Annotated in this window: 43 protein-coding genes and 1 tRNA gene; 25 read left to right on the top strand and 19 right to left on the bottom strand. The window is 32.8% G+C overall.

The window, feature by feature from the left end; translation table 11 throughout:
• The 4 genes from BP92_RS0111030 to BP92_RS0111015 all read left to right on the top strand — a co-directional run.
• A partial coding sequence (locus BP92_RS0111030; protein ID WP_026726124.1) for a gliding motility-associated C-terminal domain-containing protein occupies positions 1-1374 on the top strand: 1374 nt, incomplete at its 5' end.
• 28 nt (positions 1375-1402) lie between these two features.
• Positions 1403-2308, top strand: a complete 906-nt coding sequence (locus tag BP92_RS0111025) for a PorP/SprF family type IX secretion system membrane protein (RefSeq protein WP_026726123.1) — start codon at positions 1403-1405, stop codon at positions 2306-2308.
• 11 nt (positions 2309-2319) lie between these two features.
• The gene (locus tag BP92_RS0111020; RefSeq protein ID WP_026726122.1) at positions 2320-4227 is read left to right on the top strand and encodes an OmpA family protein; all 1908 of its coding nucleotides are present in this window, start codon (positions 2320-2322) and stop codon (positions 4225-4227) included.
• A gap of 117 nt (positions 4228-4344) precedes the next feature.
• Positions 4345-4935: a hypothetical protein gene (locus BP92_RS0111015; protein ID WP_150111923.1), complete on the top strand. Its 591-nt coding sequence runs from the start codon at positions 4345-4347 to the stop codon at positions 4933-4935.
• A gap of 229 nt (positions 4936-5164) precedes the next feature.
• Here the strand turns inward: BP92_RS0111015 and BP92_RS0111010 are convergent, their stop codons facing one another.
• Together BP92_RS0111010 and pdxH are read right to left on the bottom strand one after the other, a co-directional pair.
• A complete protein-coding gene (locus BP92_RS0111010) occupies positions 5165-5668 on the bottom strand; it encodes a CAP domain-containing protein (RefSeq protein ID WP_026726120.1) in 504 nt (167 codons plus the stop codon).
• A gap of 246 nt (positions 5669-5914) precedes the next feature.
• Complete coding sequence (gene pdxH / locus BP92_RS0111005) at positions 5915-6559, bottom strand: pyridoxamine 5'-phosphate oxidase (RefSeq protein WP_026726119.1); 645 nt, start codon at positions 6557-6559, stop codon at positions 5915-5917.
• Positions 6560-6674: 115 nt separating this feature from the next.
• Here pdxH and BP92_RS0111000 point away from each other — a divergent pair, with 115 nt between their 5' ends.
• Genes BP92_RS0111000 through BP92_RS0110990 form a run of 3 tightly spaced genes read left to right on the top strand, consistent with a single transcriptional unit; the run spans position 6675 to position 8130 of the window.
• Positions 6675-7217, top strand: coding sequence for an RNA polymerase sigma factor (locus BP92_RS0111000; RefSeq protein ID WP_026726118.1), 543 nt, complete (start codon positions 6675-6677; stop codon positions 7215-7217).
• Between the two features lie 30 nt (positions 7218-7247).
• A complete protein-coding gene (locus tag BP92_RS0110995; protein ID WP_026726117.1) occupies positions 7248-7670 on the top strand; it encodes a hypothetical protein in 423 nt (140 codons plus the stop codon).
• Between the two features lie 10 nt (positions 7671-7680).
• Entirely contained in the window at positions 7681-8130 is a 450-nt protein-coding gene (locus BP92_RS0110990) for a hypothetical protein (protein ID WP_026726116.1), read from the top strand.
• A gap of 41 nt (positions 8131-8171) precedes the next feature.
• Here the strand turns inward: BP92_RS0110990 and BP92_RS0110985 are convergent, their stop codons facing one another.
• On the bottom strand, positions 8172-9194 hold the full coding sequence (locus BP92_RS0110985) for a WD40/YVTN/BNR-like repeat-containing protein (protein ID WP_026726115.1): 1023 nt from the start codon (positions 9192-9194) through the stop codon (positions 8172-8174).
• Positions 9195-9350: 156 nt separating this feature from the next.
• Between BP92_RS0110985 and BP92_RS0110980 the strand changes: the two genes are divergently transcribed.
• From BP92_RS0110980 to BP92_RS0110970, 3 genes are all read left to right on the top strand, one after another.
• A complete protein-coding gene (locus BP92_RS0110980; protein WP_026726114.1) occupies positions 9351-10514 on the top strand; it encodes a hypothetical protein in 1164 nt (387 codons plus the stop codon).
• Between the two features lie 73 nt (positions 10515-10587).
• Positions 10588-11805 carry an RsmB/NOP family class I SAM-dependent RNA methyltransferase gene (locus BP92_RS0110975; RefSeq protein WP_026726113.1) on the top strand — a complete coding sequence of 406 codons (1218 nt, stop codon included), beginning with the start codon at positions 10588-10590 and terminating at the stop codon, positions 11803-11805.
• A gap of 2 nt (positions 11806-11807) precedes the next feature.
• Complete coding sequence (locus tag BP92_RS0110970) at positions 11808-12902, top strand: endonuclease (protein WP_026726112.1); 1095 nt, start codon at positions 11808-11810, stop codon at positions 12900-12902.
• A 119-nt stretch (positions 12903-13021) separates the two neighbouring features.
• On the opposite strand, the gene BP92_RS0110965 is transcribed toward BP92_RS0110970, so the two are convergent.
• The 8 genes from BP92_RS0110965 to BP92_RS0110930 all read right to left on the bottom strand — a co-directional run bounded on the left by BP92_RS0110965 (position 13022) and on the right by BP92_RS0110930 (position 21886).
• Positions 13022-13723, bottom strand: coding sequence for a sulfite exporter TauE/SafE family protein (locus BP92_RS0110965; RefSeq protein ID WP_026726111.1), 702 nt, complete (start codon positions 13721-13723; stop codon positions 13022-13024).
• Positions 13724-13785: 62 nt separating this feature from the next.
• Positions 13786-14235, bottom strand: a complete 450-nt coding sequence (locus BP92_RS0110960; RefSeq protein WP_026726110.1) for a FixH family protein — start codon at positions 14233-14235, stop codon at positions 13786-13788.
• A 103-nt stretch (positions 14236-14338) separates the two neighbouring features.
• Positions 14339-15757, bottom strand: coding sequence for a cytochrome c oxidase accessory protein CcoG (gene ccoG / locus BP92_RS0110955; RefSeq protein ID WP_026726109.1), 1419 nt, complete (start codon positions 15755-15757; stop codon positions 14339-14341).
• A gap of 62 nt (positions 15758-15819) precedes the next feature.
• Positions 15820-16764 carry a cbb3-type cytochrome c oxidase N-terminal domain-containing protein gene (locus BP92_RS16165; protein WP_035693334.1) on the bottom strand — a complete coding sequence of 315 codons (945 nt, stop codon included), beginning with the start codon at positions 16762-16764 and terminating at the stop codon, positions 15820-15822.
• Between the two features lie 100 nt (positions 16765-16864).
• Positions 16865-17035, bottom strand: coding sequence for a cytochrome c oxidase subunit IV (locus BP92_RS0110945; protein ID WP_026726108.1), 171 nt, complete (start codon positions 17033-17035; stop codon positions 16865-16867).
• Positions 17036-17040: 5 nt separating this feature from the next.
• Positions 17041-19218, bottom strand: coding sequence for a cytochrome-c oxidase, cbb3-type subunit I (gene ccoN / locus BP92_RS0110940; RefSeq protein WP_026726107.1), 2178 nt, complete (start codon positions 19216-19218; stop codon positions 17041-17043).
• 4 nt (positions 19219-19222) lie between these two features.
• Positions 19223-19420, bottom strand: a complete 198-nt coding sequence (gene ccoS, locus BP92_RS0110935; protein ID WP_026726106.1) for a cbb3-type cytochrome oxidase assembly protein CcoS — start codon at positions 19418-19420, stop codon at positions 19223-19225.
• Positions 19421-19510: 90 nt separating this feature from the next.
• A complete protein-coding gene (locus BP92_RS0110930; RefSeq protein WP_026726105.1) occupies positions 19511-21886 on the bottom strand; it encodes a heavy metal translocating P-type ATPase in 2376 nt (791 codons plus the stop codon).
• 110 nt (positions 21887-21996) lie between these two features.
• Between BP92_RS0110930 and BP92_RS0110925 the strand changes: the two genes are divergently transcribed.
• Together BP92_RS0110925 and BP92_RS0110920 are read left to right on the top strand one after the other, a co-directional pair.
• Positions 21997-22674 (top strand): Crp/Fnr family transcriptional regulator, encoded by a 678-nt coding sequence (locus BP92_RS0110925; protein ID WP_026726104.1) that lies wholly within the window; start codon positions 21997-21999, stop codon positions 22672-22674.
• A 217-nt stretch (positions 22675-22891) separates the two neighbouring features.
• A complete protein-coding gene (locus BP92_RS0110920) occupies positions 22892-23386 on the top strand; it encodes a hypothetical protein (RefSeq protein ID WP_026726103.1) in 495 nt (164 codons plus the stop codon).
• A gap of 63 nt (positions 23387-23449) precedes the next feature.
• Here BP92_RS0110920 and BP92_RS0110915 read toward each other — a convergent pair whose 3' ends face one another.
• A complete protein-coding gene (locus BP92_RS0110915) occupies positions 23450-23758 on the bottom strand; it encodes a rhodanese-like domain-containing protein (protein WP_026726102.1) in 309 nt (102 codons plus the stop codon).
• 128 nt (positions 23759-23886) lie between these two features.
• Here BP92_RS0110915 and BP92_RS0110910 point away from each other — a divergent pair, with 128 nt between their 5' ends.
• From BP92_RS0110910 to BP92_RS0110900, 3 genes are read left to right on the top strand one after another with little or no spacing between them, the layout of a single operon-like run.
• Positions 23887-24339, top strand: coding sequence for a MarR family winged helix-turn-helix transcriptional regulator (locus BP92_RS0110910; protein WP_026726101.1), 453 nt, complete (start codon positions 23887-23889; stop codon positions 24337-24339).
• A gap of 15 nt (positions 24340-24354) precedes the next feature.
• Positions 24355-24987 (top strand): NAD(P)H-dependent oxidoreductase, encoded by a 633-nt coding sequence (locus tag BP92_RS0110905; protein ID WP_026726100.1) that lies wholly within the window; start codon positions 24355-24357, stop codon positions 24985-24987.
• 33 nt (positions 24988-25020) lie between these two features.
• Complete coding sequence (locus BP92_RS0110900) at positions 25021-25587, top strand: YceI family protein (RefSeq protein ID WP_026726099.1); 567 nt, start codon at positions 25021-25023, stop codon at positions 25585-25587.
• Positions 25588-25678: 91 nt separating this feature from the next.
• Here BP92_RS0110900 and BP92_RS0110895 read toward each other — a convergent pair whose 3' ends face one another.
• The 3 genes from BP92_RS0110895 to BP92_RS0110885 all read right to left on the bottom strand — a co-directional run bounded on the left by BP92_RS0110895 (position 25679) and on the right by BP92_RS0110885 (position 28002).
• Entirely contained in the window at positions 25679-26482 is an 804-nt protein-coding gene (locus BP92_RS0110895; RefSeq protein WP_026726098.1) for a hypothetical protein, read from the bottom strand.
• Positions 26483-26558: 76 nt separating this feature from the next.
• Positions 26559-27137, bottom strand: a complete 579-nt coding sequence (locus BP92_RS0110890) for a hypothetical protein (RefSeq protein WP_150111922.1) — start codon at positions 27135-27137, stop codon at positions 26559-26561.
• Entirely contained in the window at positions 27103-28002 is a 900-nt protein-coding gene (locus BP92_RS0110885) for a hypothetical protein (protein WP_026726096.1), read from the bottom strand. Before BP92_RS0110885 ends, BP92_RS0110890 begins: the two co-directional genes overlap by 35 nt.
• Before the next feature lie 160 nt (positions 28003-28162).
• On the opposite strand from BP92_RS0110885, the gene BP92_RS0110880 reads away from it, so the two are divergent.
• Positions 28163-29089: an SIMPL domain-containing protein gene (locus BP92_RS0110880; protein WP_026726095.1), complete on the top strand. Its 927-nt coding sequence runs from the start codon at positions 28163-28165 to the stop codon at positions 29087-29089.
• 56 nt (positions 29090-29145) lie between these two features.
• On the opposite strand, the gene BP92_RS0110870 is transcribed toward BP92_RS0110880, so the two are convergent.
• From BP92_RS0110870 to BP92_RS0110855, 4 genes are all read right to left on the bottom strand, one after another.
• Positions 29146-29221 (bottom strand) — tRNA-His (locus tag BP92_RS0110870).
• Between the two features lie 74 nt (positions 29222-29295).
• Positions 29296-30012 carry a bacillithiol biosynthesis deacetylase BshB1 gene (gene bshB1 / locus BP92_RS0110865; RefSeq protein ID WP_026726094.1) on the bottom strand — a complete coding sequence of 239 codons (717 nt, stop codon included), beginning with the start codon at positions 30010-30012 and terminating at the stop codon, positions 29296-29298.
• A gap of 30 nt (positions 30013-30042) precedes the next feature.
• Positions 30043-31077, bottom strand: a complete 1035-nt coding sequence (locus tag BP92_RS0110860) for an isochorismate synthase (protein WP_026726093.1) — start codon at positions 31075-31077, stop codon at positions 30043-30045.
• The gene (locus tag BP92_RS0110855) at positions 31077-31502 is read right to left on the bottom strand and encodes a hotdog fold thioesterase (RefSeq protein WP_026726092.1); all 426 of its coding nucleotides are present in this window, start codon (positions 31500-31502) and stop codon (positions 31077-31079) included. Before BP92_RS0110855 ends, BP92_RS0110860 begins: the two co-directional genes overlap by 1 nt.
• Before the next feature lie 226 nt (positions 31503-31728).
• Here BP92_RS0110855 and BP92_RS0110850 point away from each other — a divergent pair, with 226 nt between their 5' ends.
• The 9 genes from BP92_RS0110850 to BP92_RS16160 form a co-directional block, all read left to right on the top strand.
• Positions 31729-33264, top strand: a complete 1536-nt coding sequence (locus BP92_RS0110850) for a hypothetical protein (protein ID WP_026726091.1) — start codon at positions 31729-31731, stop codon at positions 33262-33264.
• A gap of 84 nt (positions 33265-33348) precedes the next feature.
• On the top strand, positions 33349-37116 hold the full coding sequence (gene purL / locus BP92_RS0110845; RefSeq protein WP_026726090.1) for a phosphoribosylformylglycinamidine synthase: 3768 nt from the start codon (positions 33349-33351) through the stop codon (positions 37114-37116).
• A 76-nt stretch (positions 37117-37192) separates the two neighbouring features.
• A complete protein-coding gene (locus BP92_RS0110840; RefSeq protein WP_026726089.1) occupies positions 37193-38047 on the top strand; it encodes a DMT family transporter in 855 nt (284 codons plus the stop codon).
• 123 nt (positions 38048-38170) lie between these two features.
• Positions 38171-39943, top strand: coding sequence for an AMP-dependent synthetase/ligase (locus BP92_RS0110835; RefSeq protein ID WP_026726088.1), 1773 nt, complete (start codon positions 38171-38173; stop codon positions 39941-39943).
• 128 nt (positions 39944-40071) lie between these two features.
• Positions 40072-40512 carry a MarR family winged helix-turn-helix transcriptional regulator gene (locus BP92_RS0110830; RefSeq protein ID WP_026726087.1) on the top strand — a complete coding sequence of 147 codons (441 nt, stop codon included), beginning with the start codon at positions 40072-40074 and terminating at the stop codon, positions 40510-40512.
• A gap of 18 nt (positions 40513-40530) precedes the next feature.
• A complete protein-coding gene (locus BP92_RS0110825; protein WP_026726086.1) occupies positions 40531-42921 on the top strand; it encodes a 3-hydroxyacyl-CoA dehydrogenase/enoyl-CoA hydratase family protein in 2391 nt (796 codons plus the stop codon).
• A gap of 3 nt (positions 42922-42924) precedes the next feature.
• Entirely contained in the window at positions 42925-44109 is a 1185-nt protein-coding gene (locus BP92_RS0110820) for an acetyl-CoA C-acyltransferase (RefSeq protein WP_026726085.1), read from the top strand.
• A gap of 21 nt (positions 44110-44130) precedes the next feature.
• On the top strand, positions 44131-45921 hold the full coding sequence (locus BP92_RS0110815) for an acyl-CoA dehydrogenase family protein (RefSeq protein ID WP_026726084.1): 1791 nt from the start codon (positions 44131-44133) through the stop codon (positions 45919-45921).
• 119 nt (positions 45922-46040) lie between these two features.
• Positions 46041-46317: helix-turn-helix domain-containing protein (locus BP92_RS16160; protein ID WP_026725112.1), on the top strand; the 277-nt coding region annotated here is incomplete at its 3' end.

The raw sequence follows: 46317 nt of genomic DNA, 5'->3' as shown, positions 1-46317 counted from the left end.
TATACTTTTACAGATTGTGAAGGAAACACGCACAATTGGATTCATACTTTCACTATTGATGATACAAGTCCTCCAACAGGAATTGCACCATCTGATATTTTAGATTTACAATGTACATCAGAAATACCTGTTGCTGATATTAACTTAGTAACCGATGTTGCTGATAATTGCAATGGAACAGTTACAGTAACCGTTTCAGAAACAAATAATGAAGGAAGCGGTTGTAATGGTAATCCTTTAATTATTACAAGAACTTACACATTAACAGATTGCAGTGGTTTAACAACAAATTTAATTCAAACAATTAGAGTTGAAGACAATACAGCTCCTATCTTTACAAGTGAATTACCTCAAGATATTAGTGTTTCTTGTGACGCAATTCCAAATCCTGCAGAAATGACAGGTTCTGATAATTGTGGTGATGTAACTATAACAGTTTTAGATACTATCGACAGAGAAGAATCACAATGTGCAGGAGAATACATCATCAGCAGAACTTGGACCATAACTGATAGCTGCAATAATAGTTCAAGTTATACCCAAACTATAACTGTTTTTGACAATACTCCTCCTATTTTAAGTACACCTTTAGATACAGAAATTAGCGTTTCATGTTCTGAAATTCCAGCTGTACCTGAACTAGAATTTAGTGATAATTGTTCAGGAATTCAAGATGTAGTTTACAACGAAACTTCTACAATCATTTCAATTTACGCTTATGTAATTGTACGTGAATGGGTTGTTTCAGATAATTGTGGAAATGAAGCTAGCTTTACTCAAACAATTAACGTAAGTGTTGAAGAACCATTCGACGCAATTCCTTTCGCAATTTGTATTGAAGACGATCCAATAGATTTATTTACTATATTAGACGATTCAATTCCTACAACTGGAGAATGGCATGAAGTTACTAGTTCTGGTGGATTAACAGGAAGTATTTTTGATCCAACTAATGTAACTTTAGGATTCTACACTTTGCAGTATGTTGTTGAATTAGGAGACAATACTTGTCCGATGATTTATGAAGTATATTTAAATGTAAATGATGATTGTGTGGTGTTAGCCGCTTGTGATATTACAGTTTACAATGCAGTTTCACCAAATGATGATGGCTCGAATGATTTCTTTTTCATCGACGGACTTGAATGTTATCCAGATAATACAGTAGAAATTTATAACAGATGGGGAATTTTAGTTTATGACGAAAGAGGGTATGATAATAATCTTAAATCGTTCAAAGGAATATCTGAAGGCAGAAGTACCGTTAATAAAAATGAACTTCTACCAGACGGAACTTACTTTTACATTCTGAAATATACAGATGAAGAAAATAAGAAACATGATCGATCAGGATATTTATATCTAAACCGTTAATTACTAAAGTAACTTAAATACAAACAAGATGAAAACGATTTTAACTATAATTTGTGCATTTATTTTACAAAGCATGTATTCTCAACAGGATTCTCAATATACTCAATATATGTACAACACACCTCTAGTTAACCCTGCTTATGCGGGTTCTAGGGAAACTATAACGGCTTTTTTACTTCACAGAAATCAGTGGGTAGGATTAGACGGTGCACCAGTAACTAACAATTTTTCCATAAATATGCCAGTTGGAGATTCCAACTTTGGTATAGGATTAAATTTTGTTAACGATAAAATTGGTCCAGTATCCGAAAATGAAATTTCAGCCGATTTAGCTTACTTTATTCAAGTATCTGAAAACTTCAAGCTATCATTAGGTTTAAAAGGAACTGCAAATTTATTTCAATTAGACGTCAATAAATTAAGAATTTATGATCCAGCCGACCCTCAATTTCAAAATGTAGACACCGAATTTTCACCAAATGTTGGTGCTGGATTATACCTATTTTCAGATAAAACCTATTTTGGATTATCAGTACCTAATTTTTTCGAATCGTATCGATACAATGATAACAATATTGAAATTACAAAAGAAAAAATGCACTTTTATTTTATTGCAGGTCATGTTTTTACACTTAGTCCAAACATCGATTTTAAACCTGCTGTTTTAAGTAAAATTGTTGAAGGAGCTCCTTTGCAAGCTGATGTTACTGCTAACTTTTTGTTCTTTGATAAACTAACATTGGGAGCTGCATACAGATGGGATGCTTCCGTGAGTGCTTTAGCAGGATTTCAAATTTCCGATTCTTGGTTCATTGGATATGGTTATGATTTAGAAACCACTAAACTTGCTAATTACAATTCAGGTTCTCACGAGATATTTCTACGCTATGAGTTTTTCAACAGAAGTAGAGTTTCAGCACCTAGATTCTTTTAAATTTTCCGATTATGAAAACATTATACACACTAGTATTCGTCTTAAGCATCACAATTGGTGCTTTTGCACAAGGGTCTAAGCTAAACAAAGCAGACAAAAAATACGATAAATACTCTTATATAGATGCAATCGAAATTTATGAGAAAGTGGCCGAAAAAGGATACAAATCTGCTGAATTATTCGAAAAATTGGGGAATGCTTACTATTTCAATGGTGAATTAGATAAAGCTTCTAAATGGTATGGTGAACTTTTTGCCCTAAATCAAGAAGTAGACTCGGAGTATTATTTTAGATATGCTCAAACTTTAAAAGCGGAAGGTAATTACGAAAAATCAAATCAGTACATGGAATTATTTGCTCAAAAAACAAACGATACTAGAGCCAAATTATTTCAAGAGAATAAAGATTATTTAACTGATATTGATGCCGTTTCTGGAAAATATACCATGGATAAAACCGATGTAAATTCAGAGTTTTATGATTATGGTCCAACATTTTTCGGAAAACAAATTGTATTTACTTCTTCTCGAAGCGAAGGCAATCAGTACTCCAAAATTCACGATTGGACTAAACAAAATTTCACTGATTTATTTGTTGCTTCAATTGATAATGATGGAAAATTAGGAAGCGTAGAAAATTTCTCTAAAACTGTAAATACTAAATATAATGAGTCCTCACCTGTCTTCACAAAAGATGGAAAAACTATGTATTTTACCCGAAACAATTACAACGACGGTAAAAAACGTAAAAGTGATGACAAAGTTATCATGGAAAAAATTTACAAAGCTGAATTAATCAATGGTGAATGGACGAATGTAAAAGAATTGCCTTTTTCTAACGATAATTACAAAACTGCACATCCTGCGTTGAGTCCAGATGAGAAAACCATGTATTTTGCTTCAGATATGCCGGGAAGTTTTGGAAATTCTGACTTATACAAAGTGTCAATCGATTCTAATGGTAATTTTGGTTCACCAGAAAATTTAGGGCCAACTATAAATACAGAAGGAAGAGAAACCTTCCCTTTTGTTGATGCTGATAACAATTTGTTTTTTGCATCCGATGGTCATCCAGGACTTGGAGGCTTGGATATTTTTGAAGCAAAATCAGCTAATAATTCATTTGAAAAACCTGTCAATGTAGGAAAACCATTAAACAGTCCAATGGACGATTTTGGTTACGTTACTAACAAAGATGGTTTAGGATTTTTCTCATCTAACAGAGATGGCGGAAGCGGTTATGATGATATCTATACATTTACTGTTTGTACTCATACTCTATCTGGTTTAATTACCGATGTTGATACAAAAGAAATTTTACCAAATGCAAAAGTGATTCTGTTTGATGATAAAATGAATAAAATTAGTGAAACTACTTCTTCAGATAAAGGAGCTTATTCATTTAAAATTGAGTGTAATAAAAAATACTACGTAAGAGCGGCAAAAGAAGAATATGAAACTACTGAAAAATCCTTTGGTCCAGTAACCAAAACAGGTGAATCTAAGTTAGATATCGAATTAAAACGAAATATCTTCCCAGTTGAAGTAGGAACAGATTTAGCAAAAATACTAGATGTTAGTATCATTTATTTCGATTTAGACAAATGGAATATTCGCCCGGATGCTGCAGAAGATTTAGAAAAAATCATAGCTGTTATGAACCAATATCCAAACATGACAATAGATATTCGTTCGCATACCGATAGTAGACAAACACACAAATACAACGAACTGTTATCAGACAGAAGAGCAAAATCTACTTTAGAATTTATGGTTAAAAACGGTATTAACCGAAACAGATTAACAGCAAAAGGATACGGAGAAACACAATTGGTAAACAATTGTTCAGACGACATTCCTTGTAGCGAAGCTGAACATCAAAAAAATAGACGAAGTGAATTTATCGTACTAAAAATGTAACCTACACACATATCTATATCCTTTTTAATAAAAGCAGTTGTTCTTATAATAGCTGCTTTTTTATGTAATAAAAGTTTTATATATTTGATTTTATATACTAGTTACATGCAAACTCATATGAAATACATACTATTTATCTCGGTTGTAATATTGACTTCTTGTTTTAATTCTAATTCTAATTCTAATTATGAAAAATTCAATATAGATAAAAGCGAGATAGATTTTATCGAAATCCGCAAACGTGTTGATACTGTCTCGATGCGATTGTCAGAAAATCAAATTGAAAGTTTTATAAAGAATTTAGGAAATTCAGAACCTGGAGGACCACTCAAAATATTTGCAGAATATTATTTGATATTACATTTGAAAAATGGAATTGAAATAGAATACAAAACTGAAGTAGGTACTATCACGGCGAATGGAGGTTTGTCATATAGAATAAATGACAAAGAATATTTTAAAAATCTGTGGTTTGAACAATCCGGTTTGTCTAAAAATCATTATGAGTATTTCCCGACTTACCAAGAAAAAGGAGAAATTTTTCAAGTTATAGAAACTCTAAACCAAGATAATTTGGAAAGTATAAAGAATGTACTTTCAGAAAATGGACACAAATGGATAGATATTCGAGGAATATTATTTTATGAGGGCAAGATATCAGATGAGCAGTTGGTGGATTACACAGCTAAAGCAAGGAAAAAGATTTAAACTAATTATATAATCTGACGAAAGTCTGCAGGTAATAGCAGTTTGGCTAAATGGCGGGTAACGTGCTTCTATGATACTTTAGTGCTTAACCAAAGTGTAGTTCTCCGATTGAACATTTATGCAAAAATGCCGCAACTGAGAGCAAGCTGCAGAACTTTAAAAATTAAATAAAACAAAAAAGCAGCTATTCTAACAAATAGCTGCTTTTTCTATAAACAAACATGAAATTTTATTTTTTGATGAACATATTCGTATAGTATTTTCTACCTTGTTCATCTGTTTTAATCGAAGCACCAAAATGGGTGTAATCGCCTTCTAAATTAGCTTTATGACTTGGACTGTTTACCCAAGCATTAACTGTCGATTGAGCTGATGAATAGGCATAAGCAACATTTTCTCCTACACGGTAAGCACCTAATACTTCTTGTAAATTAGATTTTCTTTCTTCAAAACCTTCATGAGTAACTGTATGCGTTGCTAACATATAATCGTTGTGTTCTGAAGATTTGTATGAAATGTGTTCAATGATTTGTAGTGGATTTAATCCTACTGAAACTCGGTAAGCATTAACTTCATCTAATAATTCTAATTCTAGATCAGAATGGGTATACGATTTTACTGTTTCGTTTGAATTATTTGTAGTGCTTGTTGCACTTTCTGAATCAGCAGAACATGAAGTCAAAGATGATATACCAATTGTTAGGGCAAAAAGAGTAATGATTAATTTTTTCATAAGTAGCGTATTTTATTTAGTAGTTGTTGTTTTGTTAATAAAAACCAAAAAAACCGATTAAGTGTTTGATTAACAAGACTAAAGTACAAAAATATCGGTGACTAACAAAAAAAATCGATGAAATGCATTAAAATTTAACGTTTTAAACATTTGAATATCAATTACTTAAAACTTTACTTACAGAAATAAAAAAATCCCAAGTTAAAAAACTTAGGATTTTAAAAGATATTTATAAAAAATTGATTATCAAGGCGATAATCGTTCAATTTTCCAATCGAATTCGTTAGTTAATTTGTAGCGAATTCTATCATGCAATCGATTAGGTCTTCCTTGCCAAAACTCTACTTCTACAGGGCGAACTAAAAAACCACCCCAATGCGCTGGACGCAAAATTTCTTTTCCCTCCCACTCTTTTTCTAATTGTTTTAAATTGTTCTCTAAAAACTCTCGATTCGGAATTACTTCACTTTGTGGTGAAACAATAGCACCTAATTTACTTCCATCAGGACGAGATGAAAAATAATTATCGGACACATTATCAGCCGTTTTCTCCGCAATTCCTTTTATAATAATTTGACGTTCCACAGTTGGCCAAAAGAAAGACAAACAAACATTCGGATTATTCAAAATGGCTTTTCCTTTTTCAGAATTGTAATTGGTATAAAAAATAAAACCTTCTTCATTGAACTTTTTAAGTAAAACCACACGCGCTTTCGGGAAACCATCTAAACCTATAGTTGTAACGGTCATAGCATTTACTTCCTCGGCTGCATTTAATTCTTCCGCTTCATAAAACCATTTATGAAATAAATTTATTGGATCTTCCGGAATTTGATTTTCCAATAATTCACTCTTTTCGTATGATTTTCTAAAATTACTTAAATCTTTCATCGTTATTTTATTTCTATAAAGCAAAGTTACAAAGGGAAACTTGTTTTTTTACTAAAACAAAAATTAAAATTAAACCTTTTTGAATATCTTTAGTCTTATAAACAAATATCGCATTTTGCAAGACGAAAAAGCTTTCATCTCCGAATTATTAAACCCGAAAACGCAGAACGAAGCGTTTCGAAAGCTGTTGCAATTGTATCAAAAACCCTTGTACTATCATATCAGAAACATGGTTTTGAATCATGATGATGCCGATGATGTGCTTCAAAATACGTTTGTAAAAGTTTTTGGGAATCTGAAAAATTTTAAAGGCGATAGTAAATTATATTCTTGGATGTACCGAATTGCCACCAATGAAGCCATAACGTTCATGCAACAAAGAGCTAAAAAACAAGGAATTTCAAACGAAGAAGCCCAAGAAAAAGCGATAAATAAATTAGAAAGTGATGTTTTTTTTGATGGCGATGAAATCCAACTGAAATTACAAAAAGCCATTGCTATTTTGCCTGAAAAACAACAAATAGTCTTTAAAATGAAATATTTTGAAGAATTAAAATACGAAGAAATGTCGGAAATTTTAGGAACTTCTGTTGGTGCTTTAAAAGCAAGTTATCATATAGCTGTTAAGAAAATAGAAGAATTTTTACATACCAATTAAACCTTTTAGTCTTATTTTTGTCCAATAGATATGAAACAATTTGATTTAGAAAATAACAAAGAAATTAAATCGGGATTTAAAGTTCCAGAAAACTACTTTGAGCAATTCGAAGCAAAAATGATGGAACAAATTTCTAAAGAAAAAGAAACTAAAGTTGTTTCCTTATTTTATAGAAAACAAGTTTGGATAAGTTCAATTGCAGCTGTTCTTTTACTTGCTATTGCAATTCCGGTTTATTTTAATATGGCAAAAGAAAACAATTTAGATGCTGGAACTATAGAAGTATATTTATCACAACAACAAGGAATTGGAATCACTGAGTTATCCAAACACTTAACCGATGAAGACATTGCTGAATTAGAAAATAATTTATCAATAAATGAAGCCAATTCTGATGCGGTGGAAGATTATCTTTCCGAATCAGAAAATTTAGATTACTATATTAACGAATAATAATTTACCCATGAAAACGAAATTTATATTACCAATTATATTACTTTTTATTTCATCTGTATCCTTTTCACAGGATTTTAAAGAAAAAAGAGAAAAAGTAAAAGCACTAAAAGTGGCTTACATAACAGAACAATTAGAATTAACAACAGAAGAAGCTCAAAAATTTTGGCCACTCTACAATGCATTTGATGACAAACAAGCGGAGTTACGTCACGAAAAAATGAGAGCCATTTTAGATCGTTTTAGACCTGGAAGTGTTGATAAATTAAGCGAAAAAGAAGCTTCTGCTCTTTTAGTTCAAATGGAAAGTTTAGAAGAGAATCTATTTAACTTAAGAAAAAAATTTATAAAAGATTTACAAGGAGTAATCAGTGCTAAGAAAATCATCAAACTTAAAAAAGCCGAAGAAGATTTTAATAGAGAATTATTAAAACAAATGCGTGAAAAAAGAAGAGGTTAGTTATAAAATAAAAGGCGTTCAGCAATAGTTGAACGCTTTTTTTATTCTATTTCAAATCGAACCAACTTATTTCTTCCAGTTGCATAAAAGACTTTCTCTGATTCAAATCGGAATGTATAAAAATCTTTGTTATCAGAGAATTTTGCCCAACTTTTGCCAAAATCAGCCGAGTAAAACATTCCAGTTCCACCAACAGAAATAAGTTTCTTTCCGTTACTATTTGGAACAAACTGAACGCAAGAAGCATAACCAAAAGCTTCTTTATCAGCGATTAATTTCCAAGTTTTGCCACCATTTTTAGTAATTGCTTTGTTGGCCCAATTTTGGTCTTGCTTCATATAATTTCCACCGGCAATAATTCCGATTTTTTCATTGTAAAAATCAGCTGTAAAAATTCCTGTCATAGTTTCGCCTTGAACAATTGGCGTTTCATAAACTTTCCAAGAACCACCAAAATCCTTAGAAACAAAAACTCTCGATTTCTTTCCACCAGAAACCATAAAAATCGATTTTTCCTTTACAGTTAAATTGGTGTTGCTTGTAGCAAAAGCAGCTTCACCTTCTGAAACTTTTGGTAAAACATCGCAATTTACTTTTTGCCACGTTTTGCCACCATCGTTAGTTTTTATAAATGCTAAACAATTTTCAATTGGGTCACCCATGGCAAATCCGTTTAAATCATCTACAAATTGCATACTATCGTAAAATACTTTTTCGTGTTCTTCTTTGTACACAACTGTTTCTTCCAACGTTTTCTTATCAATACGAATCAACATTGCTGGATTTCCAACCGCTAAAATAAAAATAGCTTCTTTGGTTCCTGCAATGCTTCTAAATTCTGTAGTTCGGGCAACAGATTGAATTTCTTTTATGATAGTGGTATCTTTCTTTATATCGTAAAATCCGTAACGACCTTTATCCATTCCCATCCAAACTTTTTCATCGTCAACTAAAATAGCTCTACAACTCAATTTCGTTTCGAGAATTACATCCGAATTAAATTTTTTATTTTGAGCTATTGCTGAAATACTTATAAATAATAGAAATAAATAAATCTTCTTCATTGTATAGGTTTTATTTTCAAATATAATGGAAATGTTGCAAAGGAAAAATATATTCTACAAATAACTAATAATCAATAAGTTAATTGAGGTTAAAAAACTTTGGCACAGTAATTGGTTATTCAAAAATAGAAATAAGAACCTTAAAACGAATATATTATGAAAACGAAATTGATACATCTGAGCTTACTGGCTTCATTGACGATAGGTTCACTTTTTGCACAAGAAAAAACTACGGTTACAGCAAAAAATTCAGATATCAGCGACAACTTAGATTTAAGAGCGGTTGCGACTGTTTTTGGTGATGCTAAAGATTTAGAAGATTTTGAAAGAAGATTAAATGATCCTAAGACTCAAATCTCCAATTTAGATTTGAATAACGATAATTATGTCGATTATTTAAGAGTTATTGAAACAGTTGAAGGAAACGTGCATTTAGTTGTGGTGCAAGCTGTTTTGGAAAAAGATGTTTTTCAAGATGTAGCTACAATTGAAGTAGAACGAGATAGCAATAACCGAGTTCAAGTGCAAGTTGTTGGTGATGTTTATATGTATGGAACCAATTATATTTACGAACCTGTTTATGTGCATACTCCAATAATTTATACCACTTTTTGGGTAGGAAATTATCGCCCGTATTATTCATCATGGTATTGGGGTTATTATCCTAGTTACTATAGCTACTGGAATCCGTTCCCAATTTTTAGATATAGAAATCACATTCATCTTCATATCAATTTTGGTCACAGTTATCATTATGTTTCACACAGAAGATGTGCTTCAGTTTATAACAATTATTATGGAAGAAGAGGAAATGGTTACGAAAGAATGCATCCAAATCGTTCCTTCGCACATAGAAATTCAGGATATTCAAACCGATATGAGTTAGATTCAAGAAGAAACATCAATTCTCCGAGAAATAGAAGCGAAATAACTTCAAACTCACCAAGAGGAAATCGTGAAACAAGAGAATATAATGGAACAACGCCAAGAACTAGAACAGAAACAAGTAATCCAAGAAACAACGGAACAAGAGGTAATTCTGGTACTCGAGTTGTAACTGAAAACAGAGGTAATTCTCCAAGAGTAACTTCAGAAAACAGAGGTCGAAACGATGGACCAAAATCAAATCGTGGAAGAGAATATTCTGAAAACAGAAGTAATTCGCCAAGAGAAAGAGGAACAGTAACAAGTAATGGTAACAGAGGAAATTCGGAAGTTAGAGGAAATTCTTCAAGAGGTAACTCACAGTCAAGAAGTAGCGCTCCAAGAAGCAATTCCAATTCAAGAGGTTCCGAAGGAAGAGGTAACGGAAGAGGATAAATATTAAAGCTGTCAATTTTGGCAGCTTTTTTTATTTTTATTCGTATCTTTGCAGGCTGATTTAAAATAAATAATGAGATTACACAGAAATTTAGTATTCACAACAATCGATTCGCTAATGGCGATTTTTAACGAAGGTGAATACGCTGATAAAGTGGTTGCTAGAGCACTTAAAAAAGACAAACGTTGGGGAAGTCACGATAGAAAATTCGTAGCAGAAACCATTTACGAGATCGTAAGATGGAAACGTTTATACACCGAAATTGCAGAAGTAAAAGAACCTTTTGATAGAGATAAAATTTGGAGAATATTTGCCGTTTGGGCAGTATTAAGAGGTTATACCCTACCCGATTGGAAATATTTTGAAGATACACCGGTTAGAAGAATCAAAGGAAAATTTGACGAATTAACAAAAACCAGAAAATTCAGAGAGTCTATTCCAGATTGGATGGATGAATTGGGTGTTAAGGAATTAGGTGAGGAAATTTGGACCAAAGAACTTGCCGCACAAAACGAGCAAGCTAAAGTAATCTTAAGAGTAAATCGTTTAAAAACCACTAAAGAAAAATTAAGAGCCATCTTAATGGATTTGAATATTGAAACCGAGTTTCACAAAGATTATCCAGATGCTTTAATTTTGACAGAAAGAGCAAACGTATTTTTAACAGATGCTTTTAAAGACGGATTGTTTGAAGTGCAAGATGCTTCTTCTCAACTAGTGGCTTATTTCTTGGATGTTCAACCAGGAATGCGAGTTGTGGATACTTGCGCTGGTGCAGGTGGAAAAACCTTGCATTTGGCTTCTTTAATGGAAAATAAAGGCCAATTAATTGCTATGGATTTGTATGAAAGTAAATTAAAGCAATTAAAAATAAGAGCGAAAAGAAACGGTGCTTTCAACATTGAACCAAGAGTTATTGAAAGTAGTAAAACAATAAAAAAATTACACGAAAAAGCCGATAGAGTTTTAATCGATGCGCCTTGTAGTGGATTAGGAGTTTTAAAAAGAAATCCAGATAGCAAATGGAAATTACAACCTGAGTTTATCGATAACATTCGAAAAGTTCAGGCTGAAGTATTAGAAAATTATTCAAAAATTGTAAAACCAGGCGGAAAATTAGTTTATGCTACTTGTTCGGTATTACCTTCTGAAAATCAAGAACAAATTAAGCATTTCTTAAGCACAGAAATTGGAAAAGAATTTAACTTTGTCAAGGACCAAAAAGTCTTAGCAAGTGAAAGTGGCTTCGACGGATTTTACATGGCTTTATTAGAAAGAAAAAATAAATAGATATGAAAAAACATTACCTACTAACGTTTTTATTGTGTTCACTAATGGGTTGGGCACAAATTCCTGCTGGTTATTATAGTACTGCAACAGGAACTGGTTACGTATTAAAAACACAATTATTTAATATCATTAAGAATCAAACTGATTTAGGTTATAGTGGATTATGGGTTACCTATCAAACTTCAGATAGAGATGTTTTTACTGGTACAGGTTATGAAAATGACAATACTATTTATGACATGTATACTGAAAACCCTACAGGTAGTGCTGGTGAATGTGGTTTTATATATGGTACAGATCAAGATACCGGTTCTGGAGGAGGTTCAGAATGTGATGTTTATAATAGAGAACATATTGTTCCTCAATCTATTTTTAGTCAAGCTGCCCCAATGCGACATGATGCACATTTTGTAACTCCAACTGATAAAAAAGTAAATGGTGATCGTGGTGATAATCCTCATGGAAATGTTGCAGTAGTTTCTTCAACAACTAATAATGGTGGAAAACATGGAACAAGTGCAATTGCTGGTTATGTTGGTCAAGTATTTGAACCAAATAGTGCTTTCAAAGGTGATATAGCTCGTATGTATTTTTATTTTGCTACTCGTTATGAAGATCAAATAGCAAGTTGGTCTTATCCTATGTTTAATGGAACGTCAAATCAGGTCTTTACTAATTCGTTCTTAAACATGCTAATAACATGGCATAACAACGACCCTGTTAGTGTTTTTGAAATAACTAGAAACAATGCCATATATGCAAGACAAAACAACAGAAATCCGTTTATAGATCATCCTGAATATGTATGTCAAATATATAGTGTGCAATGTGCAGCATTATCATCTGAGAGTTTTGCATTAGAAAACGCCATTTCTATTTATCCGAATCCTGCAATCAACAACGAAGTTACAATTACATCAGAAACTGAGTTAAAATCGATTATTTTATATAATATTAACGGACAAATCATCCAAGAAATTAAAAATCCAACAAGAGTTGATAATTCATATAAAGTGAATAATTTACCTAGTGGATTTTATTTAGTTCAAATGGCTTCTGAAAATGCTATTGCAACTAAGAAACTTATTGTTAATTAAGATTTCAAATCATAATATTATGAAAGCCTCATCATTTATTTGATGAGGCTTTTTTTATGAAACAAAAAGAGTGATAAAGCTAAAACTCCATCACTCTTTTACCCTATTAACTAAAATATTTAATGACAATTGACTTCGGGTTGCACAAATAAACTCATATTACTTGGTGATAAATATGGAATATCTAACCCTAAACCTCTTATTATAAATAACATTCCAATAATTACCGCTACTAACGGTATTGCTTTTTGAATCGTTCCTCTGAATGAAAATGAAATTAATCCAGAAGCGTAAACAACTGCTACCATCATAGGAATTGTTCCGATTCCAAAAAGTATCATATAGGCAATTCCTAAAGAAACATTCTGCATCGCGATAGCTCCAAAAAGTGCAACATAGACCATTCCACAAGGTAAAAAACCATTCAATAATCCAATAGTAAATAACGATTTGTAACTTTTGTTTTTAAACTGTTGGCCTAAACTTGATTTTACTTTCGTAATTACTCGATAAACAGGTTTTGAAAAATTATACTTAGCAAATACTTTTTCTGGAATTACCGCTACTAAAATCATCAAAATCCCAACGATAATGGATAGTTGTTGTTGCATTCCCGCTAAATAAAAACTTCTACCTAAAAGTCCGAATATTAAACCTAAAGTCCCGTAAGCCGTTAATTTTCCAATATGATAGGTAATAATTTGTGTGATTTTTTTTGCTTCATTACTTCTATCTACGGGTAACATCATAGCAATCGGACCGCACATTCCTATGCAGTGAAAACTACTGATTAAACCAAATATAAAAGCTGAATACAACATCTATTTTAAATTTCAAATTCAAGAACAAGTTCAATTACAAGTTCAAAATCAAAAGAAAGAAATTATTCTATTCTAAACGAATCTTTGTTCAAATATTTCACACCATCGTATTCCCAATCGATAGAAATGTCCCAAAGACCGCTAGCCAAATTACTTTTAGGTATGAGCAAATGTGGACTAGATAGTGAAATCGAAATTTCAAAATCTAATTTCTGACTAGACGGTCTGTATAAGGACACTTTTCCATTTATTTTTGAATAATCAAAATCAGCTGGAAATTGAATTTTTATTCCTTCCGCTTTATTTTCGATTGTTACTTTATTCGTTAATGCATTCGCTTTCTCTTGTTTTTCTATGTCACCTTGAACCGTTGCTTCTTTTTTATAATAATCTTCTACTACTAATTCATGATCATATTTATCATTAGACTGTACTTTAAATACATAGGATAAAATGAATGTCATAAAAAGTGCAAAAGCAATAACGATTCCGGTTCCCCAATTAAATTTCATATGTTTAAATTTTATTTATCATTGGTAACATATGGTATCGCCTTTTAAATTATTGGTGTTTGCTTACGCAAATTTTTAGTGGCGATTTCATAGCTATATTTTTTTAATTAAAGTTTCTTGGTCCTTGGAAATTAGTTGATGTTTCTTCAATCAATTTATCTCCGTTATATAATTCTAATTTTAAATGTACTTTTTCGTCTTTTAGCAAACTCTCTGGAATATCAATATACAATGTTCCACTTACTAAACCTTGTTTTGGTACTTTTATAACTGGACTTCCCACTAATTTTATTTCTCCTTTATAATTGACAATTTTAACCGTAACATTATCAAATTCTTGTTCTGTTTTATTGACAATTTTATACGTGTAGAAATTTCGAATGTTTTCACCATTGTGTTGGAACAATTGTCCTGACATTGGTAAGAAATTGGCTTCTACATCATTTCGTAAGAACAACATTCCAATTAAAACGCCTACTAACAAAGTTAAAACGGCGATGTAACCTTTCATTCGAAGTGTCAACACGAACTTCTCTTTATTTACAATTTCGTCTTCACTAGCATAGCGGATTAATCCTTTTGGTAATCCTACTTTTTCCATAACGGTATCACATTCATCGATACAAGCGGTACAGTTAATACATTCTAACTGAGTACCATTACGAATGTCAATTCCAGTTGGACAAACTACTACACATTGGTTGCAATCGATACAATCTCCGTGACCTAATGCGGTTCTATCTTCACCATTTCTCCATTTCTTTCTTCCGTTTGTACCTTCTCCTCTTACGTGGTCATAGGTTACATTAATGGATTTGTTATCCAATAAAACCCCTTGCATTCTTCCGTAAGGACAAGCAATAATACAAACTTGCTCTCTAAACCAAGCAAATACAAAATAGAAAACACCTGTAAAAATTAATAAGGCAATTAACGTACTTAAATTACTTGTAGGTCCTTCCGTAATCATTTTGATAAGTTCATCGCTGCTAATTAAATACGCTAAGAAAACGTTAGCAATGAAGAATGAAAAAATAAAAAAGATAGTCCATTTTGTAACTCTTTTTCTTATTTTTTCAGCATCCCATTTTTGTCTTTCTAATCGCATTTGAGCCCCTCTGTCTCCATCAATCCAATATTCGATACGTCTGAAAACCATTTCCATAAAAATAGTTTGCGGACAAAACCAACCACAAAATATACGTCCGAATGCTACTGTAAACAAGGTCAATCCAACTACTCCAACAATCATTGAAATAACAAACAAATGAAAGTCTTGAGGCCAAAATGCAAATCCGAAAATACTAAAACGTCTTTCCAGCACATTAAACATCAAAAATTGATTTCCATGTATTTTAATAAATGGAGAAGCTATTAAAAAAACCAAAAGAAAATAACTCAATAACTTTCTTTTATCGTAAAAAGGGCCAGAAGGTTTTTTAGGATAAATAAAATTTCTTTTCCCTTCTGCATTAATTGTTGCAATGGTATCTCTAAAACTTTCGTCTGGTAAATTTGACATAATTATGCTAATTTTAGTTTAAAAAAGGTTTTGAGAATTTCCCAAAACCTTTTTTACTATTTTTATTTTCCTGCAGGAGTTTCTACTTTAGTAGAATCTACTGATGCTGCAGCTGCTGGTGCCGCTTCAGCTGTTTCAACCCATATTTCGCCTTCAGCTGGTTTTCCTCCTGGAGGATTAGAACCTTGTAAACTTAAAACATAACTTGCTACACTTTGAATGTCTTTAGGAGATAAATTAGCTTTCCAAGCTACCATTGAAGGATTGTTTTTACTTCCTTCAGAAATTAACTTGAAGACATTTTTAATTCCGCCTCCATTAATCCAATGTTTATCAGTTAAGTTAGGTCCAACTAAACCTCCACCATCAGCTTTATGACATGCAGCACAAGCGTTAGTGAAAATTTCTTTTCCTTTGGCTAAACTTGCTGCATCTGTAACCGCAACAACTGTTTCGTAACTTACTTCTTCAGCTGGGTCTTTAGGCATTTTCGATTTCTCTAATTCTGCTAACGCCACTTCATTTTTAAATTCTTGTTCTTGATCGTATTCATTCATTACATGGAAACGAACCAAATAAACTAAAGCAAAAATAATTGTACCATAGAACAAATATACCCACCATGGTGGTAATACGTTGTCTAACTCTTTGATACCATCGTAGTCGTGCTCTAACATGATATCTTCTTCTCTTTCCATTTCTTTAGAGCGAGTAAGTTTAGCAACAATATTTTGGTACCATTTGCTTTCTGTAAAAGAAACAGTTTGTGCTTCTTCTAGTTGTTTCTTTTGCTCATCAGTTAATAAATGATAAGTAACTTTATCAACGGCATCGATTACAATTTCGATTGCGATTAATAAGAAAAGGAATACTCCTAAAAATAAAGCTACCATAGGAAACTTTATAAAGGCTGGCCTGTCTCCTGAATCGATAAAATATTCCAAAGCTGCAAATACTACTGCAAACAGTAATGGAACTCTTACGTATGATGGAATTAATTTTTTCATATATTGAAATTTTTATGTTATGAGAACCGGAACAACCATGAAACTACCCAAAAATTACAAACATCATGGTTGTTTCAGTTTCTCGCTAATTATATTATGACTATTCGTCGTTTAAAGGCATTTCGCTAATTTCTTTGATTTTTTCTTTGCTGTAAGTAAATGCCCAAATTGTGAACAATACAAACGCTGTAAAGAAAATAGTCAACGAAATGATTGGATAAATATCTACTCCTGCAATAGTTTCCAAATTATGTTTAATGAACTTTAGCATAACTTTTATTTTTTAACTTGAGTATCAGTACCTAATCTTTGTAAGTATGCAATCAACGCTACAATCTCTCTATCTTTTAATTTTGATGTTGTGTTTCCACCAAAAGATTTCTTAATATCAGGGTTCGCTAACAAGTTTGCTTCAATTTTGCTTGCTTGTTCGTCCATATGTTTAAGAGCATTATTAATATCTGCTTCAGAATAAGGAACTCCTAAAGTTACCATGGTTCTCATTTTGTCTTGAATAGTTGAATTATCTAATTCATTTTTAATTAACCATTGGTATCTTGGCATAATTGATTTTTCATTTAATCCTTGGGGATCGTACATATGGTTAAAATGCCATACATCATCTCTACCTCCATTAAATGGTTTTCCTTTAACACCTTCACGAGCTAAATCTGGACCAGTACGTTTAGAACCCCATAAGAATGGATGATCGTAAACAAATTCTCCTGCTTTAGAATAGTCACCATAACGCTCTACTTCTGAACGGAACGGACGAACCATTTGAGAGTGACATCCCACACAACCTTCACGGATGTATAAATCTCTACCTTGCAACTCAAGTGGTGTATATGGTTTAACTGACGAAATTGTTGGAATATTTGATTTTACTAAAATTGTTGGTAAAATTTGAATTAAACCACCAATCAAAATTGCTATAGTAGTCAAAATCATAAATTGAACTGGTTTTCTTTCTAACCAAGAGTGTAATTTTTCTCCTTTTAAACGGTTTGGAGAAATTACAGCTAATGCTGGAGCTTCAACTAATTCGTTTTCAACTGGAGAACCTTGTCTAACGGTTCTAATTACATTGTAAACTAATACGATAACCCCTGTAAGATATAATGTTCCTCCTACTGCACGCATCCAATACATTGGCATAATCTCAGTTACCGTTTCAAGGAAGTTACCATATTGTAATGCTCCACCATCTGGTTTGAATTGTTTCCACATAGAAGCTTGAGTAAATCCTGCAACATATAATGGAAGCGAATATAAAATAATCCCTAAAGTACCAATCCAGAAATGGAAATTCGCTAATTTTTCAGAGAATAATTTTGTTTTTGTCATTCTTGGGATTAACCAATAGATCATACCGAATGATAAGAAACCATTCCAAGCTAAAGCTCCAACGTGAACGTGAGCAATAATCCAGTCTGTAAAGTGTGCAATTGCGTTAACGTTTTTCAATGATAACATTGGACCTTCAAAAGTAGCCATACCATAACCTGTAATGGCTACTACGAAGAATTTCAATACCGCATCAGTACGCACTTTATCCCAAACTCCTCTTAAAGTTAATAAACCATTAATCATACCACCCCAAGATGGAGCAAGTAACATTACAGAGAAAACAACTCCTAAATTTTGAGCCCAATCTGGTAGTGCAGTATATAATAAGTGGTGAGGTCCAGCCCAAATATAAATGAAGATCAACGACCAAAAGTGAATAATTGATAATCTATAAGAATAAACAGGACGATTTGCTACTTTTGGTACAAAGTAATACATCATACCTAAGAATGGAGTAGTTAAGAAGAATGCCACCGCATTGTGTCCGTACCACCATTGTACTAAAGCATCTTGAACACCAGCATAAACTGAATATGATTTCATTCCTGATAACGAAACAGGTAGTTCTAAACTATTAAAGATGTGAAGTACCGCAACTGTTACAAATGTTGCAATGTAAAACCAAATAGCTACATAAATATGACGTTCTCTTCTTTTAATAATGGTTCCAATCATATTGATACCAAAAACTACCCAAATAAGAGCAATTGCAATGTCGATTGGCCATTCTAATTCGGCATATTCTTTAGAAGTAGAATAACCTAATGGTAAAGTAATGGCTGCAGCAACTATAATTAACTGCCAACCCCAAAAATGAATTTTACTCAAAAGGTCGCTAAACATTCTTGCTTTTAATAAACGCTGCATTGAGTAATAAATACCTGCAAACATTGCGTTTCCAACGAAGGCAAAAATAACTGCATTGGTGTGTAAAGGTCTTAAGCGTCCAAAACTTAAAAACGATACGCCGCTTGTTAAGTTTGGAAACAAAAATAGGAAAGCTAAAATAAGCCCTACTAACATCCCCACTACCCCGAAAACGATACTAGCGTAGATGAAATTCCTTACAATTTTGTTGTCGTAATAAAATTGTTGCTTCTCCATAAATTTAGATTGATTTTTGTTTTTCTGTTTGTATTAATTTGTTAGGATTTTCTTTTTTCACTATTTCATCATCAAATAACATTCTGACCGATGGTGTATAGTCATCATCGTACTGTCCACTTTTAACTGCTTTTATAAAAGCACCTAAAAAGACAATCGCTACTACTATACTAATTGTGATTAATAAATAAATGACACTCATACCTTAAATTGTGTTAACAAAGTTACTTCCACTCGTTTTTATAAAACATGATTTTTATCATGTATTAAAATTTTCTTAAATTTAATAAATTTATTTCTTTCCAGCATACAAATTTGTAAGAATTGTTACAAAACTTACAATTGTTATTGTACTGAGCGGCATTATAATAGCTGCTACAATAGGATCTAAAGCTCCAGTTACGGCATAACTTAGTTCTACAACATTATATAATAAAGAAAGTCCAAAACTCATATAAATCGTCTTCATTGCATTCTTAGAATACTGCATAAAAAAGGAAATTTTATCGAATTGTGTTGCATCTAATATCCCATCACACGCGGGAGAGAACACATTTACATTTTCAGAAATAGATAATCCCAAGTTACTTTGTGCTAATGCGCCAGCATCGTTTAACCCATCCCCAACCATCATTACATTTTTGCCTTCTTTTTGTAATTGTTCAATGTATTGTAGTTTTTGCTCGGGTTTTTGATTGAAAACTAAAGTCGTTTTCGAAGGCAACATTTTCTCTAAAATTCTTCTTTCACCATCATTATCACCAGATAAAACAACCAAATTGTAATGTTTAGCTAAATCGGAAAACAATTCTTCTAATCCTTTTCTGTATTGATTATTGAACACGTAACTTCCTTTGTAAACACCATTGATTTCCACATGCACTTTGGTTTTCTTATGCGTGTTTTCGGTCATAGTTTTTAGGAATTGTGAAGAACCTAATTTTATGGTATTTCCTTCGATTTCAGCGAAAATTCCTTTTCCAATGATTTCTTCAAAACTTGTAGTTTCTATTTTTTCTTGATTTGGAATAAAATCGTACAATCTTCTACTCAAAGGATGATTCGAACCACGCAAAACGTTTTTCAATAATCTTAGTTCGGAAGCATTTAATTCCGTTCCTTCGTAAGTAATAGCTGTTTTTTTATTAGTTGTAATCGTTCCTGTTTTATCGAAAACAATCGTATCTACTTTGGCTAATTGTTCTACAACTAAAGCATTCTTTAAATATAATTTTCGTTTGCCTAGAATTCGCAACACATTTCCTAATGTAAACGGAGCCGTTAATGCCAAAGCACACGGGCAAGCCACAATCAAAATCGCAGTGAAAACATTGAAAGCCGTTTGCACATCGATGAAAATCCAATACGTAAAAGAAACTATCGCTAAAGCCAATAAAGCTGGCGTAAAATAGCGACTAATTCTATCGGTAATGTTTTTGTGTTGTTGTTCTACGCGTTTTTGAAAGACATCGTTACTCCATAATTGAGTTAAATAACTTTGGGAAACCGAAAATAGCACTTCCATTTCGATGACTTTTCCCATTTGTTTTCCACCTGCGAAAACTTTATCGCCTGATTTTTTCTCAATCGGAACCGCTTCACCTGTTACGAAACTATAATCAATTGATGCTTTTTCAGAAATCAAAATCCCATCTACTGGAATTAACTCTTGGTTACGAATCAATAATCTATCGCCTTTTTGAATATCATATACTTGAACCGATTCTTCATCTCCATTTGGTAAAACCTTTGTAATTGCAATTGGAAAATACGATTTATAATCGCGTTCAAATGAAAGGAAATCGTAAGTTTTCTTCTGAAATAACTTTCCTAATAACATAAAGAAAATCAACCCAGCCATACTATCGAAGAATCCTTGTCCGTAATCGAAAACGATATCTACCGTACTTCTTAGAAACATCACCACAATTCCTAAAGCAATCGGAATATCGATATTCAACAAGCCTGATTTCATACTTTTCCAAGCGGAAACGTAATATCCAGAAGCCGAATAAATAAACGTAGGAAGCGATAATCCGAAAATCAACCAACGGAAAAATCCGCGGTATTGGTCAATCCAATATTCTTCTACTTCAAAATATTCGGGAAACGAAAGCAGCATGATGTTTCCAAAACAGAAAAACGCTACTCCTATTTTATAGATTAAAGTTCTGTCGATTTTTTTCTTGCCTTCATCAAAATTTTCTAATGAAATATAAGGTTCGTAACCTATCGAACTCAATAAATAGACGATATCTTTTAAAGAAGTTTGTTCGGGATTGAACGTAACTCGGACTTTCTTTTCGCCAAAATTAACTTGCGAAGTACTTATTCCTGGTTGAAGCTTTTGTAGATTTTCCAGAATCCAAATACACGAACTACAGTGTATATGAGGAATGTAGAGTGAAACAATATGTGTTGTACGCTCTTGGAATTCCAATAATTTAGTAACAATTTCTTCATTGTCTAAAAAGTCATATTTGCCCTGAATGTCTTGTGGAGTGGCGCCGGGTGCTGCCTGAAAATCATAATAGCACGTTAAATCGTTTTGACTAAAAATTTCGTATACGGTTTTACAACCATTGCAACAAAACTTCTTTTCGTCAAATACAATCTCGTCTTTTTTTATAATTTCATTACCACAATGGAAACAACTTTCTGTGTCCATATAATTTGCTCATTTTACCTGTGACAAAGTTCATCAATAAATATAAATCAAAATATGATATTTGTCATACAATTTTGTAATTTTGTAAACACATTAAACAAAATCTTATTATGAGTAAATGCGAACAGTGTATTGTGAGGCAATTTAGTTCATTAAAAGCCTTAAATAAAGATGAATTACTTCGCATGGCCGAATGCAAAACTTCGTACACTATTAAAAAAGGGGAACCTATCTTTGAAGAAGGAGAAGTAACTAATGGTATTTACTGCATCAAAGATGGCGTTTGTAAGCTTTCAAAACTTAGCGACAACGGGAAAGACCAAATTGTAAAATTGGTAAAACCAGGCGAATTATTAGGCCAACGTTCGATGATTAGCGACGAACCTGCTAATTTGAGTGCTGTTGCGTTAGAAGATATGGAAGTGTGTTTTATTCCTCGTAGCGAAGTCATGCAATTCTTTACGCAAAACAATCAGTTTTCAATGAATGTGATGCGCACTATTTGCGATGATTTAAAAGGAGCCGATGATCACATGGTCAACATGGCACAAAAAACCGTTCGTCAACGTTTAGGCGAAACTTTAATTTACTTAGAGGAAACCTTTGGCAAGAACGAAGATGGTACCTTACACATTCAACTATCCAGAGAAGAATTAGCAGGAATGATTGGAACCGCAACTGAAAGTTGTATTCGATTGTTATCTGAGTTAAATAAATCAGGTTATATTGAGTTAACGGGTAAGAAGATTACACTGTTAGATAAAAATAAATTAAAACGATTAACATAAGAGAATCCGCTGAAGAGCGGATTTTTTGTTGAGTGAAATTGTAAGATTTTTTTAGTATTTTTGAATAAGATAAGACTGAGGTTTATCAGATATTTATAAAAATAAATTGAATAGATTAAAATAATTGATAGTATAAAAAATTGTAACGTTATAAAAAACTCTCTCAAATTATATAATATCGGCTATTAAATATAATAATAATAAAATTTTATTCTAAATGAAGAATGAAAAAACGATAAAAGAATTTACAGCAATATTCGGGCTACTTATGATAATATCAATAATAGTATTCATGAGGAGATCTGAATGGTGCGATAAATTAACAAAGCAAGGTTCAATAACAGTTGCTCATTATTATAGAATTGACAATGGAAAAACAAATTACTTTTGCTATATATATAAAGTAGGAGACAACTATTTCACATGTTCAACTTCAAATGGAGATGATTTTGTTGAAAATCTTAGTAAAGAACCTATACAATCCTTTCCTGTAGTTTACGATGCAATTGACAATAAGTTACACACTGTAATTTGGAATTATAAATTTAATAACCATTTTCAATTAGGCAAAAGAATTGAAAAATTACCAAATCAAATACAACTTATTAAAGATAATACTAATTTTTGGTCAGGAGTAAGTCCTAAAGCAGAAAAGAATAACAAAAAAGAAATTGAAGAGTATCATAAAATTAAAAATTATTATGGAAACTAATTCCCGATAGCATGAATTGCATTCCGCACCCACAAAAAAAAATCCGCTCTTCAGCGGATTTCTTTATTCTGTTGGTCCTTCCCAATTAGAAAAGCCACCTAGTAAATTAAAAGTGTTTTCAAAACCTAATTGTTCCATGGTATTACAGGCGTTGGCACTACGTACACCAGCGGCGCAATACACATAATAGTTTTTCGATTTATCTAACTCCTCTACTCTATAGATAAAACCTTGTCCTTTATAGATATCAATATTAATCGCACCTGGAATATAACCATCGTTAAATTCATCTTCGGTACGAACATCTACTATAACACCATTTGAATCTTGCAAAAACTGGCTCCACCACGTATTTTGATCTAAGTTTGTCATTGTATCTTTTTTTTCCAAAAGTACTATCAAAAAATGCAATTTTAAAACTTTAACAAAAATTTATCAAACATTTGTACATACAAATAAAATATTTACTACATTTGTACATACAAATTTTACAACATCGAATGAGAATAGAAGAAATCATAAAACCTAACACACCAATGGCAATGGAGAAGAAAACATTATTGAATGTTTTGTATACTCAAAATGTCATTTCGGAAAAGTTTAATGAGATATTAAAGCCATTTGACCTTTCCCCTGAACAATTTAACGTGTTACGCATCTTAAGAGGTCAGAAAGGAAAGCCTGCTAATATGTGTATGATACAAGAACGCATGATTGCGAAAACCAGTAACACCACACGTTTAGTTGACAAATTGTTATTAAAAGAATTAGTGCTTAGAGAAGTTTGCCCAATCAATCGCCGTAAAATGGAAATCACTATTACGGAGAAAGGTTTGGAACTTTTACTACAATTGGATCCTTTAGTAGAAGCTCATGAGCAATCATTCTCTCAAAATTTGACTGTTGCAGAATTAGAATTATTAAACGAATTGCTTGAAAAATTTAGAAATTAAAACCCAAAAATTACTATGACAAATTTTATAGAAAATCAAAAATGGCGTTACGCTACCAAAAAATTCGATGCTACTAAAAAAGTATCAGCATCAGATTTAGAAACTTTAAAAGATGCAATTCAATTGAGTTCGTCTTCTTATGGTTTACAGTTATACAAAGTATTCATCATCGAAAATCCAGAAGTTAGAGCGCAATTACAACCAGCTTCTTGGGGACAATCGCAGATTGTTGACGCTTCTCACCTATTGGTATTTGCTAACATTGTAGATGTTAAAGAAAGTGATATTGATGCTTATGTTCAAAACATTGCAGATACAAGAGGTTTATCAGTTGAAGATTTAAAAGGATATTCAGACTTTATGAAATCGAAAATTGTTCCTTTACCAGTGGAACAAAAAGCAGTTTGGACTTCAAAACAAACGTATTTAGCTTTAGGAAATCTTTTAAATGCTGCTGCAGAATTAAAAATCGACGTTACGCCAATGGAAGGTTTTGAACCAGAAAAATACAATGAAATTTTAGGATTAAATGCATTAGGATTAAACGCTTCATTAGTAGCAGCTGTAGGATACCGTCATGAAGAAGACGCAACACAACACTATGCAAAAGTTAGAAAACCAAAACAAGAATTATTTACTACTATTTAATTATAACCATTAACATTTAAAACAATTTAAAACATGAAAAATTTCAAATCAATCGCTTTAGCTCTTGTAGCTTTCGTATCATTTGCAACTACTGCACAAACAAGTAAAAAAGTAGATGCTTCAAAAAGTACTATCAACTGGGTTGGTAAAAAAGTAACAGGTTCTCACGAAGGTACAATTACTTTAAAAGAAGGAACTTTAATTTTCAAAGGAAAAAAATTAGTAGGAGGAAACTTTACAGTTGACATGACTACAATTAATACAACTGATTTAGAAGGTAAAGGAAAAGCAAACTTAGATGGTCACTTAAAATCTGACGATTTCTTTGGTGTTGAAAAATTCCCAACGGCTACTTTAGTTATCAAATCTCTTGGTGAAAAAGGAAATGGTGTTTACGCTGTAACTGCTGATTTAACAATCAAAGGGAAAACAGAATCAATTAAATTTGATTTAACTGTTGGAAAAAATGCTGCTGAAACTTCTTTAAAAGTTGACAGAACTAAATACGGAATCCAATACGGATCTGGAAGTTTCTTCGACAACTTAGGAGACAAAACAATCAGCGACGAATTCGAATTAAAAGTGAAATTAGTATTCTAATTGAACTGGGAAACTTTGCTATGAAAAACAAAAAAAGCCTTGAAGAAATTCAAGGCTTTTTTTGTTTTTTTACTCTAGAAAAGAGGAATCATTATTCTTCTAACATTTTCTCAAAAGCTTCTCTAGTCATCACATTTAAAGTATCTTTTTCACAATCCCAAACGGAAACATACTTTTCAGAAACAACAAAGTGTTCTTTTAAATTGTAAAGTTTTCCATAAAGCATTAAAGTACAAATATCAGTTGAAGTAATAAATTCGCCAGTCTCTGGTAAATGACTGTGCATTGTAGCTTCAATTTTTTTATCTCCATCAATCTGAATTGGAATAATATTTTTATGTAATGCTTTACGATTTAACAGTTTATTATTTTTGTCAAAATTCATTAAATAATCATTTCCTAAAATAATAACGTTATTAACTTTTGGACCGGTTAAAACAAATACTTTTTTTTCTTTTTTATTAATTATTGGCACAACATTAAAACTCGTATTATTATAATGTTTAAAAATAGTATCGGAATAAATAATATTCATAGCTTCTTTTCTAAGCTCATAATAGTCCAATTCATTTTTGGTGAATTCTCTTTCTTTTAAATCGGCTTTTGCAGTTTCCAATTTAATTTTAGCTTCAAAATTGATTGTGCCAATAACTTTTGGTTTTTTATCTTTTGAAAAAAAGATACATTTTGGAACATCGTTATCCGTATATGAAAAATAACCGCCAATATTTTCTGAATTCTTATAGAGTTCAATAAAAATATCAGTACCATACCAAGAAGCCATTTCTGAATTATAAAGCATTTTGCCTTCATCTACTATTTTAGCAATTTCTTTATCTAAATTAGATTGACCAAAAGCGGTAATTCCAATGAAGATGATAAGTAATTTTCTCATTGTTTAATTGGTGTTAAAGTTCCAAATATAAGAAATTACTTTCATGATAAATACGGAAATCCGTAAAGTAGAAAATTTATGGCAAGGTAACTTCTCCTAAAAACAAGGTCCAAACTTCTTTTTTGGTGGTTCCAAAAGATTTTACAACAGGTTTAAATCCAATTTTTTGATAATATTGAAATTCCATTGGAATTTTGTTTTGCATAACAGTAAGTTGGTATTGTGTTGTCCAATAATCTGTTGATACAATAGAATTTTCAAAATTAGCAACCGAAAATGAAAAGTTCTTATTCGTAATTTTATCAATCAATTCTTGCAATGAAATAGTAGCATTTTCAGTTGAGGTAAAATCGATGACTTTTATATTTTCGCTTTCAAATAAGCTGTAAATAGTAGTTTTTATTTCTGTTTTTAAAGTTTCCGATGTTGATTCACTTGATAATAAAGTTAGATATTGGTAATAATCTTCCACTTTTAATGTCGCGCTTTCCTGATACGCTTTTACCGAAGCCATTGTAAAATTTGCTTTTATTGCCGTTGAAGCAGGCGTATTCGCATTTTGACCATAAAAGGAAAATGTGAATAACAAAAACATAAAAATACAGCTTCGTAAAAACATCTTATTCTTGTATAATTCGTATAAATTTAATCTCATTCTTATCATTACTTTGAATGTCAATCACTTTCATTCGCTTCAAAGCAACACTTGGAACAATCAACTTTTCTGAAAATTCTTGTTTGTTGAAATATTCAATTCCCAAATCATTTTTCAACATCACCAAAACTTCTAAATCATCAGCTAAAATCTTTTGCAATTGCTCTTTTCGGGTTTCCCAATCTTTTATATCCGATTTCATAAAACCTTTCAACATCATCGCATAATCATCAGGTTGTAAGTTGATTTCGTTTGGATTTTCCTTACCTAAAACAACCGTTTTGTCTTTATAATACGGACTTTTCAATACAATTTTAGCACTTTCCTTTGCCGTAATTTGAATTTTTGAATCTACAATTTCAATTGGTGTTTCTACATCATTTTCAATCATTACCGCTTTTACTTCTTCACTGTTGATTTGTTCTTCGGTAAAGGCATTTTTTACGGGAATGGTTTGCACTTCTTCCCTATTCAAATAGCGATAAATTAAAAATCCCATCAAAAACAAACCTATAAATCCAACACTGAAAACAACCTTATTATTTCGTTTGCGTTGAGCCACAATCGGAACCACTTCTTGTTTCCATTTAAACACATATTCATCCCAACCCGAATAACCGACGAATTGCGATAAAATATCCAACATATCTTTTCGTGGCAATTTATCGTTGGTTTCGACTTTCAAATGTGTGTAAATCCATTTTTCGCTAACCGTTTGTTTTACTTGAACGGCAATCAAATCGATTAAATTTTGAATGTCTTGCGAACTAAACGTTTTCCAATTTCCCTCAAAATAAGGATACTGCTTCTGATAGGTCAAAAGCACATCGTTTTTAAGTTGTTGAAATACGTCTAATGGATTCATGTTTATTTGGGTCAAAAGTAACTGATTGCGAATTTTTATTTACTGTAAAACCACTGTAAATGTAGCGAAAAAACTTTACAGCAACAGAAAAGTAGTTTTACCAAACGTTTTTCTTTTTTCGAAAGTACTATTGCAGTCAAATCTTTAAAAATACAAAATTATGAAAACACAAGTATCTTATTTAAACGGAAAAATTAACTGGATTATTTTAGCTTTAGTATTGACTTTTAGTGTGGCTCAAGCTCAAATTAGCGGAAATCAAATTTATGGAAATAATCGCTACAACGAGAACAATTACAATCAGAATGTTTTGCCCAATAACACAGTTGTTTCTATCAACGACAATCATTTAACCGTTACTGTAAAAATGCTACTTAATAAAAAAGCCGACGGATTTGTCATTACACTGGGATTAAATCAAGAAGATGGAACGGTTTCAGGTTGCAGTAAAAAAATAAATACCCGAATTGATGGCTTTTTAGACAAAATTAAAGCGTTGGGAATCAAAAAAGAAAACTGTTACATCGATTTTATTTCGCAAACCAAAATTTATGATTTCAATGCTAATTTAGAAACCGCGCAGCAAATTGACAAGGGTTTTGAAATTAAAAAGAACATCATTATTACGACTTCCAATGCCAATAGTTTGGAAAAATTAATTGCGATAGCTTCCGATTTTGAAATTCACGATATTATAAAAGTCGAATATTTTAATAATGATACCAATGCGATTCACAATTCGCTTTTTGATGAAGCTTTGGTTTTAGCCGAAGCAAAAAAAATCAGATACATGAAATCGTTTGGAAAGCGAGTAATTGGAACACCAAGCGCTACTGAAGAATTTGCAACGGTTTTCCCAAAAACACAATACAAAATGTACCAAGCTTTTGAATCGGCAGAAATTGAAACCAATTACAACAACCGCAACCAATACCTAAAGAAAATCGCCCGAAAAAACAAAACCTTCTACTACGACGGAATTTCCAGTGCTGGTTTTGACAAAGTCATCAATCCCAACCAAACGGAAGTTGGTATTCAATATGTGTTGACGCTTACGATGACGTATAAAATTGATACTTCGATTTAAGGAAAGTTTGTAGAATAAAAAAAGCCCTGAATTACTTCAGGGCTTTCCAATGTTAAGGGTGAAAGACGGGTCTCGAACCCGCGACCTTCGGAACCACAATCCGACGCTCTAACCAACTGAGCTACAATCACCATTTGTTTTGCGAGTGCAAATATAGGGGTTTACTTCTATCTTGCAAAGATTTTTTTTACTTTTTTACTACAATTTTATTTCAAATCTCCTAAGCTATTGACAGCCAAATATCTTTCGGTAGTAAAACCTTCTGCATAATCTACTCCTACTAGCCTTCCAAGGTCTTGAGCGCGGTAATTTATGCTATCTAAAAAGTTTTTTGAAGTAATTGGTGAAACCGGTTCTTTTGAATTTGGATCATAAAACTGAGAACCATAAGCCAACACAGAATCCATTTTTTTATCCATAAATTCAGAAATATCCACCACAAAATCAGGTTTAATATTTTGCCATTGGATGTAATGGTACACTACTTTTGGACGCCACGCTTCTTGAGCTTCGCCATTCAACTCGGTTTTAATTTGGCGTAAACCTGATAAAAAACAAGCATCGCTTACCAATTTACTTCCTTTTCCGTGGTCAATATGTCTATCAGTAATCGCATTGCATAACACAATTTCTGGACGGTATTTACGAATCATTTCAATCACTTTCAATTGATGTGCTTCATCGTTTACGAAAAAACCATCGCGCATATCTAAATTCTCACGCACCACAACACCTAAAATCTCAGAAGCCTTAGCCGATTCTGAATTACGAATTTCAACTGAACCACGTGTACCAAGTTCGCCACGAGTTAAATCGATAATCCCGACTTTCTTACCAAGGCTAACTTCTTTGGCAATGGTGCCGCTACAACCTAATTCTACATCGTCTGGATGCGCTCCAAAAGCTAATATGTCTAATTTCATTTTTAGTTTATAAGTTTATCGTTTAAGAGTTTAAAAGTGTTTCGCAACTAAAACATTTCGCATGGTTATCGATTTGTTTTCCGTTTCAATAAATTCCTTTTCAGGATTGCTGTCTTTTGTGATGCCACAACCTACGTAAATAGTTACAACATCATTCTCCACTTCTAAACAGCGTAAATTTACGAATAAATCGGTTTGATTGTTTTTATTGTATTCACCTAAAAAACCGGCGTAATATTTTCGATTATAACCTTCATTTTTCAGAATAAAATCAATCGCTTGTTCTTTGGGTAAACCACAAACCGCTGGTGTTGGATGTAACGCCTTAATCAAATCATTCGCTTGAAAATCAGAAGTTAATTCACCTGAAATAAATGATTTTAAATGTACTAAATTGGCAGCTTTAACTGTTTTAGCATCAGAAACTATAAGTTTAATTACTTTATCTTTTACTTTAGTTACTATGAAATCGGTTACAAATTGTTGTTCTTCAATTTCTTTGGTTGCCCAAATTACGTTTTCTGAATGCAATTGCGTTCCCGCCAAAGCCACCGTTTCAAACTGATTTTGATTGATTTTTACCAATTGTTCTGGCGTTGCTCCCATCCACAAACCAACTTTCGGATGAAAAAACAAATAGCGAAAAGCCGTTGGATAGCTCGGAATCAAGTTCTGAAAGGTTTCAACAATAGCGATTTGTTCCTTCAAAATCAATTTTCGAGACAAAACTACTTTATCAAATTCGCCTTTTTGAATAGCCGAAACTCCTTTGAAAACTAAATCTTCAAAATCCTCTTTTTGATTACTTTCAGAAGTAAAATTTTCAGCAGTTTTTTGCTCTAAATTTTCAAAATTTCCTTGCGAAAACTTATTGCCTTCAAACGGAATTACCACTTGTTTTCCTTCATGAAAAGGCATAAAAACAAATCCAGCTTGATTGGAAAATTCGATGATTTCATCGTTTTGTTGTCCAAGTAGATTCCAAATAGATTCATTTGGTTTTACATAGCAAACAAAGGGATTTTGTGCTGATAAAAGTGTATTTATTTCCTCAAAAACTTGCATTATTGTCTTCTCGATAATACCATATTGGTTAATTTACAAAGCGAAATTAACTTTCCTTCTTCGTCTACAATTCTAATTTCCCATAAATGCAAACTAGCTCCTTTGTGAATGATTTTAGCCGTAGCTGTTACCATTCCTTCACGCTTGCTCTTCAAATGATTTGCTGAAATTTCGATACCGCGCACTTCTTGTTTTTCTGGATTTACAAACATTAAAGAAGCGGCACTTCCAACACTTTCTGCAAGCGCAACAGAAGCTCCACCATGCAATAATCCCATTGGTTGATGTACTCTTGGATTTACTGGCATTGTAGCGGTTAAAAAATCTTCCCCAGCATCGGTGTAAACGATTTCTAAGGTATTCATTAAAGTATTTTCGCTCCAATCGTTACACAATTGCAACATTTTTTCTCTATCAAACATCATAACTTTATTTTTTGTAAAATTAAGCATTCCGAATAGAATATTTCAACTGATTTAACGTTTTAGTAAGAAATCACCACTAACAAATCGTTTGCTTGCAAACACTTATTAATAAAAGGTGATTGCTTATGACCTATAAAAATCAATAAATATTTTCATATGAATTTTAAACACATTTTGTTTTTACAGATTTAAAATTAATAATTACATTTACCAAAATTAACTATACATGCGTCGTTATTTACTTTTATTACTTATAGGATTTGCCGTTTCATTAACTTCTTGCCGAAACGATTTTGATTTTGAATCTAAAACAGGAGGTTTACGATTTTCAAAAGATACGGTGTATTTAGATACTGTTTTTACAAATATAGGTTCCAGCACTTATACTCTAAAAGTGTACAATAGAAGTGATAAAAATATCTCAATTCCGTCCGTTAAATTAGCCAATGGAGTAAATTCAAAATACCGATTAATGGTAGATGGAATGGCAGGTCAAGTATTTGAAAATGTGGAAATATTAGCAAAAGACAGCATGTATGTTTTCATTTCTGTTACTGCAGATGTTGCCGATGCTAATCCTACCGATTTTTTATATACGGACCAAATTTTATTTGGAGAAGGTCCAAGCACTCAAAAAGTGGAATTAGTGACATTAATTCAAGATGCGATTTTCTTATACCCTCAACGTTTTTCTGATGGAACCACCGAAACATTACCTATTGGTGATGATGAAATTTACGGATTTTACTTAGACGAAGCTGACCCAACGAACGGAAACGAATTGCATTGGACCAATACCAAACCTTATGTAGTTTATGGTTATGCCGCTGTTCCATCTAATAAAACACTTGTTGTAGATGCAGGAGCAAGAGTGCATTTTCATGCCGAATCAGGATTGATTGTTGCTAATAATGCTTCCATTCATGTAAATGGTAGCTCCTCAACTACTGAAGCTCTAGAAAACGAAGTTATCTTTGAAGGTGATCGTTTAGAGCCCGATTTTTCAGAAGTTCCGGGTCAATGGGGAACCATTTGGTTAACGCAAGGAAGTACCAATAATCAATTTTCTAATTTAACCATCAAAAATGCTACTGTCGGAATTTTAGTTTCAGGAAATGATGGAACTTCTACTCCAACTTTAGATCTAGAAAATACTCAAATTTATAATTGTTCAAATGTGGGTATTTTAGCCCGAGATGGAAATATAGAAGGAAGAAATGTTGTTATTAATAATTGTGGCCAAATTTCATTTGCAGGAAGTTATGGTGGAAGTTATGAATTTACACATTGTACATTTGCAAATTATTGGCCGAGTCCAACGCAAACCGCAGTTTTATTAGATGATTATATTCAGTCCGACACCGGTGACATTATTGAACCTTTAACAAAAGCTAACTTCAAGAATTGTATAATTTATGGAAGTTCTAATTTAGCAATTAGTTTAAAGAAAAGAGGATCCACTTTTAATTACAATTTTGATCATTGTTTAATCAAATTTGCTGATTTTAGTAATCAATTTACGAATAATCCGCTCTATGATTTTTCAAATACCGCATTGTTTGATACTTGTTTGATTGCTAGAAATTCAACAAATAATAATCCTGATTTTAAAGACGCTAGAAATAATGAATTAATTATTGGTGAAGATTCAGCAGCTAAAGGAACTGCAGATAACACTTATTCAACTTTTAATGATATTTTAAATAATTTAAGAAGTGGCGCTACTGATATGGGCGCTTACAACTGGACTACATTTGATTAACTTAAAGTAGTCATATTATTTTGATTGTTATTTTTTTTAGAATAAATTTGCACTTTCAAACAACAACACAAACAACTACATACAATGATTCATTTCTTCGGAAACCAATCCAACACGGTTTTTGCGGTTCAAACGCAAAACGAGATTTCATCAGAAGACATCAACAAATTAAATTGGCTTTTTGGCAACGCACATAAAATAGAAAAATCCGTATTGTCGGATTTTTTTGTTGGACCACGTGCCGCTATGATTACACCTTGGAGTACCAATGCTGTAGAAATTACTCAAAACATGGGAATTTCTGGCATCATTCGTATTGAGGAATTTGAAAAAGTAGCTGCCGATTTTAATGATTTCGACCCAATGCTTTCGCAAAAGTATTCGGAATTAAACCAAGAAATTTATACGATTAATATCCAACCAGAACCAATTTTGGATATTGAGGATATTGACGCTTACAATAAATCAGAAGGTTTAGCACTAAGCCCAGAAGAAGTTGAATATTTGAATAATCTTTCAACTAAATTAGGAAGAAAATTAACCGATTCTGAAATTTTTGCTTTCTCACAAGCGAATTCAGAACACTGTCGTCATAAAATTTTCAACGGAACTTTTGTGATTGATGGAGAAGAAAAACCAACTTCTTTATTCAAATTAATTAAGAAAACATCAGAAACCAATCCAAACGATATTGTTTCAGCTTATAAAGATAACGTAGCTTTTGTAAAAGGTCCGAAAGTAACACAATTCGCTCCAAAAAGCGCTGACAAACCTGATTTCTACCAAGAAAAGGAATTTGATTCGGTACTTTCTTTAAAAGCTGAAACGCATAACTTCCCTACAACAGTTGAACCATTCAACGGAGCTGCAACAGGTTCTGGAGGAGAAATTCGTGACCGTTTAGCAGGTGGACAAGGTTCGTTACCCTTAGCGGGAACTGCGGTTTACATGACTTCTTATTCTCGTTTAGAAAATGAGCGTCCTTGGGAAAACGGAATGACTGAAAGACCTTGGTTGTACCAAACACCAATGGATATTTTAATTAAAGCTTCTAACGGAGCTTCTGATTTTGGGAATAAATTTGGACAACCATTAATTACAGGGTCTATTTTAACTTTCGAACATGAAGAAGCTTCGAGTGCCTCAGCTTCCAAAAGCAGAAAATTAGGTTACGATAAAGTTATCATGCAAGCGGGTGGAATTGGTTACGGAAAATTAGATCAAGCGATTAAAAAGAAACCTACGGCTGGCGATAAAATTGTTATTTTAGGTGGAGAAAATTATAGAATTGGAATGGGCGGTGCTGCAGTTTCTTCTGCAGATACAGGTGCTTTTGGTTCAGGAATTGAATTGAATGCTATCCAACGTTCGAATCCAGAAATGCAAAAACGTGCGGCTAATGCTATACGTGGTTTGGTAGAAAGTGATAACAATCCAATTGTTTCCATTCACGATCATGGAGCAGGCGGACATTTGAATTGTTTATCAGAATTAGTAGAAGAAACGGGAGGATTAATCGATTTAGATAAATTACCTGTTGGTGACCCTACTCTTTCAGCAAAAGAAATCATCGGAAACGAATCGCAAGAAAGAATGGGATTGGTTATTGGTGAAAAAGACATCGAAACCTTACAAAGAATTGCAGACAGAGAGCGTTCTCCAATGTATCAAGTAGGTGACGTAACCAACGACCATAGATTTACATTCGAAACCCGAAACGAAAAATATTTTACCGATGAATATAGAAATCGGGTTCTTGACTTCCAAAATTTAAATAATACGGAGGAAAAATCAAAATCAACTGGTGTAAAACCAATGGATTATGCTTTGGAAGATTTCTTCGGAAGTTCGCCAAAAACGATAATGACGGATAAAACCGTTGCAACTAACTATTCAGATTTAAAATATTCAAAAGAAAATATAGGAAGCTACTTAAGTCAAGTTTTACAATTAGAAGCCGTAGCTTGTAAAGATTGGTTGACCAATAAAGTAGACCGTTGTGTAGGTGGACGCGTTGCCAAACAGCAATGTGTTGGACCGTTACAATTGCCTTTAAACAATGTCGGCGTAATGGCATTGGATTTCAAAGGAAAAGAAGGAATTGCTACTTCGATTGGGCACTCACCTATTTCAGCTTTAGTAAATCCTGTTGCGGGTTCAAGAACTGCTATTGCTGAAGCGTTATCGAATATCGTTTGGGCTCCTCTAAAAGATGGTTTACAATCGGTTTCGTTATCGGCTAACTGGATGTGGGCTTGTAAAAATGAAGGAGAAGACGCTCGTCTATACGAAGCAGTAAAAGGATGTTCTGATTTTGCTATTGAATTGGGAATCAATATTCCAACAGGAAAAGATTCACTTTCGATGAAACAAAAATATCCAAATGATGAAGTAATTGCACCAGGAACAGTTATTATTTCAGCTGCCGGAAATTGTTCGAACATTACGAAAGTAGTGGAACCTGTTTTACAAAGAAATGGCGGAAACATTTACTACATCAATTTATCGCAAGATTCGTTTAAATTAGGGGGAAGTTCATTCGCTCAAGTGTTGAATAAAATTGGAAATGATGTTCCAACCATTCAAAACTCGGAATTCTTCAAAAAAGCATTCAACGTTTTACAGGATTTAATCAAAGAAAGAAAAATTAAAGCTGGACACGATATTGGAAGTGGTGGTTTAATCACAACTTTATTAGAAATGTGTTTTGCTGATGATAAATTAGGAGCGTTAATCGACTTGACTTCTTTAGGAGAAAAAGATACGGTTAAAGCTTTATTTAATGAAAATATCGGAGTTGTTTTCCAAGCAAATGCTGAAATGGAAGCAACTTTCGCACAACATAATATTGAAATTTTCAAAATTGGTTCGGCTATCGATGGTGATGCGTTTACGGTTATCAACGGAGATGATAGTTTAACATTTAGTATTGCGACTTTAAGAGATACTTGGTACAAGACTTCTTTCCTATTAGATTCAAAACAATCTAAAAACGGAATGGCGCAAGCACGTTTTGACAATTACAAAAACCAAAAATTACAATTTACCTTCCCTTCACATTTTGATGGAAAACTTCCTATAATTGATGCTTCAAAACCAAGACCAAAAGCCGCTATCATTCGCGAAAAAGGAAGTAATTCTGAACGTGAAATGGCAAATGCTATGTTCTTAGCTGGATTTGATGTAAAAGATGTGCACATGACCGATTTAATTTCGGGAAGAGAAACTTTGGAAGACATTCAATTCATTGGAGCGGTTGGAGGATTTTCTAATTCAGATGTTTTAGGTTCGGCTAAAGGTTGGGCTGGAGCATTTTTATACAACGAAAAAGCCAATACTGCTTTGAAAAACTTCTACAAAAGAGAAGACACACTTTCAGTTGGAATCTGTAATGGTTGTCAGTTATTAATGGAATTAGAACTGATCAATCCAGAACACGAAGTTCATGGAAAAATGCACCACAATACTTCAAACAAACACGAAAGTGGCTTTACATCGGTAACAGTTCAGAAGAATAATTCGGTGATGTTATCCACTTTAGAAGGAACAACTTTAGGTGTTTGGATTTCACACGGAGAAGGAAAATTCAAATTACCGTATTCAGAAGATAAATATAATATTGTAGCGAAATACGCTTACGAAGGATATCCAGCCAATCCAAATGGTTCTGATTTCAACACGGCTATGATGTGTGATACAACGGGAAGACATTTAGTAATGATGCCACACATTGAGCGTTCAACTTTCCCTTGGAACTGGGCACATTATCCTGAACGTGGACAAAAAGATGAAGTTTCTCCTTGGTTAGAAGCATTTGTGAATGCAAGAAAATGGATTGAGAATAAAAAATAATTTATCCAAACTTTTATAAAAAAGCATCTTTTAATTAAGATGCTTTTTTTGTACTATTGTGTAAAATTAAATAACGATGTGGTTTGTCATTTTAAGCGTAATTTGTAGTGTAACGGTTGGGATATTTCTAAAAGTAGCCAAACGATTTCAATTGAATATTTTTCAAATCATTACGTTTAATTATTTTTCGGCTTTACTCCTCACCTATTTAACTTTCCAACCCGAATTAACTTTCAAAGAAAAAACGATTCCTTATCCGCTTTTCATAGGATTAGCTATTTTATTGCCAATTGTATTTTTAATTCAAGCCAAATCAATAAAAGAAGTCGGAATCGTAAAAACCGATATTGCCCAACGATTATCTTTATTCATTCCGTTAACCGCTTCTTACTTTTTATTTAATGAAACGTTTAGTCAACTAAAAATTATTGGATTTATTGTTGGATTTTCTGCCATATTCTTCACCTTAAATAAAAAATCAGAAAGTAAATCAGATAATTGGGTTTATCCTTTATTGGTTTTGTTAGGATTTGGAATTATTGACATCCTATTTAAGAAAGTTGCCGTTTTTAAAGATTTTAGTTTTACAACTTCCTTATTCATTATTTTTTGTGGTGCATTTATAATTTCGATTTTATTTCTAATTGGAAAAATTCTGGTTCAAAAAGTAAAGTTAGAATCAAAAAATATACTTTGGGGATTGGCTCTAGGAATTTTAAATTTTGGAAATATTTTATTCTATTTAAAAGCGCACAAAGCCTTATCCGAAAATCCGTCAACAGTATTTGCAGGTATGAATATGGGCGTAATTATTTTAGGAAGTTTAACGGGAATCTTACTTTTTAAAGAAAAAATGACTAAATGGAACTATTTAGGAATTTTGCTTGCTATAATTTCAATAATTTTTATAACATTTTCACAATTTTATTAAAATTAGTAGGCAAGCATAGTATTTTATTTTTGTCAAAATACTAACTTATAGATTATCAATTATTTAAAAAATTGTTTAATTAATTTTATTTTTATAATTTGCATAAAATAACAATTGCGAATTATGAATAATATAACACGCTTATTTGACTTTCCTTATCATCAATTAGAAAAGTATAATTTAAAGGATGCTTTAGTTACAAAATATGAAGGTCAGTGGATTAAAACATCTACTCAAGAATATTTAGATAAAGCCAATGCTATTTCAAGAGGTTTACTTCGATTAGGTGTAAATAGAAATGATAAAATTGCCATCATTTCATCTAACAATAGAACAGAATGGCATATAACAGATATTGGTGTATTGCAGACTGGAGCGCAAACCGTTCCAATGTATCCAACTATTTCGGCTGAGGATTATGAATACATATTAAATCACTCAGAATCGCAATATGTTTTTGTATCTGATCTTGAGGTATATGAAAAATTGCAAAGTATAAAAGCTAACGTTCCTTTATTAAAAGACGTTTTCTCTTACAATGATATTGCAGGATGCAAAAGTTGGAAAGAAATTTTAGAATTGGGTGCTGATACTTCAAACCAAGATGTAGTTGAAGATAGAAAAAATAATGTTGCTACAACTGATTTAGCAACAATTATCTATACTTCTGGAACAACAGGAAGACCTAAAGGTGTTATGTTATCTCATCAAAATATAGTTTCCGATGTTTTAATGAGTGCGCCTAGAGTTCCATTAAGAGCTGGTGATACAAGAGCGTTGAGTTTCTTACCTATTTGTCACATCTTCGAAAGAATGTTGACTTATTTATATCAGTATTACGGAATCTCTATTTACTTTGCTGAAAGTATTGAAAAAATATCTGATAACTTAAAAGAGGTAAAACCACATGTAATGTCGGTTGTACCAAGATTATTAGAAAAAGTTTACGACAAAATTTATGCTAAAGGTGCCGATTTAACTGGAATCAAAAAAGCGCTTTTCTTCTGGGCATTAAATTTAGGAATGGAATACAAACCTTATAAACAAAACGGTCCATTCTATGAATTCAAACTTAAAATTGCTCGCAAATTAATCTTCTCAAAATGGCAAGAAGGTTTAGGAGGCGAATTAGAATTATTAGTTTCAGGAAGTGCTGCGCTTCAAACCAGATTAACAAAAGTTTTTTGTGCTGCTAACATTCCAGTTATGGAAGGTTATGGTTTAACAGAAACTTCTCCTGTTATTTCTGTAAATGATATGAGAAATAATAGTTTTAGAATTGGAACTGTAGGTAAAATTTTAGATGGTGTAGAAGTTAAAATTGCTGAAGACGGAGAAATTTTATGTAAAGGTCCAAATGTTATGATTGGGTATTATAAAGACGAAACTCAAACAGCAGAAGCATTAAAAGATGGTTATTTCCACACCGGCGATATCGGAGAAATTGATGCAGATGGTTTCCTAAAAATTACCGATCGTAAAAAAGAAATGTTCAAAACTTCTGGTGGAAAATATGTAGCGCCTCAGATTTTAGAAAATGCTTTCAAACAATCTCGTTTCATCGAGCAAATTATGGTAATTGGTGATGGCGAAAAAATGCCAGCAGCTTTCATTCAACCTAATTTTGAATTTGTTACGGAATGGGCACACAGACATAACAATACTACTTTTTCTTCTAATGAAGAACTTTGTGCTAGTAAAATGGTAATCGATAGAATTCAAGAAGAAATTGACCATTGTAATGAAAAATTTGGGAATTGGGAAAAAGTAAAACGCTTTGAACTTACCCCTGATATTTGGTCTATCGATGCTGGTCACTTAACACCAACTATGAAATTAAGACGTAAAATTATTAAAGAAAAATATAACGACTTATATCAAAAAATTTACGGATAAAAACGCTAAAACCCACGAAATGTGGGTTTTGCTTTTTTAAAATGTTAAATTTTAAAAAAAATATTAAAAATACTATGCATGCATAGTATTTTTTTTTATATTTGAAGAAGTTTTGATTATAAACCAATATGAAAGATAAAACTATAGATTATGCATTACGCACAACCTGGCAAGCAGTTGCAAGAATGTATAATGAAGAAGCAGCAAAATACGGAGCTACAATGGCAACAGGTTTTGCCCTTCTTAGCATTGATAGAGAAAAAGGGTCACCCTCTACGACACTCGGTCCGAAAATGGGAATGGAAGCAACAAGCTTAACCAGAACCTTAAAATCTATGGAAGAAAGAGGTTTGATTACTCGTAAAAAAAACCCAACTGATGGTAGAGGGGTAATCATTCAATTAACAAAAGACGGGAAAGAAAAAAGAGAACTTTCTAAAGAAACTGTACTTCGTTTTAATGAAGCAGTAAAACAACATGTAAGTGAAGAAAAATTACAACACTTTATGGAAGTTGCTGAAATTATAAACGAATTAATTACCGATAAGAAAATCTATAACGACAAATAAAACAAACCTATCAACAACATGAAACGTAATATTAAAAAAGTTGCTGTTATTGGTTCCGGGATTATGGGAAGTGGTATAGCTTGCCATTTTGCTAATATTGGGGTTGAAGTCTTACTATTAGACATCGCACCAAACGAACTAACCGAAGCCGAACAGAAAAAAGGACTAACTCTAGAAAGTAAAGCCGTTAGAAATCGATTAGTAAATGATCATTTAGCTAACGCTTTAAAATCGAAACCCTCACCTATTTATCATCCAAGTTTTGCTTCAAGAATTACTACAGGTAATACTACAGATGATATGTCGAAAATTGCAACTGCAGATTGGATTATCGAAGTAGTTGTAGAACGTTTAGACATCAAGAAAATTGTTTTCGAACAAGTTGATAAATATAGAAAACCAGGAACTTTAGTCACTTCAAATACTTCTGGTATTCCTATTCAATTTATGAGCGAAGGAAGAAGCGAAGATTTCCAACAACATTTCTGTGGTACGCACTTTTTTAACCCTGCTCGTTACTTAAAATTATTTGAAATCATTCCTGGACCAAAAACATCGCATGAAGTATTAGATTTCTTGAATGGTTATGGTGAAAAGTTCTTAGGAAAAACTTCAGTTGTTGCAAAAGATACTCCAGCTTTTATTGGAAATAGAATTGGAATCTTCGGAATTCAAAGTTTATTCCACCAAGTAAAAGAAATGGGATTAACGGTTGAAGAAGTTGATAAATTAACTGGACCTGTAATTGGTCGTCCAAAATCAGCTACTTTTAGAACGGTTGATGTGGTTGGTTTAGATACATTAGTTCATGTGGCTAACGGAATTTATGAAAATTGTCCAAACGACGAAGCGCATGAATTATTCAAACTTCCTGAATTTGTTAACAAAATGATGGAAAACAAATGGTTAGGAAGTAAAACCGGACAAGGTTTCTACAAAAAAGAAGGAAAAGACATTCTAACTTTAGATTTAGATACTTTAACTTACAGACCAAATAAAAAAGCATCTTTCGCGACTTTAGAATTAACCAAAACGATTGAAAAACCAATCGACAGATTTAAAGTTTTAGTTACTGGAAAAGACAAAGCAGGTGATTTCTACAGAAAAAACTTTGCTTCTATGTTCCAATACTGTTCAAACAGAATTCCTGAAATCACTGACGCTTTCTACAAAATTGACGATGCTATGAAAGCAGGATTCGGTTGGGAAAATGGTCCATTCGAAATTTGGGATGCTATCGGAGTTGAAAAAGGAATTGATTTAATGAAAGCGGAAGGCTATCAACCTGCTTCTTGGGTAACGGATATGGTGGCTTCAGGAACTACTTCTTTCTATTCTATTAAAGATGGAGCAACTCACTTCTACTCTATCACGAATAAAAAAGTAGAGAAAATTCCGGGTCAGGATGCCTTCATTATCTTAAATAACATTCGCGAAAGCAAAAAAATATGGAACAACAGCGATTCCATCATTACCGATTTAGGTGATGGCATCATCAATTTAGAATTTACTTCAAAAATGAATTCTATCGGAGCTGGTGTTTTACAAGGAATCAACAAAGCTATTGATATTGCTGAGAAAGACTACAATGGTTTAGTTATTGGAAATCAAGGTGCTAATTTCTCTGTTGGAGCAAACTTAGGAATGATTTTCATGATGGCTGTCGAACAAGAATATGACGAATTAAACATGGCTATCAAAATGTTCCAAGACACGATGATGCGTTGTCGTTATTCTGCAATTCCAGTTATCGCTGCTCCTCACGGAATGACATTAGGTGGTGGTTGCGAATTAACAATGCACGCTGATAGAGCGGTTGCTGCTGCAGAAACATACATCGGATTAGTAGAATTTGGTGTTGGAGTAATTCCTGGTGGTGGTGGTTCTAAAGAAATGGCGTTAAGAGCCTCTGATTTATTCCGTAAAAATGACGTAGAATTAAATGTGCTTCAAGAATATTTCTTAACCGTAGGAATGGCAAAAGTAGCTACTTCAGCCTACGAAGGTTTTGATACTGGCGTTTTACAAAAAGGAAGAGATATCGTTGTGGTAAACAAAGATCGTCAAATCGCTACAGCTAAACAAGTTGCATTACAAATGGCTGAACAAGGATATACACAACCCGTAAGAAGAAAAGACATCAAAGTATTAGGTAAACAAGCTTTAGGAATGTTCTTAGTAGGAACTGACCAAATGGAAGCGGGTAAATACATTTCTGAACACGATAAGAAAATCGCTAACAAATTAGCTTATGTAATGGCTGGTGGTGATTTATCAGAAGCAACATTAGTTTCTGAACAGTACTTATTGGATTTAGAAAGAGAAGCATTTTTATCATTAACTGGAGAAAGAAAATCTTTAGAAAGAATTCAGTACATGTTAACCAAAGGGAAACCATTAAGAAACTAAGAAATGAGAACAGCATATATAGTAAAAGGATATAGAACAGCAGTTGGAAAAGCTCCTAAAGGCTTATTCCGATTCAAAAGACCTGACGAATTAGCAGCAGAAACCATCGAACACATGATGAAGGATTTGCCTGATTTCGACAAAGCACGTATTGATGACGTAATGGTAGGAAACGCCATGCCAGAAGCAGAACAAGGTTTAAACGTTGGACGTTTAATTTCATTAATGGGATTAAAAATCACGGATGTTCCTGGAGTTACAGTAAACAGATATTGTGCTTCTGGTGTAGAAACTATAGCAATGGCAACAGCTAAAATTCAGTCTGGAATGGCAGATTGTATCATTGCTGGTGGTGCAGAAAGTATGAGTTACATTCCAATGGGAGGTTATAAACCAACACCAGATTATAAAGTTGCCGCTGCAGGTCACGAAGATTATTACTGGGGAATGGGATTAACGGCTGAAGCTGTTGCAAAACAATTCAATGTTTCTCGAGCTGATCAAGATGAATTTGCTTATCAATCACACATGAAAGCGTTGAAAGCGCAATCAGAAGGAAAATTCGATAAACAAATTGCTCCTATCACAGTCGAACAAACGTTTATCAATGAAAATGGTAAAAAAGAAACAAAATCTTATGTAGTAAATAAAGACGAAGGTCCAAGAGCAGGAACTTCAGTAGAAGCTTTAGCAGGATTAAGACCTGTATTTGCTGCTGATGGTTCGGTTACGGCTGGAAACTCTTCACAAATGAGTGATGGAGCTGCTTTCGTTTTAATCATGAGCGAAGAAATGGTAAAAGAATTAAACTTAGAACCAATTGCAAGAATGGTAAGCTACGCTGCTTCAGGTGTAGAACCAAGAATCATGGGAATTGGTCCAGTTACTGCAATTCCAAAAGCATTAAAACAAGCGGGATTAAAACAAGAACAAATCGATTTAATTGAATTAAACGAAGCTTTCGCAGCACAATCTTTAGCAGTTGTGAGAGAATTAGGTTTAAATCCTGAAATCGTAAATGTTAACGGTGGAGCTATCGCTTTGGGTCACCCACTAGGCTGTACTGGTGCTAAACTATCCGTTCAATTGTTTGACGAAATGCGCCTTAGAAACAGCAAATACGGAATCGTTTCAATGTGTGTTGGAACTGGTCAAGGAGCTGCCGGAATTTTTGAATTTTTAAAATAAAACTATAAAACTTAATAAGTTATGTCAAATATCATCAGAGGAGGACAATTCCTTGTAAAAGAAACAAAATGCGAAGATATCTTCACACCAGAAGATTTCAATGAAGAGCAAATCATGATGCGTGATTCGGTTATCGAATTCGTAGATAAAGAATTATGGCCAAACAAAGAGCGTTTCGAAAAGAAAGATTACTCCCTTACCGAAGAAGTAATGCGTAAAGCGGGAGAACTTGGTTATTTAAGCGTTGCTGTTCCTGCTGCTTACGGTGGTATGGAAATGGGATTCATTAATACCGTTTTAGTATGTGATTACATTTCAGGAGCAACGGGATCATTTTCAACAGCTTTTGGAGCGCACACTGGAATTGGAACAATGCCAATTACGTTATACGGAACTGAAGAGCAAAAACAAAAATATGTACCAAAATTAGCTTCTGGCGAATGGTTTGGTGCTTACTGTTTAACAGAACCAGGAGCTGGATCAGATGCAAATTCAGGAAAAACAAAAGCTGTGCTTTCAGAGGATGGAACACATTATAAAATCACTGGTGGAAAAATGTGGATTTCAAATGCTGGATTCTGTAATGTATTCATCGTTTTCGCTCGTATCGAAGATGATAAAAACATCACAGGTTTCATCGTTGAAAATGATCCATCAAACGGAATTTCTTTAGGAGATGAAGAACACAAGTTAGGTATTCGCTCTTCTTCTACTCGTCAGGTTTTCTTCAACGAAACTAAAGTTCCTGTTGAGAATATGTTAGCAGGTCGTGGCGAAGGATTCAAAATTGCAATGAATGCTTTGAATGTTGGACGTATTAAATTAGCTGCTGCGTGTTTAGAAGCACAAAGAAGAACAATTACTGGAGCAGTAAATTATGCTAATGAAAGAGTTCAGTTTAAAACGCCAATTTCAAGTTTTGGAGCAATTCAAGCTAAAATTGCTGAAATGGCAACAAATGCTTATGCAGGTGAAAGTGCTACGTATAGAGCTGCTGCAGATATTGAAAACAGAATCAACATTAGAGTTAGTGAAGGAAATTCGCACCAAGAAGCTGAATTAAAAGGTGTTGAAGAATTCGCAATCGAATGTTCTATCTTAAAAGTAGCAGTTTCTGAAGATGTTCAAGCATGTACAGATGAAGGAATTCAAATTTTTGGCGGAATGGGATTCTCAGAAGACGCTCCAATGGAAAGTGCTTGGAGAGATGCTCGTATCGCAAGAATTTACGAAGGAACTAACGAAATCAACAGAATGTTATCCGTTGGTATGTTAGTGAAAAAAGCAATGAAAGGTCACGTTGATTTATTAGGTCCAGCGATGGCTGTAGCTGAAGAGTTAATGGGAATTCCATCTTTCGATGTTCCAGATTATTCAGAATTATTTGCTGAAGAAAAAGAAATGATAGCTAAATTGAAAAAAGTATTCTTAATGGTTGCAGGTGCTGCTGTTCAAAAATACGGACCAGAGTTAGAGTCACACCAACAATTATTAATGGCGGCTTCTGATATCTTAATCGAAATCTATATGGCTGAAAGTACTATTCTAAGAACAGAGAAATTAGCTAAAAAAGAAGGCGAAGACAAAGTTCAGGAGCAAATTGCTATGGCAAAATTATACTTATATCATGCAGTAGATATCGTAAACCAAAAAGGAAAAGAAGGAATCGTTTCTTTTGCTGAAGGCGACGAACAACGTATGATGTTAATGGGATTAAAACGTTTTACAAAATATACGAACATGCCAAATGTAATTGGTCTTCGTGAAAAAATTGCTGCAAAAATTATTAGCGAAAACAAATACGCTTTCTAATACAGCAATTAATTGGTTTAGTTTGTTTAAAAAAACCATCCGTTGTAGCGGATGGTTTTTTATTATGGAGAATTCAATAACTTAATGCAACAAATGATAAATTTTATCTTTGTTGAATTATGGAAAAATTACGCAGGCGATTAACCTTAAATGAACGGATTGTTATTGAGACTTTACTCAAAGAAAACAAGTCTAAAAGCTATATTGCTAAACAACTCAATAGAAACAGATCTACAATTACTCGTGAAGTTAATAATTGGGTTATTAAACCAACAGATATTTACAAAGCTTCTATTGCAGATTTCTTTGCTAAAGATGATTACTTAAATAAAAGAAATAAGGACAAAATAAACACCCACAAAAAACTTAAACACTTCGTTTACAAAGGATTGCTGT

The sequence above is a fragment of the Flavobacterium sasangense DSM 21067 genome (assembly GCF_000686885.1).
Taxonomy (GTDB): domain Bacteria; phylum Bacteroidota; class Bacteroidia; order Flavobacteriales; family Flavobacteriaceae; genus Flavobacterium; species Flavobacterium sasangense.
This window is presented reverse-complemented; position numbering and strand designations above follow the sequence as displayed.

Bases quoted from the DNA above. Each gene is read 5' to 3' on its own strand.
- purL (WP_026726090.1), top strand. From the start codon at position 33,349: ATGATTCATTTCTTCGGAAACCAATCCAACACGGTTTTTGCGGTTCAA.
- BP92_RS0110850 (WP_026726091.1), top strand. From the start codon at position 31,729: ATGCGTCGTTATTTACTTTTATTACTTATAGGATTTGCCGTTTCATTA.
- BP92_RS0110895 (WP_026726098.1), bottom strand. From the start codon at position 26,482: ATGAGAAAATTACTTATCATCTTCATTGGAATTACCGCTTTTGGTCAA.
- BP92_RS0110990 (WP_026726116.1), top strand. From the start codon at position 7,681: ATGAAAACGAAATTTATATTACCAATTATATTACTTTTTATTTCATCT.
- BP92_RS0110830 (WP_026726087.1), top strand. From the start codon at position 40,072: ATGAAAGATAAAACTATAGATTATGCATTACGCACAACCTGGCAAGCA.
- BP92_RS0111015 (WP_150111923.1), top strand. From the start codon at position 4,345: ATGAAATACATACTATTTATCTCGGTTGTAATATTGACTTCTTGTTTT.
- BP92_RS0110970 (WP_026726112.1), top strand. From the start codon at position 11,808: ATGAAAAAACATTACCTACTAACGTTTTTATTGTGTTCACTAATGGGT.
- BP92_RS0110890 (WP_150111922.1), bottom strand. From the start codon at position 27,137: ATGAGATTAAATTTATACGAATTATACAAGAATAAGATGTTTTTACGA.
- BP92_RS0110840 (WP_026726089.1), top strand. From the start codon at position 37,193: ATGTGGTTTGTCATTTTAAGCGTAATTTGTAGTGTAACGGTTGGGATA.
- BP92_RS0110900 (WP_026726099.1), top strand. From the start codon at position 25,021: ATGAAAAATTTCAAATCAATCGCTTTAGCTCTTGTAGCTTTCGTATCA.
- BP92_RS0110815 (WP_026726084.1), top strand. From the start codon at position 44,131: ATGTCAAATATCATCAGAGGAGGACAATTCCTTGTAAAAGAAACAAAA.
- BP92_RS0110835 (WP_026726088.1), top strand. From the start codon at position 38,171: ATGAATAATATAACACGCTTATTTGACTTTCCTTATCATCAATTAGAA.
- BP92_RS0110980 (WP_026726114.1), top strand. From the start codon at position 9,351: ATGAAAACGAAATTGATACATCTGAGCTTACTGGCTTCATTGACGATA.
- ccoG (WP_026726109.1), bottom strand. From the start codon at position 15,757: ATGTCAAATTTACCAGACGAAAGTTTTAGAGATACCATTGCAACAATT.
- BP92_RS0110975 (WP_026726113.1), top strand. From the start codon at position 10,588: ATGAGATTACACAGAAATTTAGTATTCACAACAATCGATTCGCTAATG.
- BP92_RS0110855 (WP_026726092.1), bottom strand. From the start codon at position 31,502: ATGATGTTTGATAGAGAAAAAATGTTGCAATTGTGTAACGATTGGAGC.
- BP92_RS16165 (WP_035693334.1), bottom strand. From the start codon at position 16,764: ATGAAAAAATTAATTCCATCATACGTAAGAGTTCCATTACTGTTTGCA.
- ccoN (WP_026726107.1), bottom strand. From the start codon at position 19,218: ATGGAGAAGCAACAATTTTATTACGACAACAAAATTGTAAGGAATTTC.
- BP92_RS0110965 (WP_026726111.1), bottom strand. From the start codon at position 13,723: ATGTTGTATTCAGCTTTTATATTTGGTTTAATCAGTAGTTTTCACTGC.
- BP92_RS0110920 (WP_026726103.1), top strand. From the start codon at position 22,892: ATGAAGAATGAAAAAACGATAAAAGAATTTACAGCAATATTCGGGCTA.
- BP92_RS0110880 (WP_026726095.1), top strand. From the start codon at position 28,163: ATGAAAACACAAGTATCTTATTTAAACGGAAAAATTAACTGGATTATT.
- pdxH (WP_026726119.1), bottom strand. From the start codon at position 6,559: ATGAAAGATTTAAGTAATTTTAGAAAATCATACGAAAAGAGTGAATTA.
- BP92_RS0110930 (WP_026726105.1), bottom strand. From the start codon at position 21,886: ATGGACACAGAAAGTTGTTTCCATTGTGGTAATGAAATTATAAAAAAA.
- BP92_RS0111010 (WP_026726120.1), bottom strand. From the start codon at position 5,668: ATGAAAAAATTAATCATTACTCTTTTTGCCCTAACAATTGGTATATCA.
- BP92_RS0110985 (WP_026726115.1), bottom strand. From the start codon at position 9,194: ATGAAGAAGATTTATTTATTTCTATTATTTATAAGTATTTCAGCAATA.
- BP92_RS0111025 (WP_026726123.1), top strand. From the start codon at position 1,403: ATGAAAACGATTTTAACTATAATTTGTGCATTTATTTTACAAAGCATG.
- ccoS (WP_026726106.1), bottom strand. From the start codon at position 19,420: ATGAGTGTCATTTATTTATTAATCACAATTAGTATAGTAGTAGCGATT.
- BP92_RS0110915 (WP_026726102.1), bottom strand. From the start codon at position 23,758: ATGACAAACTTAGATCAAAATACGTGGTGGAGCCAGTTTTTGCAAGAT.
- BP92_RS0110925 (WP_026726104.1), top strand. From the start codon at position 21,997: ATGAGTAAATGCGAACAGTGTATTGTGAGGCAATTTAGTTCATTAAAA.
- BP92_RS0110885 (WP_026726096.1), bottom strand. From the start codon at position 28,002: ATGAATCCATTAGACGTATTTCAACAACTTAAAAACGATGTGCTTTTG.
- BP92_RS0110905 (WP_026726100.1), top strand. From the start codon at position 24,355: ATGACAAATTTTATAGAAAATCAAAAATGGCGTTACGCTACCAAAAAA.
- BP92_RS0110945 (WP_026726108.1), bottom strand. From the start codon at position 17,035: ATGCTAAAGTTCATTAAACATAATTTGGAAACTATTGCAGGAGTAGAT.
- BP92_RS0110825 (WP_026726086.1), top strand. From the start codon at position 40,531: ATGAAACGTAATATTAAAAAAGTTGCTGTTATTGGTTCCGGGATTATG.
- BP92_RS0111020 (WP_026726122.1), top strand. From the start codon at position 2,320: ATGAAAACATTATACACACTAGTATTCGTCTTAAGCATCACAATTGGT.
- BP92_RS0110860 (WP_026726093.1), bottom strand. From the start codon at position 31,077: ATGCAAGTTTTTGAGGAAATAAATACACTTTTATCAGCACAAAATCCC.
- bshB1 (WP_026726094.1), bottom strand. From the start codon at position 30,012: ATGAAATTAGACATATTAGCTTTTGGAGCGCATCCAGACGATGTAGAA.
- BP92_RS0110995 (WP_026726117.1), top strand. From the start codon at position 7,248: ATGAAACAATTTGATTTAGAAAATAACAAAGAAATTAAATCGGGATTT.
- BP92_RS0110820 (WP_026726085.1), top strand. From the start codon at position 42,925: ATGAGAACAGCATATATAGTAAAAGGATATAGAACAGCAGTTGGAAAA.
- BP92_RS0110960 (WP_026726110.1), bottom strand. From the start codon at position 14,235: ATGAAATTTAATTGGGGAACCGGAATCGTTATTGCTTTTGCACTTTTT.
- BP92_RS0110910 (WP_026726101.1), top strand. From the start codon at position 23,887: ATGAGAATAGAAGAAATCATAAAACCTAACACACCAATGGCAATGGAG.